Source organism: Pseudoalteromonas luteoviolacea NCIMB 1942 (genome assembly GCF_001625595.1).
In the GTDB taxonomy this organism is placed as follows: domain Bacteria; phylum Pseudomonadota; class Gammaproteobacteria; order Enterobacterales; family Alteromonadaceae; genus Pseudoalteromonas; species Pseudoalteromonas luteoviolacea_A.
Map to the genome: position 1 here is coordinate 1 of NZ_AUXT01000199.1, position 57,671 is coordinate 57,671.

Annotated in this window: 47 protein-coding genes, 1 tRNA gene and 1 pseudogene (1 of these 49 running past the window's edge); 29 read left to right on the plus strand and 20 right to left on the minus strand. The window is 42.9% G+C overall.

Features of this window, described 5'->3' with window-relative positions:
- Window positions 1–66: 66 nt before the first annotated feature.
- The 6 genes and pseudogenes from N482_RS19610 to N482_RS19640 all read right to left on the minus strand — a co-directional run bounded on the left by N482_RS19610 (window position 67) and on the right by N482_RS19640 (window position 11,904).
- A pseudogene (locus N482_RS19610) lies at window positions 67–1,190 on the minus strand (IS3 family transposase).
- A gap of 305 nt (window positions 1,191–1,495) precedes the next feature.
- Window positions 1,496–3,886: a glycoside hydrolase family 15 protein gene (locus tag N482_RS19620; RefSeq protein ID WP_063378671.1), complete on the minus strand. Its 2,391-nt coding sequence runs from the start codon at window positions 3,884–3,886 to the stop codon at window positions 1,496–1,498.
- A 22-nt stretch (window positions 3,887–3,908) separates the two neighbouring features.
- Window positions 3,909–5,399, minus strand: coding sequence for an MFS transporter (locus N482_RS19625; protein WP_063378672.1), 1,491 nt, complete (start codon window positions 5,397–5,399; stop codon window positions 3,909–3,911).
- Window positions 5,400–5,401: 2 nt separating this feature from the next.
- Window positions 5,402–7,240, minus strand: a complete 1,839-nt coding sequence (locus tag N482_RS19630) for an alpha-amylase family glycosyl hydrolase (protein ID WP_063378673.1) — start codon at window positions 7,238–7,240, stop codon at window positions 5,402–5,404.
- Window positions 7,241–7,442: 202 nt separating this feature from the next.
- Entirely contained in the window at window positions 7,443–8,945 is a 1,503-nt protein-coding gene (locus N482_RS19635) for a tryptophan halogenase family protein (RefSeq protein ID WP_063378674.1), read from the minus strand.
- 100 nt (window positions 8,946–9,045) lie between these two features.
- Complete coding sequence (locus N482_RS19640; RefSeq protein ID WP_063378675.1) at window positions 9,046–11,904, minus strand: TonB-dependent receptor; 2,859 nt, start codon at window positions 11,902–11,904, stop codon at window positions 9,046–9,048.
- A gap of 643 nt (window positions 11,905–12,547) precedes the next feature.
- On the opposite strand from N482_RS19640, the gene N482_RS19645 reads away from it, so the two are divergent.
- Window positions 12,548–14,170: an alpha-glucosidase family protein gene (locus N482_RS19645; protein WP_063378676.1), complete on the plus strand. Its 1,623-nt coding sequence runs from the start codon at window positions 12,548–12,550 to the stop codon at window positions 14,168–14,170.
- A 61-nt stretch (window positions 14,171–14,231) separates the two neighbouring features.
- Here N482_RS19645 and N482_RS19650 read toward each other — a convergent pair whose 3' ends face one another.
- The 7 genes from N482_RS19650 to N482_RS19680 all read right to left on the minus strand — a co-directional run bounded on the left by N482_RS19650 (window position 14,232) and on the right by N482_RS19680 (window position 22,750).
- Window positions 14,232–15,815 carry an EAL domain-containing protein gene (locus tag N482_RS19650; RefSeq protein WP_063378677.1) on the minus strand — a complete coding sequence of 528 codons (1,584 nt, stop codon included), beginning with the start codon at window positions 15,813–15,815 and terminating at the stop codon, window positions 14,232–14,234.
- Between the two features lie 142 nt (window positions 15,816–15,957).
- A complete protein-coding gene (gene ihfA, locus N482_RS19655) occupies window positions 15,958–16,257 on the minus strand; it encodes an integration host factor subunit alpha (RefSeq protein ID WP_010377997.1) in 300 nt (99 codons plus the stop codon).
- A gap of 2 nt (window positions 16,258–16,259) precedes the next feature.
- The gene (pheT, locus tag N482_RS19660) at window positions 16,260–18,647 is read right to left on the minus strand and encodes a phenylalanine--tRNA ligase subunit beta (protein WP_063378678.1); all 2,388 of its coding nucleotides are present in this window, start codon (window positions 18,645–18,647) and stop codon (window positions 16,260–16,262) included.
- 13 nt (window positions 18,648–18,660) lie between these two features.
- Window positions 18,661–19,641: a phenylalanine--tRNA ligase subunit alpha gene (gene pheS / locus N482_RS19665; RefSeq protein ID WP_063375013.1), complete on the minus strand. Its 981-nt coding sequence runs from the start codon at window positions 19,639–19,641 to the stop codon at window positions 18,661–18,663.
- A gap of 84 nt (window positions 19,642–19,725) precedes the next feature.
- Complete coding sequence (gene hda, locus N482_RS19670; protein WP_063359204.1) at window positions 19,726–20,430, minus strand: DnaA regulatory inactivator Hda; 705 nt, start codon at window positions 20,428–20,430, stop codon at window positions 19,726–19,728.
- Window positions 20,431–20,432: 2 nt separating this feature from the next.
- Window positions 20,433–21,488 carry a DUF2066 domain-containing protein gene (locus tag N482_RS19675; RefSeq protein WP_063378679.1) on the minus strand — a complete coding sequence of 352 codons (1,056 nt, stop codon included), beginning with the start codon at window positions 21,486–21,488 and terminating at the stop codon, window positions 20,433–20,435.
- Between the two features lie 74 nt (window positions 21,489–21,562).
- The gene (locus N482_RS19680) at window positions 21,563–22,750 is read right to left on the minus strand and encodes a GGDEF domain-containing protein (protein ID WP_063378680.1); all 1,188 of its coding nucleotides are present in this window, start codon (window positions 22,748–22,750) and stop codon (window positions 21,563–21,565) included.
- Between the two features lie 158 nt (window positions 22,751–22,908).
- Between N482_RS19680 and N482_RS19685 the strand changes: the two genes are divergently transcribed.
- From N482_RS19685 to gloA, 4 genes are all read left to right on the plus strand, one after another.
- Window positions 22,909–24,420 carry an ethylbenzene dehydrogenase-related protein gene (locus N482_RS19685; protein WP_063378681.1) on the plus strand — a complete coding sequence of 504 codons (1,512 nt, stop codon included), beginning with the start codon at window positions 22,909–22,911 and terminating at the stop codon, window positions 24,418–24,420.
- On the plus strand, window positions 24,417–25,094 hold the full coding sequence (locus N482_RS19690) for a DUF1566 domain-containing protein (protein ID WP_063378682.1): 678 nt from the start codon (window positions 24,417–24,419) through the stop codon (window positions 25,092–25,094). Before N482_RS19685 ends, N482_RS19690 begins: the two co-directional genes overlap by 4 nt.
- A gap of 5 nt (window positions 25,095–25,099) precedes the next feature.
- A complete protein-coding gene (locus N482_RS19695; RefSeq protein ID WP_063378683.1) occupies window positions 25,100–27,049 on the plus strand; it encodes a pre-peptidase C-terminal domain-containing protein in 1,950 nt (649 codons plus the stop codon).
- Between the two features lie 70 nt (window positions 27,050–27,119).
- Window positions 27,120–27,560, plus strand: a complete 441-nt coding sequence (gloA, locus tag N482_RS19700) for a lactoylglutathione lyase (protein ID WP_063378684.1) — start codon at window positions 27,120–27,122, stop codon at window positions 27,558–27,560.
- A 42-nt stretch (window positions 27,561–27,602) separates the two neighbouring features.
- Here gloA and N482_RS19705 read toward each other — a convergent pair whose 3' ends face one another.
- The 4 genes from N482_RS19705 to N482_RS19720 all read right to left on the minus strand — a co-directional run bounded on the left by N482_RS19705 (window position 27,603) and on the right by N482_RS19720 (window position 33,464).
- Window positions 27,603–28,355: a transporter substrate-binding domain-containing protein gene (locus N482_RS19705; protein ID WP_063378685.1), complete on the minus strand. Its 753-nt coding sequence runs from the start codon at window positions 28,353–28,355 to the stop codon at window positions 27,603–27,605.
- 81 nt (window positions 28,356–28,436) lie between these two features.
- On the minus strand, window positions 28,437–31,223 hold the full coding sequence (locus N482_RS19710) for a collagenase (RefSeq protein WP_063378686.1): 2,787 nt from the start codon (window positions 31,221–31,223) through the stop codon (window positions 28,437–28,439).
- Between the two features lie 275 nt (window positions 31,224–31,498).
- Complete coding sequence (locus tag N482_RS19715) at window positions 31,499–31,807, minus strand: hypothetical protein (RefSeq protein WP_063378687.1); 309 nt, start codon at window positions 31,805–31,807, stop codon at window positions 31,499–31,501.
- Window positions 31,808–31,970: 163 nt separating this feature from the next.
- A complete protein-coding gene (locus N482_RS19720) occupies window positions 31,971–33,464 on the minus strand; it encodes a hypothetical protein (protein WP_155730661.1) in 1,494 nt (497 codons plus the stop codon).
- Between the two features lie 320 nt (window positions 33,465–33,784).
- Here N482_RS19720 and N482_RS19725 point away from each other — a divergent pair, with 320 nt between their 5' ends.
- From N482_RS19725 to N482_RS19755, 6 genes are all read left to right on the plus strand, one after another.
- Entirely contained in the window at window positions 33,785–34,507 is a 723-nt protein-coding gene (locus tag N482_RS19725) for a metal-dependent hydrolase (RefSeq protein WP_063378689.1), read from the plus strand.
- A gap of 194 nt (window positions 34,508–34,701) precedes the next feature.
- The gene (locus tag N482_RS19730) at window positions 34,702–36,120 is read left to right on the plus strand and encodes an alanine/glycine:cation symporter family protein (protein ID WP_063378690.1); all 1,419 of its coding nucleotides are present in this window, start codon (window positions 34,702–34,704) and stop codon (window positions 36,118–36,120) included.
- Window positions 36,121–36,385: 265 nt separating this feature from the next.
- A complete protein-coding gene (locus tag N482_RS19735; protein WP_063378691.1) occupies window positions 36,386–37,384 on the plus strand; it encodes a CobW family GTP-binding protein in 999 nt (332 codons plus the stop codon).
- 152 nt (window positions 37,385–37,536) lie between these two features.
- Window positions 37,537–39,993, plus strand: coding sequence for a M1 family metallopeptidase (locus N482_RS19740; protein WP_063378692.1), 2,457 nt, complete (start codon window positions 37,537–37,539; stop codon window positions 39,991–39,993).
- 11 nt (window positions 39,994–40,004) lie between these two features.
- Window positions 40,005–40,490: a DUF6702 family protein gene (locus N482_RS19745; RefSeq protein ID WP_419555051.1), complete on the plus strand. Its 486-nt coding sequence runs from the start codon at window positions 40,005–40,007 to the stop codon at window positions 40,488–40,490.
- Window positions 40,491–40,875: 385 nt separating this feature from the next.
- Window positions 40,876–40,952, plus strand: a tRNA-Pro gene (locus N482_RS19755).
- An 803-nt stretch (window positions 40,953–41,755) separates the two neighbouring features.
- Here N482_RS19755 and N482_RS19765 read toward each other — a convergent pair.
- From N482_RS19765 to N482_RS19775, 3 genes are all read right to left on the minus strand, one after another.
- Window positions 41,756–42,370 carry a hypothetical protein gene (locus N482_RS19765; RefSeq protein ID WP_063378696.1) on the minus strand — a complete coding sequence of 205 codons (615 nt, stop codon included), beginning with the start codon at window positions 42,368–42,370 and terminating at the stop codon, window positions 41,756–41,758.
- 87 nt (window positions 42,371–42,457) lie between these two features.
- Window positions 42,458–43,462, minus strand: coding sequence for a phage portal protein (locus N482_RS19770; RefSeq protein ID WP_063378697.1), 1,005 nt, complete (start codon window positions 43,460–43,462; stop codon window positions 42,458–42,460).
- On the minus strand, window positions 43,462–45,228 hold the full coding sequence (locus N482_RS19775) for a terminase ATPase subunit family protein (RefSeq protein ID WP_063378723.1): 1,767 nt from the start codon (window positions 45,226–45,228) through the stop codon (window positions 43,462–43,464). The genes N482_RS19770 and N482_RS19775 overlap by 1 nt, the downstream gene beginning before the upstream one ends.
- 152 nt (window positions 45,229–45,380) lie before the next feature.
- Here N482_RS19775 and N482_RS19780 point away from each other — a divergent pair, with 152 nt between their 5' ends.
- The 18 genes from N482_RS19780 to N482_RS19865 all read left to right on the plus strand — a co-directional run.
- Window positions 45,381–46,199, plus strand: coding sequence for a GPO family capsid scaffolding protein (locus N482_RS19780; RefSeq protein WP_063378698.1), 819 nt, complete (start codon window positions 45,381–45,383; stop codon window positions 46,197–46,199).
- Window positions 46,200–46,212: 13 nt separating this feature from the next.
- The gene (locus N482_RS19785; protein ID WP_063378699.1) at window positions 46,213–47,223 is read left to right on the plus strand and encodes a phage major capsid protein, P2 family; all 1,011 of its coding nucleotides are present in this window, start codon (window positions 46,213–46,215) and stop codon (window positions 47,221–47,223) included.
- Window positions 47,224–47,226: 3 nt separating this feature from the next.
- On the plus strand, window positions 47,227–47,916 hold the full coding sequence (gene gpM / locus N482_RS19790; RefSeq protein ID WP_063378700.1) for a phage terminase small subunit: 690 nt from the start codon (window positions 47,227–47,229) through the stop codon (window positions 47,914–47,916).
- A gap of 91 nt (window positions 47,917–48,007) precedes the next feature.
- Entirely contained in the window at window positions 48,008–48,475 is a 468-nt protein-coding gene (locus N482_RS19795) for a head completion/stabilization protein (RefSeq protein ID WP_063378701.1), read from the plus strand.
- A gap of 8 nt (window positions 48,476–48,483) precedes the next feature.
- Window positions 48,484–48,693: a tail protein X gene (locus N482_RS19800; RefSeq protein WP_063378724.1), complete on the plus strand. Its 210-nt coding sequence runs from the start codon at window positions 48,484–48,486 to the stop codon at window positions 48,691–48,693.
- A 2-nt stretch (window positions 48,694–48,695) separates the two neighbouring features.
- Window positions 48,696–49,064 carry a putative holin gene (locus tag N482_RS19805; RefSeq protein WP_063378702.1) on the plus strand — a complete coding sequence of 123 codons (369 nt, stop codon included), beginning with the start codon at window positions 48,696–48,698 and terminating at the stop codon, window positions 49,062–49,064.
- Window positions 49,064–49,330: a phage holin family protein gene (locus N482_RS19810; RefSeq protein WP_196765359.1), complete on the plus strand. Its 267-nt coding sequence runs from the start codon at window positions 49,064–49,066 to the stop codon at window positions 49,328–49,330. The genes N482_RS19805 and N482_RS19810 overlap by 1 nt, the downstream gene beginning before the upstream one ends.
- Entirely contained in the window at window positions 49,327–50,154 is an 828-nt protein-coding gene (locus N482_RS19815) for an N-acetylmuramidase domain-containing protein (protein WP_063378704.1), read from the plus strand. The genes N482_RS19810 and N482_RS19815 overlap by 4 nt, the downstream gene beginning before the upstream one ends.
- Before the next feature lie 58 nt (window positions 50,155–50,212).
- On the plus strand, window positions 50,213–50,680 hold the full coding sequence (locus N482_RS19820) for a phage tail protein (RefSeq protein WP_063378705.1): 468 nt from the start codon (window positions 50,213–50,215) through the stop codon (window positions 50,678–50,680).
- Window positions 50,662–51,120 (plus strand): phage virion morphogenesis protein, encoded by a 459-nt coding sequence (locus N482_RS19825; RefSeq protein WP_063378706.1) that lies wholly within the window; start codon window positions 50,662–50,664, stop codon window positions 51,118–51,120. Before N482_RS19820 ends, N482_RS19825 begins: the two co-directional genes overlap by 19 nt.
- A gap of 185 nt (window positions 51,121–51,305) precedes the next feature.
- Complete coding sequence (locus tag N482_RS19830) at window positions 51,306–53,282, plus strand: tetratricopeptide repeat protein (RefSeq protein WP_063378707.1); 1,977 nt, start codon at window positions 51,306–51,308, stop codon at window positions 53,280–53,282.
- Window positions 53,283–53,379: 97 nt separating this feature from the next.
- On the plus strand, window positions 53,380–53,970 hold the full coding sequence (locus N482_RS19835) for a phage baseplate assembly protein V (RefSeq protein ID WP_063378708.1): 591 nt from the start codon (window positions 53,380–53,382) through the stop codon (window positions 53,968–53,970).
- Window positions 53,967–54,296, plus strand: a complete 330-nt coding sequence (locus N482_RS19840; protein WP_063378709.1) for a GPW/gp25 family protein — start codon at window positions 53,967–53,969, stop codon at window positions 54,294–54,296. Before N482_RS19835 ends, N482_RS19840 begins: the two co-directional genes overlap by 4 nt.
- The gene (locus N482_RS19845; protein WP_063378710.1) at window positions 54,289–55,209 is read left to right on the plus strand and encodes a baseplate assembly protein; all 921 of its coding nucleotides are present in this window, start codon (window positions 54,289–54,291) and stop codon (window positions 55,207–55,209) included. Before N482_RS19840 ends, N482_RS19845 begins: the two co-directional genes overlap by 8 nt.
- A 1-nt stretch (window position 55,210) precedes the next feature.
- Window positions 55,211–55,960, plus strand: coding sequence for a phage tail protein I (locus N482_RS19850; RefSeq protein ID WP_063378711.1), 750 nt, complete (start codon window positions 55,211–55,213; stop codon window positions 55,958–55,960).
- Window positions 55,960–56,496, plus strand: coding sequence for a hypothetical protein (locus tag N482_RS19855; RefSeq protein ID WP_063378712.1), 537 nt, complete (start codon window positions 55,960–55,962; stop codon window positions 56,494–56,496). Before N482_RS19850 ends, N482_RS19855 begins: the two co-directional genes overlap by 1 nt.
- Window positions 56,493–57,404, plus strand: coding sequence for a hypothetical protein (locus N482_RS19860; RefSeq protein ID WP_063378713.1), 912 nt, complete (start codon window positions 56,493–56,495; stop codon window positions 57,402–57,404). Before N482_RS19855 ends, N482_RS19860 begins: the two co-directional genes overlap by 4 nt.
- Window positions 57,404–57,671: the 5' portion of a hypothetical protein gene (locus N482_RS19865; protein ID WP_063378714.1), read on the plus strand. The gene runs 38 nt beyond the window's last position; only the first 268 of its 306 coding nucleotides appear in the window; it begins with the start codon at window positions 57,404–57,406; the stop codon falls past the right edge of the window. Before N482_RS19860 ends, N482_RS19865 begins: the two co-directional genes overlap by 1 nt.

The following is a 57,671-nucleotide window of genomic DNA, read 5'->3' on the forward strand; positions in this document are numbered from 1 at the left end:
ACAAAGTGCGATCCCGCCCTGCCATTGGTTGGAAACATAAGCTCATTTTTTAAGTGGTTGATCCAATCATGCAGCGTATCTTTGCTTACCGAAGTAAACTTCATCAGGTGTTAGTTCATTTAGCCCTTGATGATTACGCTCTTCATTATAAAACACCAAGTAGTTGCCGATTTCAAGTTCTGCTTCTCTTGGGGTGTCATATGCCTTTAAATAAACCTCCTCATATTTTAGACTTCTCCATAATCTTTCTATAAAAACATTGTCTATCCAGCGACCTTTACCATCCATGCTGATCCGTATATTTTGCTCAAGCAGCTTCTGTGTGAACTCGGTACTAGTAAACTGACTGCCTTGATCTGAGTTGAAGATTTCAGGTTTACCGTAGTGTTGAATTGCATCTTCAAACGCTTCTATGCAAAAGTGCGTATCCATGGTGTTTGAAAGTCGCCAAGACAATACCTTGCGACTATACCAGTCAATAATCGCAACTAAATATAAGAAGCCCTTAGCCATGGGAATATAGGTAATATCAATTGTCCAAGCTTGGTTCGGGTAAGTCACTTCGATATCACGCAGCAGGTAGGGGTAAACCTTGTGTGCCTTATTCGCCAGTGTTGTTTTTGGCTTGGGATAAATCGCGGCAATACCCATCTGCCGCATGATTCTGACAACCCGCTTACGATTAACATGGCGGTTCTGTTTAGCCAGCTCAGTACGAATACGGCGACTGCCCATAAAAGGATACTGGAGGTGAATTTCATCAATCATACGGCGTAAACCAATTTCCTCAGTAGAGAGGCCAATGGGTTGATAGTAAGCGGTCGAGCGAGCAATATTAAGCTGCTCACACTGACGCTTTATTGATAGTTGGGTTGATTTATACAGCGAATGCTTACGCTGTGCCCGCTCTAACGACCGAGCACTTTCGCCAAAAAATCATTTTCCATAGTTAACTGACCGATTTTAGCGTGAAGCTTATCCATTTCTTCTGAGTTGCCTTTACCTACTTGGCTTTCAGAAGCGAAGATCATAGCAGCATTTTCAAGCAGTTCTTTTTTCTATGTGGATATTTGGTTTGCGTGAAGGTTGTATTTTTGTGCTAATTCAGCAACGGTTTTATCCCCTTTAGCAGCGGCCAATGCCACTTTAGTTTTAAATTCAGGAGAGTGGTTTCTGCGTTTTCTAGTCATCATCTGTTCCAATATTTTTGGTTACTATCAAAACAGATCAATCACTTAAAGTCATGTCCGAAAATTGGGGCTAGCTCTTATCACTCCTTCGATACTTCAATAAATACAACTAAATTGAAAAACGTCATACTTCTCCCTAAATAGCATTTCACGCTCATTGTACAAACAAAGTTGTTAATTATATTTCTATTAGTCATTTAGAAATGAGTATATAGGGGACAATAGGATAAAGGCATCAATTCACAATACAATTAAGCACAATTGAGTGGGTGATGTCGTGTTAATACATCACCCTAGGATAAGTGTTACTTCAATTGCTCACTAACAACAGGGTAGTGGTCCCAGACATTTTTATCTGCAAGTGAACGAACTAATTTAACGTACTCGGCATGTGTCCAAGCAAGTGGGGTTGCTGAGTTAGTGCCTTCTCCGAGCTGATAACCAAATGGGTTAACACCGACGCCATCCCAAACTTGCTCTGGTAGCATCAAGCCTTCATTGGCAAAGTGCTCCATACCACGTACATAGGTATGCTTAATGCGCGTCACCGCCTCTTTGTTTAAGCCTTTGGTTGCAGCCACAGCGGCTATCTCATAATGCCCTTTTTCGCCAGTAAAGAACGGCCATACTCGACCACGCTGCCCCGGCGTATTTTGGCCTCCTTCCGCATAGTTAGTCCCTTTAACTTCATCTTCGCCATAACCATCATTACCATAACGACGAAAACCTGGGTAAGTATTTGGATCGCCTGCAAAGGTAAAGCTGTATTTAACACGCAGGTTTTCAGGTAAAGTTTCATCTTCATACTCAGGGAGTGTTTTCAAAATGCTTGGCGCATCAGCATCCCTGACACCATAACGAACAAGTTCTAAGAAACCACCATCAATGATCTGGCGCTTATCTAAGCCTGCACGACCATTGTTATCACCCAGTTTGGTTGAAGTATTTGGATCCTCATCTCGTGCAATTCGGAAGAAGTATTCACCATCTGCGTCTTTGCCTTGCAAGTTACCTTTAGTCGTGAACATCAGCTTTTCAACGCTACCGTTATACTGTTTGGCAGTCTCTAGATACTTTTTCTGACCAGTTTTATCGCCAGCTAACTTCGCGATATCGCTTGCTGTAACTAGGCCCGCAATAATTGCGGCTGTGGTCGAAGGTGAATAACCATCTTGCTCTTCCCAGCGTTCTTGTTGTGTTGCAGGTGGTGTAATTTGCGTGTCATTCCACAGAATCTTAGCAAGGCCACCATCTACTAAGAACTCAGCAGCAGGTTTGAGCATGCGCTCATACCAGTAGACTAGTTTTTCATCGCTAAGTACACCCGCTTGCCATAGTTTCCAAGCAAGCATGATTGGCATCGCAGTTTGGTCAAGCTGAACGCCTACCCACTCTAGCTCACCATCAACGTGAGTTTTTTGTAAAAACCAGCCTGTATCGCCCTGGTTACCCGGCGTACCATCAGTCACTTGCACCTTCTCAAGATATTCAAAGGATGTTAATGCGGTGTCAGGGTCACCCATGGCCATAAATGCCATTGCTACTTGATAAAAGTCACGTACCCACACAGCTTTGTATCCCGTATGGCCCTGCTCAGCAGCAACAGTATCGCCCCATGGGTTCGACAGTGATGCGATTAATGCCCCTGCGTGCGTTTTATCTTCTTGGGCCTTTAAGACCAATGCACTGACATTCAGCAATTTACCGCTATCTGTGGTGTAATTAGCAAGACGCTGCATAGGTTCAAGACTTGCTAAATAGTCTTCCCAGCCAATGTGGTTACCTTGACCATTATAGTGCGCAAGTACTTGGTCATACCCCTTGCCTAGCGCTGCTGCCCCTTGTGCAAAGCTATCCGCTTGTGACTTACCAAAACTCAAAGCGAGATCAAATGTCGCAGATCCCTTAACTTCACCCAGCTCAGCAAGCCAATTTACATTGCCTTTTGTTTCACCTGTACTTTGGTATGTGCGAGTCAGTGCATGATTTTCCTTAAGTTCATTTAGGTTATCGCTGCTGCCAGTAAAGCCAACCGATGCCTGAGCAAACTTCGTGCTGCTTTGCAAAGTCAGAAAGTTATCTGCTTCCCATGCAACCAGACCTTTGTCAGTCACTGTTGCCGAATCATTCAGACCATTGTTATTCACATATGGATTGACGTTCACAAATGCTTTTACGCCGCTCAGCTGTGTATCAACTTTTGCTCTTACAAAAAGTGTCTGTCCATCGGGGTCTGTGAAAATATGCTTTTCTAATGTGAAACGACCTTGTTTGTCTTTACTGATCACTTTATAAGCCAGTGATAACGGGCGGCCTTGCGCATCTTTGTAAAGGTAGTCAATAAACACATCTAACTCATCGCGTTCGGTAATGGTAAAGTCCTCACCTGTGACGATAAATTGCATATCGCGGATCTGCGCTTGGTGAATAAGACCAAACATGGTTTCGGTGATCATGCCTTTGGCAATTGAAAACCATACTTTAGACACTTCACCTGTTTTTGCATCGTTTGCATACTGGCCATTTTTATAGGCTTCATAAGACGTACCGATGCCTGTTTTATCTGAATAGGTCCAAAAAGGTTTATCACCTGGCGCTCCAGGTGCAGTCTCAATTTTTTGTGTATTCGTTGCGCTACCACAACCGATAAGGCCTGCGGCAATCAAAGCCAACGACAAACATGACAATTTTTTCATTTTTACTCCCCTGTGGCCTGCGTTATTGCGCACTTGTTTTAACACGCGCAACCGACAGCGCCGCTAAAATAAACGACACACCACCAATAACTAATGCATAAATAGGTTGATTCTCGAAAACATTTCTTAAGATAAGGCCAAGCACACTGGCTGCCATCAATTGCGGGACAACGATAAAGAAGTTAAAAATCCCCATAAACACACCCATTTTGTGTGCTGGCAGCGCGTCACTTAGCATCGCGTAAGGCAGTGATAAGATTGACGCCCACGCAAAGCCGATACCTATCATTGGCACCCATAATAGGCTTGGATCAGATATAAATTTAAAGCTGTTCAGCGCAACCGCACCCAATAACAAGTTAATACCGTGTGCCCACTTTAACCCGACTCTCTTAACCACATAAGGAATGCATAGCGCTGCCAAAGCTGCAAAACCATTGTATGCGGCAAATAAAATTCCGACCCAGTCTGCGCCATCGTTATAAGCTTTTGATGTCACATCGGTTGTGCCATAGTGGAAGCTAGTCACCGCAGAAGTGGTATAAATCCACATCGCAAATAGTGAAAACCAGCTAAAAAATTGAACTACCGCAAGCTGTTTCATGGTGTCTGGCATAGTAAAGACATCATAGATCACTTCGTAAAAGCCACCGTCAGTACGTTGTTTATTCTGGAAATACCCAGCGATAAGGATAATTGCTGAAAACGACAGCAACAGAGCACTGAGTAAATACAGTTCTTTTTCCAGATCTAAAATCGTCACACCCGCTAAAATTAAGCCACCAACTGCACCACTAAATAATGCAAACTTTGCAAAGTTTATGGTTTGCTTAGGCTTTGCAGCGGCTTGTTTTAAAGAAGGCGATTCAAACTCTGTAAGTTGCTCAGGGGTATACTCTTTGGTTTTAAAAATCGTCCACCCAACTGCCAAAAATAGGATCATGCCGCCAAAGTAGAAAGCATACTTAACGGATTCAGGTATCTCGCCTGGGGCTGCGGTGTTGCTGATCCCAAACCAATTGGTCATCATCCACGGCAAAGCTGAGGCGATAATGGCACCAATACCGATGAAAAAACTCTGCATTGCATATCCAGTTGCACGTTGCTTTTTGTTGAGATTATCTCCCACTAATGCACGAAACGGCTCCATGGTTACATTAATTGACGCATCCATTATCCAAAGCATACCCGCAGCTATCCAAAGCGTTGGTGAATTAGGCATGATAAACAGTGACAATGTCGTGAGGATCGCGCCGTATAAAAAGAACGGCCTACGACGTCCGAGCCCAGTCCAAGTTCTATCGCTCCAGTAGCCAATAATGGGTTGAACGATTAACCCAGTGAGTGGCGCTGCCACCCATAAAATGGGAATATCATCAACCGACGCACCTAACGTTTGAAATATTCGACTTACATTACCGTTTTGTAATGCAAAGCCAAACTGAATGCCCATAAAACCAAAGCACATATTCCAAATTTGCCAGAAACTCAGTTGAGGTTTTTGTTTTTGCATAATTAATTCTCTAGCTCATATACAACACTGGCAAGTGGCGCCAATGTCACTGTGAGTTGATTGTGGTTGATGGTCTGCGAGGGGTTAGACTCCAATCTGTCAAACACTTTCCCCTGCCACGTTGCAGGTAACTGAATCGTCACTGTTTGCGGCTTTTGCGCATCAAAATTACTTGCAATCAGTAATTGTTGAGTTGAATTTTCACGGCCAAATGCCATTACTGTTTCTGCTGGTTTGTTACTGCTATCCAATGTTGTCAGTTGTCGCAACTCACCATTTTTAACAGCAGAGAGCGAACTTAAACTCATCAGCTTTTTGTAGTATTGGCGAAGGGCACGCTGCTCAGGTATTAACTGGCCGCCATCAAACTTGCCATTATTCATCCAAGCCTGATGTGCAGGGACACCAATGTAGTCAAATATGCTGGTACGACTCGGCTTACCAAACCCGGCCATTTCCGATCCGTCTTCACCTACGGATTGGCCAAAATACAACATGGTTGGCGCTTTACTGATCAAGTGACTCACGACCATAGCAGGCTTACCTTTTTCTGCGCTGCCGGCAAATTCTGGACTAGCAATACGCTGCTCATCATGATTTTCTAAAAAGTGCAGCATATGAGGTGCAATATCTGACACACTTAAGTGTGAATCCATAACACTCTGTGCAGTACCTGTGCCTTGCATCAGTAGCTTCAAGCTGTCATAAAAGCCTACTTTGTCGTATAAAAAGTCCATTTTACCTTGGTGAATATATGGGCGGTAAAGAGTTGGGTTATACACTTCAGCTAATAGAAAAGCGCCTGGATTTTGCATTTTGATAGATGAGTTTAAAAAGCTCCAAAACTCAACTGGCACCATTTCAGCCATATCGTAGCGGAAACCGTCTACGCCTTTGTCGAGCCAATATAATGTAATATCCCTAAATTTATACCAGCTGTCTGGTAGATCTTTACCTTGCCAAAATGCATAGTGAGCGCGGTAGTCTTGCTTTGCCATATCAGCTGGCAGCATTGGAAAATCATAACTGCCATCAGGGCGAACACCATAGTTCACTTTGACAGTTTCATACCAATCATGGATGTGGGGCTGTGCTGCACGTGCACCATTTCCTGTCCACTTAGCGGGAGACTCTGAAAACTCTCCGTCTACCAATGGATGTGGTTTGCCACCTAATACTTGATAGTCCGTTGACTCCGGCACTTTGAAATCTTGCTCTGTTACATAATAAAAGTTGTTGTCACGCGCATACACCAATGAAGTGTTATCCTGTGCACCAAAGTCTTTTGCCACTTGCGGTCCATTCAATGATTGATAATTACGCGCAACATGATTGGGAACAATGTCAATCACCACTTTCATATCGGCATCATGAGTGCGCTGGATCAGCGCTTCAAACTCAGCGAGACGCTTCGCTGGATCTAGTGCTAAGTCAGGATTAACATTGTAATAATCTTTGATGGCATAGGGTGAGCCTGCGCGCCCTTTCACGACATCAGGGTCATCAATGCCGATACCATATGCACTATAATCAGCTACCAAAGCATGATGTAGCACCCCGGTGTACCAAACGTGGGTTACACCCATTGCTTTGATTTCAGCCAACGCCTTTGGTGTAAAGTCATCAAATTTACCCACACCATTTTGCGCCGCCGTGCCCCAAGGCACGTTGTTTGTTTCGGTGTTGCCAAATAGTCGAGTAAACACTTGGTAAACGACGGGCTTTTGCTCTTGTTGTTTGGCTTGTCCACTTTGCTCGTTCACGTTAGCAGACTGACATGCAGTCAATATCATGCTTCCCGAGATCAGGCTAAGTGCAAGCACCAAAGGTTTTATTGTCATTATCTTGTTGTCATATTGGTATTTTAATTGAGTCTACTGACTTGTAGCCCACTGTTGAACCACTTGCATACGTATTCAAAGTCATGATTAATTTGTTATTCATATAAAAAAACGCGAAGTATGATACATACTTCGCGCCATGAAAAGTTGTCGCTTATTGTGCGCAGTTTGCCTAGGCTATCTAATGACCGCAATTTTTACATTAATCAATGAAACGAGCCAACTGAGCACGGTGATCCGCAAAGTTCAAACCACACCTTCTGATATAGTCACGGATTTGGCTCAAGTCGTGTTTATTCGTCGATTGGCTTGCAGCAACAAGTTGGCGCTGCTCTGGGTAAATACCGTACCCGGCTAATAAACAATGCCAACTGGCAGATGGATAATATTTATCAATATCCTGCCTATCTAGTTCATCTGATAAATTCTTACCCTGTACCCACGTATTTAAAACGTCGAATAAGGATTTTGAAAGCTGGTTGTTATTTGCATTGTCACGCCAATAAGCTGTATCTGTGCGGCTATTAACCCGGTAGTGCGCGACAATATAATCTCTGATGGCTTGATACCTTTGTGACATCATTTGATTGTGCTTGTCTTGCCCTTTGCAACTAAAGTTCTGTTCTTGGTAGCACTCAATAAATGACTGAACGGTTTCTTGAACTATATGTAAAGCAGTCGCTTCCAGTGGCTCAATAAACCCTTGAGACAGCCCAATTGCGACACAGTTTTTATGCCAGTGCTCTTTTACTTGACCCACTTTCATATTAAGGTGCCTTGCTTCAACGTCACTGTCTAACAGCCCAAGTGCAGCCCTTAATTCTGTTTCTGCTTGGTCTTTTCCACAGTATTTTGAACTGTAGACATAGCCATTACCTATACGGTTAGTTAAGGGGATATGCCAGCTCCATCCAAACTTTCTAGCCACAGAAGTGGTTTCAGACGCAATAACGTTACCCTGCTCGGTAGCAAGCACAACGGCGCTGTCGTTAAATAAGTTATTTTCAAATGATTCGAATCCAACTTGCATATGCTGCTGCATCAACAAGCCAGAAAACCCCGAGCAATCAATGAAGATATCACCGCAGATTTCTTGGCCTTCTTCACAGACTAATGCCGCAATAGTACCATCAGTATTTTTACGCACATCCGTTACACGTGCTTGAATGTGCTCGACACCAAACTCTCTCGCTTTCTCTGCGAGTAATTGGCCTAACTTGCCCGAGTCAAAATGATACCCATAGTTGATTTCAAAGGGAAAATTCTCAGCTGCAATGGGGGCTTTGGCATGCTCAGCTAAATAAGTTGATAAGAAAAATAGATCGGGGTGTCCTTCGAGATCAATCCCTTTTCGACGAACAAAACTGTTATGGAAAAACGCTGGCGCTGAGTAATCGTCAGGCTGTGCTGGAAACGGGTGAAAATACTGCTCAAACCCAGGCCTTGTTGACCAGTTCACAAAACGAATTCCGTTTTTGTAAGTGGCGTTACACTTAGGCATCCACTGAGATTCTGGCACCTCAATAAAGTCCATAAAAGCTTTAAATTGAGGAGTTGACCCTTCCCCTACCCCTATAATTCCGATATCAGGTGACTCTACCACACCAACATGGATATCCTTATCGCACCAACTTTTTGCAATAAGGTTTGCCGCTATCCAACCAGCAGTTCCTCCACCTAGTATGACAATTTTTCTGCTATTCATTGTCTTCCCCCTGATACACCATTTAGTAAACGATTTATAAAACAAAGCCACCAAAACATACGTTCTGGTGGCTTATATTTCAAGTGGCTAACTTTGCTAGTTAAAAGCTGTAGTTAAAGCCTAAGAAGTATTGACGACCAAATACTTTATCTTCACCTGTTCTAAGTGAACTACCTAGGTTTGAAGTATTCGGTTCATCTGTCAAGTTGTTGATCTGGAATACAGTTTGTATTCCGTTGTCAAAGTCATACGTCGCTTGCCAGTCAACAACGGTGTACTCATCAGCCGTTGTAGGTGTGGTGCCACCAGGTGTCGCCCCCAAGTACGTGTACTCGTCACGGTAACGAATATTTAAATGCGTTGTGAACTTATCGATATTCCAGAATATTGTCGTACTCCACACATGCTTAGACAAGCCCGGTAAATCCAATTGTAAATCTGGGAAGTTGCTGCCACCATCAATCGTGGTTTCACTTTCTGTGTATGAGTAGTTCGCATTTAATCCCAAGCCAGAGAAAACCCCTGGCAGGCTATCAAACAAGGTTGTATATGCTAACTCAAGACCTCGAACGTATCCGCCTTTGTCATTGTTGCGCGTCGTTTGATATTGACCAGGTACAAACCCTTCAGGCACTTCTAGGCCAATTGTAGTCCAGTCAATTTCACCTTCGAAGTAAGTGACATCTTCAACCAATGACTCAATATTTTTCCAAAATAGTGCCGCGACAAATGCACCGCCATCTTCAAAATAATGCTCATACGACAGGTCCATTTGATTTGCTCTGAATGGATCTAGATTTGGATTACCTTTAGACCAAACGTTGTATCTTCGGCTTACACCATCGTTAGCAGTATCCGCCCAAGAACCCGCACCACCACGTAATTGATTCACAGGAGGTCGTCCCATTACTTTTGCAGCAGCAAAACGGATTTGATCTTGCTCGGTAATGCGGAAATTAAGGTTTAGTGATGGCAGGATATCTGTATATTCAGGGCCATAGTTTACATGGCGATAATCTGTGCTAGTTACGCCATTGTCATCAGTAATTGAGTCGCCGACCTCGTCACCTTGGATTTGCTGAATACCAATAGACTTAGTATCTGTGCGTACCGCTCGTACACCAAAGTTACCTGATACTGGAATATTACCAATCTCAGTATCGATGTTAGCCATAACGTAAGCCGCTGTAACTTCCTCTTTAACTGCGCCACTTTCTACTAGAGTCCAGTTATGCTCCCAAGTTTGTTGCCCTTCATAGTTTCCAGCACCAAATACAGAGTTAGCAATACCTATCATGTCTAGGTCGAAGTAATCAAAGCCCCCACCGTTTTTAACAGTGACAAAGCCAGTTAAATCATGTGGCACGCAAGCGTGATTTTGGTGGTTAAACTCACAGTTTTTGTTTGTAACTATCTCACCATTTGGTAAACGATAGCCATTTTGTCCTTCACGAGCACCCCAGCGGAACGTTGAACGCTGATCTGTAAACTCACGTTTAGACCAACGTACACCCACTTCAACCGACGAAATAATGTCGTGTTCAATATGGTATTTAAAGTCTAATTTCGCGCTATCGATTTTATCAGTGTACTTATGAGGGAATTGCTCCCAGTCACCCAAGCGCATATGAGCTAGGTCAGTATAGTCATGGCCCAATACCAATTTTGCAGCATCTGTAGACTGATGTTCAAAACCAAAGTATTGGTTGCTTAGCTCCTGCCAAGTTTCTACTACAGTCCCGTCTTCCAACGTTGCCGTACCGAATTCATAGGCATGCATAGACGCAATCATATCGCGGCGCGTTTTTTCCCCTTCACTGTGAGCAAAGTCGAAGCTGATTTCCCACTTATCAGTAGAGTAATCTAGGTTCAAACCAAAGCTATCCGTTGTAGACTCAGTTGATTGGTCTTCAGAACGCATTTCTACCCAAGGGCCATTTGTGTCTGTTATGTAAACATCACCCGCAACCAAAAAGCCATTATCAAGCTTAGCATTTCTCAGGTCATATAAATCGCTAGAACGCGATAAGCCTTCTAAGTTCAAACCGTTTTTGCGGTCTTCCGAATCAAATGTAGAGTGGAAGTAGTCAAACTGAACCTTAAGATTATCAGTTGGCTGATAAACTAAAGTACTCATCAAACCCAAACGCTCATCAGTACCAACTGAGTTTCTGTACTGATAACCGTTAAATGAACGCTCATTAGCTTCACCATCACCATCGATATCACGTGTACCTTCAGGAGAATGGCCTGAGAATTCAACCGAACTATTTGGCTGATTTAGGAATGCTGCACCAATGCCAAAGCCTAATGTTTCATCTAGAAACTTACCTTGGTAAGAAAAGCTTAAACGCTCTCCGCTTGCGTCTGCGTCGATGTCCGATGCAGCGTCATTGTGCGAAAATCTTGCGCTGGCATTAAAGTTATGTGTCTTATCTGCATCAAGTGGGTTCGCTGTTTTAAGCTCAACGGTACCCGCAACGCCGCCTTCTACTAGAGAGGCTTTAGGCGACTTATAAACAGCAGCCTGCGTGATGAGTTCAGATGGGTATTGATCAAAAGAGATCCAACGGCTACCCGCAGAGTATCCACTCGTACTGGCTTGCTCTCTGCCGTTTAATGTTGTTTGAATGAAATCTCCGTTCATACCACGAATATTTAGCTGAGATGATTGACCGCTGTCTCTCACAGCTGTGACACCCGGTAAACGGCTCAGTGCGTCTGCAATTGATATATCTGGTAAAAAAGCTAGGTCCCCCGCATCAACCACTTCTGATACGGTATCGCCAAATCGTTTTTTATCAATTGAAGCAATGATACTGCGGCTGATGCCACGAACTTCGATTACTTCAACTTCTTCATTCTTCTTTGCTGCTTCCTGCTCTTGCGCACTTACAGAGTGACTTACACCAGCAGCAATTAATGCAGCTGTTAATAAGCTTGGTTTGAACGTAGACATATTGTTTTATCCCAATTAGCTTTTTATACGTCGCTTCAATTGTTATTCATTGCAATCATTGACACCAATACTGCAAAAATAAGTTCATGTGACGTTAATTTTGTTGTCACCGGCAATAGTAGCGCTGTGACTTGGCTGCTCACAACTTTATGCATACGTATTCAAAAATGATTGAGCGGTAATTCCATGCAATTCATCGTCTAAAAAAAGATTCTAATCTTCTGTTTTATATACTCTTATTTAAAGCTTCAGTGCTTTTAACAAAAACCTCTAGATATTTAATAATACTTTACATTCATGTAACCAATCAGCCTCTAGTTGACTAAATATGACAGGATTCTTACAGAAATATGAGTTTGCGAACACCGAATGAAAATTGGTATTACCAATATTTAGTCGTTTATCCCATAAAAGTACTGCACTTTATATTCTCCCACTATAAATTGGTAAAGTTATATATATAAACCTCACCACAATACTCTTTTGACAAAAAAATGAAGTAATTTTGATGCATACGTATGCAGTTTTTTTACTCATATGCGAGCATGCCGTATGCTTTTCGACAATGTTAATGACCCGATTCACATTGCTCTCAAATGTAATTGAGAAAGTGAAATCACTGCACAAAGCTGGAGAACAGTGCATGGCTCAAAATGAATGGTGGAAAGGTGCGGTAATTTATCAAATTTACCCACGTAGTTTTCAAGACACCACAGGTGATGGTATTGGTGACCTTAATGGCATTATAAACCGCTTAGACTACATTAAGTCATTAGGCGTCGATGCGGTATGGATCTCACCTTTTTTTAAATCACCGATGAAAGACTTTGGATACGATATCAGTGATTACAGAGATATCGATCCAATGTTTGGTAGTATTGGTGATTTTGACAAACTTATAGAGCAAGCACACCAGCGCGATATTAAGATCATTATAGATCAAGTGTTAAGTCATACATCTAATGAGCACCCATGGTTCGTTGAAAGTCGTATTGATAAATTCAACAACAAGGCAGACTGGTATGTTTGGGCAGACGCAAAGCCGGACGGTAGCCCCCCAAATAATTGGCTATCTATATTTGGGGGTGTTGCGTGGCAATGGGAGCCAAGAAGATGCCAATACTATTTACACAATTTTTTGACTGAACAACCAGATTTGAACTTCCATAATCCTGAAGTTCGTAAAGCAGTACTTGATAACGTCAAGTTCTGGCTAGACAAAGGTGTCGATGGCTTCCGTTTGGATGCAATTAACTTTTGCTTTCATGACAAGGAGCTAAGAGACAACCCTGCGAAACCAAAAGAGCTGCGTCAAGGGCGTGGATTTAGCGAAGACAATCCTTACGCATTCCAGTACCACTACTATAACAACACACAGCCTGAAAACTTAGCGTTTATGGCTGAAATTAGATCGCTATTGGATCAGTATCCAGGGACCGTAAGCTTAGGTGAAATTTCATCTGAGGACTCATTGCAAACGATGGCTGAGTACACCTCTGGTGGAGATAAGCTACATATGGGTTATAGCTTTGAGTTACTAACCGATGACTACAGTGCTCAATACATCAGAGAAACAGTCTCGCGTTTAGAAGCGGTTATGACTGAAGGATGGCCTTGCTGGGCTTTTAGTAACCATGATGTACAACGAGTTGCGAGTCGCTGGTCAAAAGATGGTAAGAGTGTGGATCCAAAGCAGGTAAAAATGTTGACTGCACTACTTGGTTCTCTTCGCGGTAGCGTGTGTATGTATCAAGGTGAAGAACTTGGACTAGGTGAAGCTGAAGTCGCATTTGAAGACCTTCAAGATCCGTATGGCATAACATTCTGGCCAAACTTTAAAGGCAGAGACGGTTGTCGCACGCCAATGCCTTGGGCAAGTGATCAGCAAAATGCAGGATTTACCGACGGAGCACCTTGGCTTCCGGTATATAAAGCTCATGCCAGCAAGTGTGTAAAAAGCCAAGAGCAAGATACTAGCTCTACACTGTCACAGTACAAATCCTTTTTAGCCTGGCGAGTGACTCGACCAGAGCTACTTACTGGTGAGATTGAGTTTATTGCTACCCACGAACCCGTACTTGGCTTCTACCGTATACTTAATGAAAAAAAGTTACTCTGTTTATTCAATTTATCTGAACAAACTGTAGAATTTGAGGTCGAACAATATAATTATATCTCTATTAAGGACGTTGCTCATCAAACACGTGAGCAAGCAGCAGGAAAAGTAACCCTGCCCGGTTACGGCTGTTTTTTCGCATCTATCTAGCACAGATGAACCAAAAGCCCCCAAAAGGGGCTTTCTTCGCGATTAATTTCTTTCCAAAAAGCTAAAGAGCACGTTTTAATTCGTTAATTTTAAGCGCTTTGTAATAGTACCAACCTTGGTGAATAGACACGCCCCTTTCGCATAAATAATTCGCTTGCTGCTGTGTTTCTACCCCTTCCGCAATGAGCCTTTTGTTTAGCTTTGCAGCCATTTCGATCACTGCATTCAAAACCGGCGACTGTAGATTGTCCAACCCAATCGACGCAACAAAGCTCTGATCGATTTTCAACAAGTCGATGGGAAAGCTCTGCAAATATTGCAAACCGCTATAACCCGTACCAAAATCATCAACAGCAATTTCGACTCCAGTATTTACGAGCTGCTGCAAGATAAGCTTTATTTTCGCTTCCGACAGTACATCTCGCTCGGTCAGCTCAATAGTCAAATTGTTAAAAAAACCTTTCGCTTGACACAACTTTTCGATATAGCTTGGGCACATAAGTAAATACCCATTGACGTTAAACGAAACTTTAAAATCACTGTTTTTTCTGAGCAAGGGCCTGAGATCTTTTAATGCTAAATCGATTTGATATAGAGAGAGCTCAAGTATGGTCCCGTCACGCTCCGCCTCAGGTACAAAATAAGCGGGGCCCAGCTCACCTTCGAGTGGGTGCATCCAACGAATGAGTACCTCAGCCCCCTCAATTTTTTGGCTTTGCGCATTAACCAAGGGCTGGTAGACATTAAACAGTTCTCTGCGATTAATCGCGTCTAGTAGCAATGTGCGACTGCTCAATAAACGTTTATCATAATGATTCAGTAATAGCACCAGTCCTACCCAAGATGCTAAATAAAGAAGGCATAACACTAGTAACCATAACGGGTCGGGGATGCCCAATAATCGGGCTTCCTTGCTTACAACCACAGCCAAGCGTGGCACATTTTTAAATGGCTTTATGTACAAGTATTTACTGGTTTGATCATCGAATCGCGCCTCAACCTCTGTACTTCGACTTAACGGAAATAATTTATGATCAAGCGGTAAGCTGTACTGGCCTTGCAAGAATACGGGCACGCCTGTCTCAGTATCAACAACAGCGACAAAATCTAACGATTTATATTTTCTCAAATGTAACGTGTCATTGATCCAATCGGTTGGTAACAAGGCATTGACCTCGTAGCCATCATGCCTTGTACGGGCCAACACAAAAGCAGGCACCTGCAAAAACTCAGAAATAATCGGACCATGATAACGTAAACCGCGCTTTTTAATTGGCGATGACAGGTACATAGGCGATGACAACATACCAAAAGAGTTGCAAATAAGATTGCCACGCGGGCTCACGATGCCTATTTCGCTGACAGCGGGGTTTTTAAATACAAATTGACGCATTTGACGGATAGTATCGTCATTACATTTTGCGTCAATATGATCTGATTGACGAAGAAACTCGTCAACATTATCTAGCTGTGATTGAAGGTCTACAAGTACGCGTTCCGCCATGCTCTGTACAGACGCTTTTTCAGACTCTTTATGTTGGATATATATGAATGTGAATAATAGCCCAAAAATAAATGAGCAGATCAACCAAGAAACAAAAAAATTTTTGATGCTGTTTGTCCAAGAATGTTTTCTCTGACGCAAGCTAAGTTCCTAGATTCAATAATATGGCAAGAGTTTAGATTTAAATAATTACAAATTTATGACAAAGGATCTGCCTTTACAGACAGATCCTTTTAGTGACAGCTGGCAAAGCTACTAAGCGTAGCTTTGCACCAATCTGATATTAAAGATTTTTACTCGTGCCTACTTCAACACGTGTTTTTAACTTTTGACCAGGTCGAAAAGTTACCACACGCCTTGCAGAAATAGGTATATCTTCCCCAGTTTTAGGGTTTCGACCTGGACGTTCTTTTTTATCACGTAGGTCAAAGTTGCCAAAACCAGAAAGCTTTACCTGCTCTCCATTTTCAAGCGCTGAGCGGATTTCTTCAAAAAACGCTTCAACTAAATCTTTGGCATCCTTTTTATTTATCCCCAATTTCTCAAATAGGTGTTCAGCTATGTCTGCTTTAGTAAGCGCCATATCTAGTCCCTCAACGATGCATTAAATTGTTTGGCCAATTCGGCCACGACTCTGTCTACAACCTCGTTGATATCTTTCTCTTCGAGCGTTTTATCAACTGCTTGTAGGGTTAGGGCAATGGCTAAACTCTTATAATCGGGTTCAATACCTTTGCCCTTATACACATCGAATAAGTTTAGGTCAACTAATTGATTTCCGCCAACTTTCTCAATGCTTTCTAAAATATCGCCTATTTTTACATCATCTGCAACTAAAATAGCAATATCTCTGCGATTTGATGGGAATTTTGAGATACTAACGGCTTCAGGCAGCTTTCTTTGCGTAATCGCAGCCACTTCTACCTCAAACACAAACGCAGTATCGTTCAATTCCAATGCTTTTTGTAATTGTGGGTGAATCGCACCGATAAAACCAACTTTAACACCATCAGCATAAATTGCCGCTGATTGTCCAGGATGTAACCCATCACACGCTTCGGCTTTAAAACTAAATCTAGCAGGGTCATTGCAAACTGCAAGCAATGCTTCAACATCACCTTTAATATCAAAGAAATCTATCTTTCTGCTCGCAATACCCCAATGCTCGTTATGAGTATTACCATAAACAATACCACCAAGCACTGCACTTTGACGAATACCATTTTCAGCACGCTCATCTTTTACGAACTTCAAACCATGCTCAAAAAAGCGAATACGGGATTGCTGACGGTTTTGGTTGTAAACAAGCGCATTCACTAATCCTGGCATCAAGCTAACGCGCATTGCAGACATCTCTACCGAGATAGGATGAGGCAATACCAACGCATCACTCTCTGGGTGAAGTAACGCTTGTTTCTTAGGGTCTACGAAGCTGTATGTAATGGCTTCTTGGTATCCACGAGATACAAGCTCATTTCTGAAACGAGAGACAGGTAACGTAGCTTCTTGATGATCTGTCATCTTAAGAGCTGCACTTGGCGCAACATTTGGGATGTTGTTATAACCAAATACACGTGCGACTTCTTCAATCAAGTCTTCTTCAATGCTGATGTCAAAACGGTAACTTGGTACCTGAGCTTGCCACTGTGCACTTTCAAACGTCACCTCTAAACCTAGGCGAGTAAGAATATCGGTCACCTTTTCGTCTTCGATGTGATAACCGATCACACGGTCTAAACGCTCACGACGTAAAGTCACTGACTTAGCCGCTGGTAAATTAGCTTCTGATACAGCCTCAACAACTGGACCAGCTTCACCACCCACGATTTCTAGTAATAGTGCCGTTGCGCGCTCCATTGCATCGCGCTGAAGCTGGTGATCTACACCTCGCTCATAACGGTGAGACGCATCGGTATGTAAACCATAGCTACGTGCTTGACCTGCAATCACTAATGGGTTAAAGAATGCACTTTCAAGTAGGATATCTTGTGTGCCTTCTTTAACACCTGACGCTTCACCACCAAAAATACCTGCCATTGCAAGCGCTTTTTCGTGATCAGCAATCAATAATGTTGATGTATTAAGCTTTGCAGTATTACCATCTAGTAATACCAACTCTTCATCTTGCTGTGCTTTACGTACTTTAATGCCGCCAGAGATAGCAGAAAGATCAAAAGCATGCATTGGGTGACCAAGCTCAAGTAATACATAGTTAGTTACGTCAACAACCGGGTCGATAGTACGAATACCTGAACGACGTAGTTTTTCAGCCATCCAAAGTGGTGATTCTGCGTCAAGGTTGATGCCTTTGATGACACGACCTAAATAACGAGGACATGCATCACTATCGACTAGTTCGATTTCAACTTTATCATCAATAGTCGGCTCTACGGTATTGATGTCGATTTCTGTTACATCTAAACCGTTTAATACACCAACTTCGCGTGCAAGGCCTTTAATTCCTAAACAATCACTGCGGTTTGCAGTTAGGTCAACATCGATTGTTACATCGTCAAGCGCGAAGTACTCACGAATATTTTGACCGATTGCTGCATCTGTTGGTAACTCTAAAATACCGTCAGAGCTTTCGGCCATGCCAAGCTCTTCAAATGCACACAGCATACCGTGTGAAGGTTGGCCACGTAGCTTTGCTTTTTTGATTTTGAAGCCGCCCGGTAATACCGCGCCGACTTTGGCAACTGCTACTTTTAAACCTGCACGACAGTTTGCCGCACCACATACGATGTCTAATAATTCTTCTTCACCTACGTTCACTTTTGTAACACGTAGTTTATCTGCATCTGGGTGCTGGCCACATTCTACAACTTCGCCAATCACAACGCCGTCGAAATCACCAGCAACTGGGTCAACGCCATCCACTTCTAAACCGGCCATAGACAGCTGTTCAGATAGAGCATCCGTATCGATCGCTGGATTAACCCACTCTCTTAGCCACTTTTCACTAAATTTCATTTTTGGTTCGCTCTTATCTGAATTGGTTTAGGAATTTTAAATCGTTTTCGAAAAATGCTCGTAAGTCATTAACGCCATAACGCAACATAGTTAGACGCTCTACACCCATACCGAAGGCAAAACCAGTGTATTTTTCAGGATCAATTCCAACCGAACGCAATACATTTGGGTGAACCATACCGCAACCAAGTACTTCTAACCATTTACCGTTTTTACCTTTAACATCTACCTCAGCTGAAGGCTCAGTAAACGGGAAATATGACGGACGGAAACGGATCTCCATGTCTTCCTCAAAGAAATTACGAAGGAAGTCATGCAAAATACCCTTAAGCTCAGTAAAGCTCACATTCTCATCAACCATTAGGCCTTCAACCTGATGGAACATTGGCGTATGTGTTTGGTCGTAGTCATTACGGTAAACACGGCCTGGAGAAATAATACGTAACGGCGGTTGCTCAGCTTCCATAGTACGGATCTGAACGCCACTTGTTTGCGTACGCAATACAAGTTTCGGATTGAAATAGAAAGTATCGTGATCAGCACGAGCTGGGTGGTGCTCAGGAATATTCAAAGCATCAAAGTTGTGGAAATCATCTTCAACTTCAGGTCCAGATTTCACTGCAAAACCTAATTCACCAAAGAATGTTTCGATTCGCTCGATTGTACGTGTTACTGGGTGTAGACCACCTGCAGGCGCTGCGCGGCCCGGCAAAGTAACATCGATAGTCTCGGCTGCTAATTTTTGCTCTAGTGCTGCATTGGCTAACGCTTCACGTTTTTCGTTAATCGCAGTTTGTACTTGGTTTTTCGCTTGGTTAATTACTTGACCCGCTTCTTTACGCTCTTCAGGCGCTAGTTTGCCTAAGGTTTTTAGTAATCCAGTAATTTCACCTTTTTTACCAAGGTAGTTAACTCTGACTTCCTCAAGTTGCGCAATCTCACTTGCACTTGACACCGCTTCAAGCGCTTGCGCTAAAATATTCTCTAAGTTCATTCTATACCTGATCTGGTTGAGGTAATTTGCCTTTTCTGAATCAGTTATGATAACTGAAAGGTGGGGCTAGATTCTAGCCCAAATTCACAGCTTTAGGGTGGCTTTTATAAAAGGAATGGTAAGTTTTCGCTGTGCAGCCATAGATGCATGGTCCAACTTATCCAAAACATCCAATAGAGCACGCATATCTCTGCTCAATCGAGTAAGTAAAAATCGCGCACATTCATCACTTAATTCTAACCCGCGCATATTTGCTCGCTTGACTAACGCTTCCGCTTTGTCGTCATCACTCATTGAACGAATTTGAAAGGTTGTGCCCCACGCCAACCTCGACTCGAGATCTGGTAAAGCAATATTTAACATACTCGGAAGTAAATCGGCGGTCATCACTAAGCATTTTCCCGCTTCATTAAAACGGTTAAAAAAGTTAAACAATGCTTTTTCCATTGCATCGTTGCCAGCGACCAAGTGCACATCATCAATACACACAACATCTAAACCGTCTAATCCTTCGAGCACATCAGGACCAAACTTGATCACTTCGCGCAGAGAAATCAAGATGGTTGATAACCCCAGCTCTTGCGCATGAATACAAGTCGCATAAAGCAAATGCGATTTACCTGAGTCTGCGAGGCCGCATAAATAAGTAAACTGAAAGTCCTGCTGAATTTCACTCAGTGCTTTTTTTAAATGTGTTACTTCTAGTGACTTTTCACCTCCAAAGTAGGAGGTAAAAGTTTCATCATCAGGTAGAGTCACCGGTAACGCCAACTGCATAGGATCTAACATTACTACTGCCCCACCCAGCTATACCTTAAATTAGAAGAGCTTGCGACTTGATGAAAAGCACGAGGATCGACATAAACTTCAAACGATTGCTCCAATTTCAGAGACTTCTGTAAATCAGACACCGAAGACATATGCTCTACTTCAAACTGAACTTGTTCTTTATTACGATACACCACGTCCACGCTGTTTACTGTACTAATGGTGAGCAACTGTCTTTTTGCTCGTTCCACTTTATCAAAGGTTCGTAATCCATCAACAGTGATCACTGTACTATTTGTGGCATATGACTTGTTTGGGTCGATCACATACTCATTAGCAAGGGCTGATGACATGTCATTGACCATTGAAATTAGCAATTGCTGCTTATCACCTACAAGCTGAACAGACTCGAACATATCCGCATCGGTATAACGCCAATCTAACTGCCAGCGGCTCGAATTTGGTTGTTTAAACAATCGACCAGTGATCACCCGCTCCGCATTATATCTTGCTGAAGCCGCCTCTACTGGCTCTGAAAAATTGCCCCATACCTCAGCTATTCCGACTTGGGACCTATCGGTAAGGTCCATCAAAGGAACTACCACGGGTATGCCCCACTCTGCGGCGGTATCATAAATCAGTCGCTCTAATTGAGGGTAGCTCTCTTGCGTCACAAAGTCGCGTCGTAAGTTATCTTCAATGGCTAACCAAATCGCAATAAGCGGTCTGCGATTACCCCACAAGCCAAAGCCACTATCCCTAACAAGCTTTTCAACTTTTTCAGCCTCAAAGCGGACTTTAATTTTTAGCTCGCCCTCTATATGTTCTATGTACTCATATTTGAGCATATAGTCCGAAATACGTCGTTTGCTTTTTTTGATCAATGGATGGTCGCCATTACCCGCCTTCCCAGTCAGCTTTTTAATAACCTGATCTAATGCGTCCTGACTGGCCTTTGCTCTAGTTGCCCGGGTTTTGTCATCGACCACCAAAGTAGCTTCATAGAGGTCAGTTACCTCAATCGCATAAGCTGTGCTGCACATCCAAAATAAACAAAGTAGGAAAAGTTTCTGTGCCATTACCAACCGTCTAAACAAATATAAAGTTTGATCCTAATGCAATCATACGCGCTGGTAAAGCAATGCCTAAACATTTACTTAGCAAAATAAATTTGATTCTTTCCTTTCCCTTTTGCTTCATATAGTGCGAGATCGGCATCATGTAATACCACCTCGGCGCTGAAAGGCTGATTGATAACCGATGCCACACCTATGCTACAGCCACAACTAACCCCGATACCTGTCTCTAGTTTTATAGGAGATGAAATCGATTTAAGGATACGATTGGCCAACAGCTCTAATGACCGTATGTCTATCTTTTCTGTGATCATCACAACAAATTCATCACCTCCAAGGCGGCATATAAAGTCATAACTTCTTAATACTTGGCTCAATCGATTACTCACTGTTTGTAATACAAGATCACCACTTTGATGGCCATGGTTATCATTTACAGGCTTAAAATCATCCAGATCGAGATATAAGACGTATACCAAGACATCATTGCGCTGTGAACGCGCTGACAACCTTTCTAACTCCCTAAACAGAAACTTACGATTAGCCAGCCCAGTTAAGCTATCATGCAAAGAGTCATGCTCAAGCTTTTGCTGCAATGTCTCTCTTTTCTCGATCTCCTGCTCAAGATCTTTTAAGCTCTTCTCTAATTCCGAGGTACGTTCTGATACCTTTGCTTCCAGCTCAGATTGATAGTTCTGTAAGGCGCGGTTAGCTTCGAGCAAAGCCTGTTGATTATTGAAAGCATCTAACGCAGAAGAGATTACATGGCTGATGGTATAAAGGACATCTACAATCATGCCTGAATATTCATCTTCTTTGCGATAAGACTGAATGATAAAAGCGCCCAAATGCTGATTGCGATTAACCAAAGGAAAGCAAAGCCACTGCATTGGAATAGAACCTAATATATTTACCTCATTGTTTTTCATGAGGGCTTCAATATCGGTTTGGTTAAAGTTACAAACTTGATTTGCTTTTAACGCATATGCTGTAAGTGAGTGAGAAATATCATCCAGTGACAGATTTTCCAAATCTTCAGCCTGTATATCATCTTTGACATCGTGAAAATAGGGAAAAGAGAGGTTGCCATTTTGTTTGTACAGCACAACAAAAAAATTGTCCGCGTACGTGACTTTTTGCAAGATACAGTGAATGTCTAACAAAAAACGTTGAATTGAGTCTGACGTATTTAAGCATGCTACGATGTCTGTCATGCTATCTATCACATAGCCGCTATCTACTGCCTCTACAGCTATTTCTTTCATTTCGTATCCCTCATAAGTCTGAATCTTTTATTTTCATAAGCCAAACAGCTCAAAGTTTAGCCACAATTTTAATCTTTTGCAGTATTTGAAAAATGACATAATTGTGTAAACATATTATTTTACACTTAATTTACAAAAATAATAATATGCGCACATTTATGGATCGGCAAACCTTCATCATCTTTCATATTTTGGCCATCATTGTCGTTGTCGGCAGTATGATAACAGGCTTGAGGATTGCTCTGATCAGTCAAGACTGGCTGTCCCCAATATCAACTCTGTTGCCACAAGGCCAAATGCATATTTGGCACTTAGGGTTCGGCATTGCTCTATCGCTAATTATAGCCTCCTATTTACTGCATTCGTTTACAAGTCCTTTTCGAAGTATCCAGTCTAAATACCATAAAATTATTAATTACTTAGGCTATTTTTCGCTGCCTCTTGTAAGTGTGTCTGGTTGGCTTATATGGGCAGGTCTGTATTCTGATGTATCTCGCACTATTCACCAGATTGCAATGTGGGCGATGTGTATTTACCTCGTCTTTCATGCGTGGATTTATATCGTTCAGAATGGCCGCCGAGTGTTTTCAATTCTGCTCCCCAAAAGAGCTGCTTTACGCCATCTAAGTTTTATATTTGGACTATGCGCAATCTCACTATCCAGTCTGTTTTTAGTAAAAAACACTACGCACCAGCTCAATGTATTAACAATCGATGACGCAACATTCATTGAGATTGATGGTAAAGCGGATGAACTCGCTTGGAAAAAAGCAAGCCCAATTTCAATTATGACCATAGGGGGTGCAAACTTTAATCAAGGCGCAACCAAAGTTACCGTCAAAGCGCTGGCAAATAAATACGAAAGCTACTTTTTGATTTCATGGCAAGACGAGACCAAAAGCACTAACCATTTACCACTATTTAAAACCGCCCAAGGATGGAAAGTGCAAGAAAATGGGTTTTATAACTTTGACGAACGCACCTTCTATGAAGACAAATTTGCAGTCATGCTGTCAGATGGATGTGAAATTGCCGGCGACAAGACACTTCATTTAGGCGATAAGCCAATTAACGACAAACCAAAAAACTGGCATGGCAAAGGCTATCACGCCAGCCTTGACGGAAAAACGCGAGATTTATGGCACTGGAAGGCAGTTCGCACCAATGATATGTATCTCGCTGACGACAACTTTATAGGACCGCCAGCGCCCCATTTAAGTGGAAAACGCAGATATACGGCGGGCTATCAAGCAGATGGTAAAGAAAGTGGTGCTTATGTAATGAACTGGCAATGGTACACACCAAATAGTGTAATTCCAAAGCGATTGCCCAGCAATTTAGATGTTGACCAGCAGCATCGCAACGGCGTGCTTCCTTGGTTTGGCTCATCTCCCTACCGAGAGTCTGATGATCTGTATCCACCTGGTACTTTCTTGTCCTCCGTTTTGTATCGTTCTAACCGATTTGAAGGAGACAGAGCTGACGTCAGAGCCAGAGGTGAGTGGAAAAATGGCCAGTGGACGCTAGAGCTAGTACGCAAACATAACACGCAGTCTAAATACGATGTTGCTCTACAAACAGGGACCTGTATGTGGGTATCGGCTTTTGATCACTCTCAAATTGCCCACACACGCCACATGCAAGCTATCAAGTTGAGGTATGCTCTGTGATTAATCGCATTATTTGGTCCGTTATAATTCTAAGTGCACTCATCGCGGTTTGCTTGTTTCCACAAAAAAAGCCAAAACTGACTCAGCATCAACGATTTACCAAGATTACAAGTACAGGAAAGACACTCTTACCTTGGCAAGGACCCTGGGCCTGCGTATTAGATAGCCAAAATGGCCTCTTGTGGGAAGTAAAAACCGATAGTGAAAATGTTCATGATGGTTACTGGACCTATTCTTGGTTTGATGGCCAAAAAGGTAAAAGTAATTTTGGTGACTGTTATTTTGAACCTGAGCGCTGCGACACAGCTGACCTTATTCGCCACACCAATCAACAAAGCCTTTGCGGACAGAATAATTGGCGTTTACCTACTGCACCTGAGCTTATCAGCTTAGTACAAGGGCCAAGCTCTCCATCGCAGCCTCATATCGCTACCGATTACTTTGTTCATATCAAGCGCGGAGACTATTGGAGTTCGGAGCATGGCATCCCACTCCCAGCGCAGTATCGTGCAAAAGGCCTAGGGGCCACAGCCATTAATTTTCATTTTGGTAAAAGCTACACATTGCCCTACCGAAATGCCGCATTTGTCATGTTGGTGGCAGATATACCAACGGCAAATACTCATCCGCAGCTAAGCCGTCGCGCAACAATTAAACAACATAAACAGGAATAACAATTATGAAAGCGCTCCACATTGGTATCGCTAGTACGTTACTTATGGCAAACGCCAGTTATGCCGCAAGCGACTACCACCGCATAATCTGGGACGGAAACCCAAGCAGTCAAGCCACCATCGGCTTTACTCCATCTGGTGGCTCAAACCACGTTATTAAATATGGTACTAGCACCAATGAATCCAGCTGGACTAGTAAGTCCGTTACCGCAAGCCATACTTTTGCAGGCAGCTTAAACAGTCAGTTTGTAAAGCTAACAGGTTTACCCGCCGACTCAGCCATTTATTATCGCGTATGTGATAGCACTGGCTGTGGCCAGCACCTTTGGTTTAAAACTGCACCTGCAACTACCAATACTGGTTTTGTTGCCATTGCAGGCGGTGATACCAGAACCGGTTGGACAACACGTCGTTCGGGTAACCAAATGGTCGCCAAAATTAGACCACTATTTATCATGCACGGTGGTGACTATACTAATGCCAACTCAGCCTCAGAAATGAAAGAATATCTGAAAGATTGGCAATTGACGTTTTCTTCAGATGTGATCGGTGGTCAAAGCTATAAACGCGTTTACCCCTTCATTGCTACCCATGGTAACCATGAAGATGACAACTACAAAACTCTATGCCAAGTGTTTGGCGTCGACTACAACAATGACGGGCAATGTACCAGTGCAGATACCTATGGTGCCTTCAATGTTGCCAACCTTTTACGTGTTTACACTTTAAACAGCCAATACAAAAATAGCGGTTGGTCAAGCTATGCAACAGCAATGAATAACTGGCTTAAACAAGATTTACAGAGCCAAGGTAACAGTGCAAAGTGGCGCGTTGCTCAGTATCATAAACCTATGTACCCGCACTACTCTGGTAAATCGGATAACACTATTTTACACACTTGGTGGGCAAACGACTTCTACAACAATGCCATGAATCTCGTGGTTGAATCTGATACGCATATCAATAAAATTACAGAAGCACTGAAGCCTTCAGGTAATAACTTCGTGAAGACGACTTCCGGTGGTACGGTATATGTGGGTGAAGGAAGTTGGGGGGCGCCTGCACGCTCAGCAAATGACCCTAAGTCTTGGACCATTGATCTGGCGAGTATTCAACAGTTTAAGGTTCTTTCAGTTACCCCAAATAAACTGGAAGTTAGAACTGCACAATTTACTTCGGGTGCGAATACCCTTACACGTGAACAACGTGCGGCGGATCCTCTTGCACTGCCGGGTAACGTGAGTTGGTGGTATGCCAGCGGTTTGGGCGAAGTACTGCCTCTCGTTCGTAATACAAGCGGTCTTTCAGTGATAGAAACACCGATTGGTCCAGAGCCGAATGTACTTGAGAATAACGTACCAGTCACAGGTATTAGCGATGCTAAAGGCGCAAAATCCGTTTACACTATGGAAGTACCTGATAATACGACCAGCCTTACATTCTCCACCAGCGGCGGCACTGGTGATGTCGATATGTACGTAAAATTTGGCGCAGAACCAAGCACGTCAAACTACGACTGCCGCCCTTATAAAGATGGCAACAATGAGTCTTGTAACATCTCACCAATTCAAACGGGCACTTATTACGTCATGCTAAACGGCTATGCTGCGTATAGTGGCGTATCTTTGGTTGGCTCGTACAGTGCGACAACGAACCCTGGCAACAGACAGGAATGGACAGGACTTAGTGCGAGTAAATCCAATTGGAACTTCAAAACATTCGATGTCCCAGCGGGCACCAACCAATTAACCGTTATTATCAGTGGTGGAACTGGCGACGCTGACTTGTATGTTCGTTTAGGTAGCCAGCCAACAACATCAAGTTATGAATGTCGTCCTTATGAAAATGGTAACTCAGAAACCTGTACAATCACTAACCCAAATGCAGGCACGTGGCACTTAGGTGTGAGAGCGTATGCAACATACAATGATGTAAAGTTGGTCGCTGAATACTAATTCGCGACTTGCCCCTTGTGAAGTAATAGTTAGCCCATATCTATTAGGGCACTATCACGAGGGGCAAAATATGAATTTTCTACATACTATGGTGCGTGTAAAAGACTTAGACGCATCATTAAAATTTTATTGTGAGCTGCTGGGTCTTGTCGAAGTAAAGCGTAAAGAAAGTGAAAAAGGCCGTTTTACTTTAGTATTTTTAGCAGCACCGGGGCAGCTTGAACAAGCCCAAGAAACCTTCTCTCCTACTATTGAATTGACTTACAACTGGGACCCAGAAGAGTACACCGGCGGCAGAAACTTTGGCCATTTAGCTTTCGCTGTAGATGACATTTATGCACTATGCGAAAAGCTACAACAAACGGGTGTCATCATTAATAGGCCACCTCGATGCGGTCACATGGCTTTTGTAAAATCACCGGACGGTATTTCAATCGAGTTATTGCAAAAAGATGAGCCAAAACAACCCCAAGAACCATGGGTTTCCATGCCCAATACGGGCAGCTGGTGATCTAACTCGCGAATGTGTAAGAGTGCAACGCCGCTGCGCTCTTTACTCTGAAATATGATACGACCTCACCAACTGCTTCATGTGCTTTTTAAAACCAATGGAATTGGTCGTATTAAGTAATATACCAAGTTTGTCTTTGTGCTTTTTTGGCGCGAGTATTGCGCGGTAATACTTTTGATGGGCTTGATGAGAAAGAGATAGACTTGTCCACCAGCCATGTTTTCTAGCGTAGTAAAAGTAGGTAGGACGGCTGACTACTGCGAAATCAATTTGTTGCTTAAGCACAAGCTCTAAAAGAGCTTTTTCACTGTTTGCATCAACACGCTGGAGCTTTTCTAGCTTCTCAGCATCATGCAACTTAGGATAAAAGTAGCCTTGCACGCCACCATAGCGCTTGCCATGTAATGATGTTGGGTTTTTATATTCAAATGGCCTTTTTACGCTCGAGACAAACTCGTCAGTATCGTAAAAGAGAGGGTCACTCCATAGGTGCTTAATTTGATCATTGTCACCAAACCAAACGGGATTCACACCTAAAACCGCACCATTGAGTTGCTCTTGTTCTAATTCGCTACGAATACGAATTTTTGGCCTAAAGACCAGCTGATATTGAACATCATCATGAAACTCATTCAACAGCCTGACGATATCAAAATACAGACCAGATCTCTCTTTTAAGCTCACGATATAGGGCGGCTTATCATGGTATGTATACAACTTAATGCGCTCTACTTGTTCACTCCATGCACACCATGGCAACAATATCAAAATGCCAACAATTATTAGCTGTACCAAAGTAACTCCTAAAAATGACTGAATGGCAACACATTAAATTTATATCTTCGCCATTCAGTCATCAAGTTTTATTAACGGATGTTACTGACAACTGCCTTCATTATATTTGACCAACAGCGTTGCACCTGATGGTGCACCCGAAACTTTCAAGTAGCCCCAGTACTGACTTTGGCCAGACAAATTAATACATTCGCTGTTGCCGTAGCGAGCCGAACGCGCTTCAACATTAGACTCTGTAGGCCAACCTTGATTACTGTACTCAAGGGTTAAATCGCCAGTGCCATGTGCTGTTTCAATGCTGATATTGCCCTGATCTCGCACATTTTCGAGGCTAAACCACATAGGCTCTTGACTCGCTAAACACACTGCGGTGCCTGCAATCATACGTCCATCAGACACGCCACCTTGTGTTTTACAAAGATCTGGTAGTGTTGTTGGCGGTGCAGTAAAGTCAGCCGACAGTGACACGTTTTCGAATGAATTGTATCCTCTTAATATGATGAAGTAAGTGCCGGCGGTTGGCGCTGTAATATCACAACGCTCCGCATTTCCCCCAACATAAGGTCGACAATCATAACTTGTGAGCGTAGGTGATTGGCCATGTTTTACATAAAGATCGGCATCACCGCTTCCACCTGATGTCACAATAGTCAAATTGGTCGCGCCAGCAGGAACTTGAATCTTAAAGTGCTTCATCTCATCTTGCTGCGCTGCAACGGTAACAGCTTGCCCTTTTTGTAACTCATGGATTCCATCACTATCTTGTGTAACCGTGACGGTTGTAGATACAGTCACGCGTGCACCCTGTGGATCGCTTACAGTCAACGACACATTGTACTCACCCTTAGCGCTGTAACTATGCCTTGGGTTTGCTTCTGTACTTTGATTGCCATCACCAAAATGCCATAGGTAAGTAAGCGCCTGCCCTTCTGGATCTGAGCTGCCTTGGCTGCTAAACATAATATCACTTCCTATTGACCCTGAGTATGGACCATTAATTGCGGCTGTTGGTGCTTTGTTGTCTCCACCACCAGCGAGATCAAGTGTCCACTGAGTGAATTCTTGAGAGTAACGCTGTGCCCAGCCATCGGTAGTGGCCTTATAACCACTCCAATTACCTTGCTTTGTTTGCGATAGCATGACTTTCAGTTCTTCAAAGTGGCGCTCAAACATAAAGCGTACCGCTAAGTATCCCCATCGGTAAATTCTATCCTGATCAAAACCAGCATAGGTCGTCGCAAAGATTTCATTCAGTTGGTATGTACTGCCATCTTTTATGGTATCAATGGCGGCTTGGTTGTCATTCAAGTTAGCGACATACTCTGCCACCCCTTCACTCCACCAGACAATGGCTTCAGTAGGCGCATTAAAGTCGCCATATAAATCGAATCGGCCGTCCAAGTAATGTACATATTCATGCTCTAAATTCCAAACAAAGTGGTCAGCCTTAGCATAGCTTGCCTCGTAAGCGATAAAGTTTGCTTGGTTACCAACTTTACCCGGGTCGCCCTCTAAATACATACCGCCGTTATTGGTATCAATTTTAAAAATTGCTTTGGCATATTTAGAATAGTCACTGCTGCTATCAAAAATATTCACCTGCAACATGGTGTTGTTGTCATCAGCCACTGGTGTATTGTTTGTTTCTAGCATTTCATGAAAACGGGTTTCTTCCAGCGCCATTGTTTGACATGCAGAAAGGTGTTGTGCATTGGTCATGTTTTGCGAGCGAATACGAATTGTTGAACTACATTGATAAGTTTGAGAAAGTGCCTTAGCAGTAAGGTCTTGCTCAAAGTTACATATTCCAAAATTATTACAGTCTGCATAATACGTTGCAACATCTGCCGCTGCTAACCAAATACCATCACCATAACCAAAGCTTTCATAGCGACTAAATAAGGCTTTTAGAGCAGTATCAACAGCAGGTTGAATCGCGGCATTTTTGTAATTCTTCAAGCGCGCTAATTCACTTGCTGAGTTGATGATCATATATTCCGCATCGGACCCAATCATCCAGCTTTGTGTGCTAAAGTTATCAAGTAGGCTTACAAGTGTGCTATCAGATTGTACCAGCGTGACAAAATTATCATTCCACTGGCCTCTGAATAAAATCGTAAATACCCCGTTTATTGCGCTTCGCATATTCCCTTTATCAGCATAGCTTTGATTCCAGCGCTGTAACCAAGATTTGACGACCGGTAAGTACACATCCTGCATCTCGGAAGAATCCATCGTGGTGATAACTTCTTTCAGCACACGCCCATGTGCATCGCTGTTGTCGTAAAAATGGCTGTTATTCACAAAACTATCGATAGCACCTTTCACCACAGGTTTTAGATCTGCACCAAACGTTACAGTGTCATTGTAAAACTCAACGTAATAACCTGCGCGAATGAACAAGAACAAAGATTCTAATGCTGCGCTACCGTTGCCATCGTAACTGGACGCCTGTGATCTTGCATATTCTGCGGCTGCTCGCATTTTAGCCGTTGTAAACACGGCAACTTGTGTTGCACTTGGTGAGCTAAATAGCTGATTTACACATGTAGTCCCTTGGCTCACCACCAAGTTTGCGATAGTACCAGCACTTGCCTGCGCTAACTGATCTAAATTACAGTCTGCCGCAATTTCATTTGATGACGACAGCATAACATCTACCGTCATCATGTTTGCAGCGACAAAGCGCGATTCACTTTGAGCTGAGGGGGCTTTTTCATTGTGTTTGGTACTGTGCTCACCACCATGAGAAAGGTGAACTGGAGAAGATGTTGTCAATGGCTTAAATGCGCGCTCGGCTTGATGCTCATGAGCATGTAAACTGAATGCTAACACCGACAATGACAAGGAAATTACTTTAAATTTCATATTTTTAACCTTTTTAAATGTGTATCCAAACCCGCTAACCGGGAACATACTTTTAACACACCAGTAATATTGCATACAATATATTTTATATAACTTTACGTAATAAACAGACCAATAATTCAGCATTTAAAATATTTTTTGTTAACTATTTTATTCTTAAAAGGTCAGGTAAGCTTTGTATTACAAATAGGTAAGTTTATATAATTTCATTTATTACAAAAGGTTAGATTATAATCACGCCAGCTAATGACAAGACGAGAGATTTAAGGCAGGTTCTATACTGTTTTATTCAAATATTGAATATGGATAACGCCTTGATTACGCATTGTGACCAGTAATGTTTGCTTTTCCAATCGAAGCGGGTAGTCACCATCTGGTAAATTTCTTTTGGTCAAGTTATTTAACCCTTCAACAAGACCCAATGTTTCTATTTTTTTAGTTTGCGCACTAACGCGTTGATGGCCTTGCTTTACGTAATCTATGCCTTGATCAACACATTTATCAACCACGGCTTTTGCTACGCGCTTGCCAGCTTCACTTTTTAATTTTTTAAAAAATAATGACTTAAAAATAGTGATAATCATGCCTTTATCCTGCTTTAATAATCTTCGACTATTTTGCCACGCGAAATTATTACACTCCATTACACAGGTAATTTAAGCAGGATAAAGTACATCTGTCAGCCTTTTTGACCCTACAAATGGTTTCTAAATGTGTCTCAGATCCCACAGACTTTTTATCGGCAAGTCAGAGGATACTAGGCCTTATAGACTTTATTTTGACATCTCTCAATCGTTCACCACTGCATAAAGGGTCACAACCTAAAATCATAAAATTAGCCTCGCCACCAACAGCATTGTAGTTGCGCATATTGATATGCTGAGCCGCCCCATGCGTCACTGCATGTAATGCTTGTACTAAGGTGATCCGCTCAGAAGGGTCTAGCGAGCGTTGTTCACAGGTATAGTGGGCTGGCATGGCCTCTATATCGCGTTCGCTCGCTATCTCAGCCAATCTTAAGGGAGACAATGGTTCACTGGGAAAGTTACTCTGTAAGCATAAGTTACAACCGTTATTTAGCACACTTTTGCATGGCACCAATAGCTCATTGAAATGGTAGTCATTGACCCACTTAAACCCACTGGTTGCAAGCCGGCCCATGCTTAATCCCACGGAGGTTTGTTGATTTAACCTGCTCAGTTGTGAAGATTTTAGTACTTCACAATGATCTAGTCGTGCTAACTCGTCAATATGGCACTGATAGGTTTCATAGGTCGAAAATGAGCAATGCCTCTGGGGCTTAGATGCAACTAAGCTATTGAACAGCAGTGTCACAAATTGGCTCTGTATCGCGACTTCAAAATGGCAAACTCCTTGCCTTTCAGCTTGCTCTACAATTCCATTAAACGAGGCGCATAGCTCACTCAATTGCCAAATAAGCTCGTGATCGTTAAACGCCCAAGGTAAAATGGACATCGCTTCCGCAGTAACGAAACTGTGTTTATTCACCGATTGAATAAAGCTTTTAAACGTGGGAGACTTTCCTAGTGCACTTGCTTTTACCCTATCTATAAGTTGTGTATTCACATACGCAGAAGAAAAGTCACTACTTACAATACATACAGGTCTTTTAATATTAAAGGCATCTAAAGCTTGTACACTCAATGACTCAAGTGGTTTCCCCCAGTTTAAAAGATAAGGTTCTAGTCCAAAACAAAACAAGCAGCTGCCTTTTGCAAGACTGCTGTCTAGGTATGCGAGTGAATTAGATACATAATCACAACTATAATCTTGACGAACTCTGGTCGCTGCACCACTTAATCCATGTAACCCTAGATCAGCATAGTGACGACATAATGCTGATTCAACAAGATAACAGTGAGCACTCATGCAACTGGGCATTATAGCTTCATTAGACTGCAATTGATGGATCCGCACAAGGCCTTCGGTTTGCTTGACCGTTTTGTATACTTCATGAAAGTGACCGACGCTGAACAATCGTCCATTTTGCATTGCAATAGCTTCGGCCGTTTTAACTGTGTCTGAGAACTCTGTGTATATCACGCTACCGTGACGTGCATCAAAAATATCAACTTGCAGTTCACTCTCGCTTGAACTTTGCGCATAAAGTGACGGCGTAAAAAGATCTGGTGTATATTTGTCGGCCAATCGATTAAGCCAAGTTTGGATAAATGGGCTCTCCATTGGGTGGCTTTGCAGCATTGGATTAAGAAAGTGCATCCCTTGTCACTCCCGAATAAAATAAATAATTTGAATAGTGTGTTAGCCGCTTAACAACAACGGCACAGCTTCTTTAATAGGCTAGTAAACTGCCCAAATAAAGAACATTACATATCATTACACTGGCCAGTAAACACACCTAATTACCAGAAACTCGTCCTATTTTTTTGCAAAAATATGACAACTAAAAGCATCTTTATGAATATCACCGCGTATTTGACCAACGTCATCAATAAACCTTTGCCTTGATGCGTTTTAATGTACACTAAGCACTTTGTGACAATAATGACTGTTAAACGAATCAAACACTTGGAAGTGATATGGCAAACTTTTCTACCCACTTAAAGGCCTCTACCATTGTCAGTGCGACACTCAGCTCAGTGCTGCTAAGTATGTCTGAAGTAAGTGGGTTTCAGACATTAGGCTTATTTATTGTCGGTGCCTTGGCCGGGCTTCTACCCGATTTAGATTCAGACAAATCAAAATCACTAAATAGCTTGTTTAGTATTTTTGCCATTTTGGCCGCTGGGGTTTTACTACTCAATTTTAAGTTTAATTCTATTATCGAAACTTGGGGGCTGGGGCTAATTGTATATTTGCTATTTATGTTTGTCATAAAACCGATTTTCGAACATTTTACGGTACATCGCGCAACGCTGCATTCTATCTCGGCAGTGTGCATGTTTGGTATTTTGGCCTTTCATAGTAGCTTGCTACTTGGAGTGACTCTACACCTGTCTCTGCTCTGTAGTATTTTTGTTTTTGTAGGGGCCTTAACACATCTGGTTCTGGACGAATGTTACAGTGTAGATATAGACAATAAAGAACTAAAAGCATCATTTGGTACTGCGCTCAAACCCATCGATTTACGCTACCCTTTCACATCTTTAGCACAAGTCGGTATCACCATAGGCTGCGTCTATTTTGCGATGCCCCATTTTTCGACCATCACTGACTTGCTATACACTTGGGCCGACAGGCTGCAAACAATCACTTTTTTACCAAACCTCTCCGACTATGAGTGGCCAATCGAGCTATCTTAACGCTAACTTGGACACCAATAAATTGAATATAAAAAGAGGTAATACACCGTTATTGCGCTGACTATACTGGCGCAATGTGCCCAGATGACAACTTCATTGTACAGTTGTAATTACCGCAAGAATTTCATGAACCGCCCTACTTATGGTAAGTTACACTCTCAAAATTTTTTGTTACCTTAATCAAAGGATATCCGATGGCTGAGTTTTTTAACCAAATCAGTGGCCTGTTGTGGGGACATATTCTTATATACCTATTAATAGCAGCCGGTGTTTTCTTTACTGTGAGACTGGGGTTCATTCAATTTGCCCAGTTCCCTCATATGATCAAAGTTATGGCCAACAGCCGAAATGGCGCAGGTGAAGGGATTTCGTCATTTCAAGCGTTTTGTACATCACTTGCGGCCCGTGTGGGTACAGGTAACATGGCTGGTGTTGCAGTAGCACTTTACCTTGGGGGTGCAGGCGCAATCTTTTGGATGTGGTTAATTGCGCTCATTGGTATGGCAACTAGCTTTGCCGAAAGTGCCCTTGCCCAGCTATATAAAGTTAAAGATGAACAAGGCAACTACCGTGGTGGGCCTGCTTATTACATGCAATATGGGCTAAATAAGCGCTGGATGGGCGTGTTATTTTCACTGTGTTTAATTCTTGCGTTCGGGCTAGTATTTAACGCCGTACAATCAAATTCCATTGCAGCAGCATTTGAAGTGGCATTTGACGTACCTAAATACATTATGGGCATCATCTTAGTTATTGGCTCAGCTATCATCATTTTTGGTGGTTTAAAAACTATTGCGCGCTTTGCAGAGCTAGTGGTGCCATTTATGGCGCTCGCTTATTTACTCGTCGCATTGTATGTTTGTTTTAGCAACTTTTCGCAACTTCCGGCTGTATTTAAACAAATTATCGATAGTGCCTTTGGTCTTGAACAAGCAGCTGGCGGTGCAGTCGGTTACGCTGTAATGCAGGCGATGATACAAGGTATAAAACGAGGTTTATTCTCCAACGAAGCGGGTATGGGTAGTGCCGCAAACGCAGCAGCTAGTGCAACACCTAACCCTAACCACCCTGCCTCTCAAGGTTATGTACAAATGCTAGGGGTGTTTGTCGATACGATTGTAATTTGTAGTGCTACCGCTGCACTAGTCTTACTTTCAAATCAGTTGGTTGCCGATTCTGGTGTAACAGGCATTGCACTGACTCAAGCAGCACTGGTTGAACATGTGGGAGATTGGGGGGCAGTATTTATCGCTATTGCGATTCTATTTTTTGCCTTTACCTCAATTGTTGCCAATTATAGTTATGCAGAAACAAACCTGATTTTCCTACAAGAAAATAAAATGGCGATGATGGTATTCCGCGTGTGTGTTTTGGGCATGGTGATGTTTGGTGCTGTAGGTGAACTTGGGCTCATTTGGACACTAGCAGACATTTCGATGGGTTTGATGGCTATCGTTAACGTTGCCGCTCTGTTTATGCTCTCAGGTATCGTTATTTGGTTAGCAAAAGACTATCGTGCTCAGTTAAAAGAAGGTAAAACGCCTAAATTTGACCCAAGTAGTCGTCCAGAAATTGCTAAAACACTCCCTGCTGGAATATGGCATAAAAAGTAGAATATAGATTATAGAAAACGGCAGTCAATCTGCCGTTTTTTGTCTCCTTTTCGTGACATCAGACTGCAAAGTTTTCCCCTTCACAGCACTATTCTCAACTAATATCAGCAACACTTTAGCACCATCTCTCTTTTCATATCATCCCACTTAATCCAATTAAGCTAAGCTTGTACAATTCTGGAGAACACAGTATTTGTTATATTATAACACTTCAAATATAATCCCATCGAATCGTCACATCGCTTTGAATATTTTGGAGCAAGCAATGCAAAATACACGTTCGTCAATTTCGGCCATTCCAACTAACATCATTACAGGTTTTTTGGGTGTAGGTAAGACTTCAGCCATTCAACATCTTCTTTCGCAAAAACCTGAAAATGAACGTTGGGCAATTCTGGTCAATGAGTTTGGGGAAATTGGTATTGATGGTAACCTATTGAATGGGAAAAAGCATAACTCGGTATTCATTCGAGAAGTGCCCGGCGGCTGTATGTGTTGTGCGTCGGGGCTACCTATGCAAATCGCGTTAAACCAGTTACTCAGCGAAGCTAAACCACATAGGTTACTCATAGAACCGACTGGCCTTGGCCACCCACTAGAAGTATTGCAGTTGCTATCTAATGACTATTATCAAAAACTGCTAAACTTAGAACAAGTTATCACTTTGGTAGATGCCCGTAATATCGAGGACAAACGCTATACCGATCATGCGACTTTCGTTCAACAAATTGCAATATCTGATGTCGTGATTGGCAATAAACAAGATTTATATGCCCCTAATCACAAAGAAACACTTACTCGTTATTTATCTGAACAAAGCTTTGATGACAAGCATCTGTACTTTTGTGAACAAGGCCAATTGAATAGCCAGTGGTTACTTGGTCCGACTAAAGCAAATATTAAACCGCATTGTCACCACCATCACCATCAAGCGGACCCAGCAAGGGATATAAATACTCAACCCATTCCAAAAAACGGTTTCCTTGAAGCGCAAAACGAAGGAGAGGGCTTTGTCAGTGTTGGCTGGCGTTTCTCTCCTACTCAGGTCTTTGATCGCCAAAAGTTACACCAAGTTATAACTACTATTGACGCTGAACGTCTCAAAGCTGTATTTATAACCACTCAGGGGATCTTTGGCTACAACAAAACAGCTGATGGCATTACCGAATTAGAGTTAGACGAATGTATGGAAAGCCGCATAGAGATCATTGCACAAAATCACGACTCTGAGTGGCGAGAAAGCTTACTAAGTTGCCTAATTTAGCGCTCTAGCAGGCCAATTATAAAATCTTTATTTAAATTGCCAGCTATTGTTACAATATAACAATATCTGCGATAGGAGGTAAACTACGATTCAATAACCAACTTCCGCTGTAACCCAGCTTTAAACCAAGTGACAACAAGAAAGAATATAAAATGAAAACAAACACATCATTAATCATTGCGCTACTCGCACCGCTGATATTTTTATCCTCAGCACATGCCTCGGCAATAAAACAAACAAAGGGCAACTTTGAAGACAAGTTTCGTCAATTAGATGAAGTACTGCCTACCCCTAATGTCTACCGAAACGCAGCTGGAGAGCCTGGTCAGCAATACTGGCAACAAAAAGTAGACTATAAAATAAAGGTATCACTCGACGAAGAAAAACGTCGTCTAACGGGCCATGAGAAGATCACTTATCACAATAATTCTCCCTATCGCCTAAAATACTTATGGGTACAATTGGACCAAAACATCTTTAAAGATGGTTCAATTGCCAATATGGCAAATAATTTTGGTGGCGCTGGGCGCAGAGGTCCACTTACGAAAGCAGGCGATACGAGCAAACCCGCGAAAATCAGCTTAGGCGAACTGAGACGTCAGCAATTTATGGCTGATAATGAACTTGGCTACGAAATCAGTGCAGTGACAGATAACCGTGGTAAAAAGCTGAGCTTTACCATTGTTGGTACACAAATGCGTATTGATTTACCCAAACCTTTGCAGTCAGGTGATTCAGTTAAGTTTGCAATCGACTTTGCATTCAACATTGTTGAAGAAGATGCAGTTTCTGCACGCTCTGGTTACGAGCACTTTGCAGATGATGCCAGACCAGGCGGTAATGACATATTCTTACTAGCACAGTGGTTCCCAAGATTGCACGCCTATACCGATTATGAAGCTTGGACCAACAAAGAGTTTCTTGGCCGCGGTGAATTCACTCTAGAGTTTGGCGACTACGAAGTCGAAATTGAAGTACCCGCAGACCATATTGTTAGTGCAACAGGTCTGCTGACCAACCCAAAAGATGTGCTGACCAAAACACAGCGTGCACGCCTAAAGAAAGCTAAAACAGCAAAGCGTCCAGTCTTTATCGTGACTGAAGAAGAAGCGCTAGATAATGAGAAGGCAGGCACCACCAAGCGTAAAACTTGGAAGTTTAAAGCGGACAATGTGCGCGATTTTGCGTGGGCTTCGTCACGTAAATTCATGTGGGATGCACGTGGCTACCGGCAAGGTGGCGATGAGATGCCACACGTTATGGCGATGTCTTTCTACCCCAAAGAAGGGGGTGACCTTTGGAAAAAGTACTCAACTGAATCTGTGATCCACACGATGGAAGTGTACTCTCGCTTTTCATTTGACTACCCCTACCCGACCGCACAATCGGTCAATGGCCCAGTAGGCGGTATGGAATATCCAATGATCACCTTCAACGGACCGCGTACAGAGCTTCAAGACGATGGCACCCGTACCTACTCTCAGGCTGAAAAGCGTTTCTTAATTGGTGTTGTCATCCATGAAATTGGTCACATCTACTTCCCGATGATAGTTAACTCAGACGAGCGCCAGTGGACGTGGATGGATGAAGGCCTAAATAGCTTCCTTGATGGCGTGGCAGGACGTGAATGGGATCCAAATATTCCGTGGGGTGTAGAACCTAGAGACATCGTTGGTTATATGAAATCTGAGAATCAGGTTCCTATCATGACTCAATCTGACAGCGTCTTAAATTTAGGTCCTAATGCCTACACTAAGCCAGCTGCCGCTTTAAATATATTACGAGAAGTGATTTTAGGCCGTGAACTATTCGACTTTGCGTTTAAAGAGTTTTCTGAGCGCTGGCGTTTTAAACGCCCTACACCTTCCGACTTTTTCCGTACCATGGAAGAAGCCGCAGGTGTTGACCTAGATTGGTTCTGGCGTGGCTGGTTTTACTCGACTGATCACGTTGATATCTCGGTAGACAAGGTGTACCAAATGCGCCTTGATACGCACAACCCAGACATCGACTTTGCCCGCGAACGCCACTTTGAACAAAACAAACCTTCATCGCTTTTTGTTGAACGCAATAACGCTGAAGGCAAAAAGCTATGGATTGAATTAAACCCAGATATTAGCGATTTTTACGACGAAAATGACCGTTTTACGGTGACCAACAAAGAACGTAATAAGTACCAAGAGTTTTTGGACTCTCTTAAACCGTGGGAACATAAAACACTTACTCGTGCATTAGAAGAAGACAAAAACTACTACGTGCTTGAGTTCTCTAATATTGGTGGGCTGGTTATGCCTATTTTACTGGAGCTAACTTATGAAGACGGTACTAAAGAGAGTCAGTATATTCCTGCTGAAATTTGGCGCAGGTCACCAAAGCAAGTTCGTAAGTTAATCGTGACTGACAAAAACAAAGTGCTGAAGCAAGTTGTTGTCGACCCTAGCTGGGAAACGGCCGACGTGAATGTTGAAAACAATCACTACCCTCGCCGTATTATCCCTTCTCGTGTTGAAGCGTATAAGAAGGCGAAGAGTAAGGACAAAGTGAAACGCGATATCATGCAAGACATCAAATCTGAGCTCAAAACTAACAACCAGCAAGAGGATAAGTAATGGCTAAACACATTCACCTTTTGGCTACCGCGTTGGTTTTATTGTTGAGTACCGCGCTGATGGCCCACCAACAAAAGGCATCTGAAACAACGGCCTTGTTTAATAAAAACACTGGTCAGCTAGAGCTGATGCACCGCTTTTATCTTCATGATACAGAACATGCCGTGCAATCACTATTTGATAAACACGCTGACATCCTCAACTCAAAAGAAACGCAGCAACAGTTTGCCAACTATGTAGCAAAACAGTTTCAACTTAAAACCCTAAACGGTGAATCCATCAAACTCTCAGATGTTGGATTTGAAGTAGAAGGTAAGTTTTTTTGGGTATACCAAGAAACTAAACTATCTGAAATGGCAGCAGGCATTAAAATGTTTAACGGCACGCTAAGAGATCTGTGGCCTACTCAGGTCAACATGGTCAATGTTGAAGGTAAAGGCAAAGTACGCACTTTGTACTTTAGCCACGACAAAACTTGGCTAGTAACACGCTTTTAGGGCTGTAAAAGCCTTATAATAATGAGGGAGCGACCCAGTGGGCCGCTCCCTCATTATTATATCTTACAAAGATATCTTTAGAACATATGGAGGAAAACAAATAATATCCAATAAAATCATATTACTAAATTAATCATATAACTTATTGATCTAAGCAAGGCTTGCTCGAAAAAAATGCTGTTTAGATGATGAGAGCCAGTAAAATACATTGATACATGCCCAAGTACACGCTGGCTGTGTAAACCAAAGACGACAAAAACCGCGCGCGATACAGGCTTGATAAAGCGCTCAAACACATTAACATCGCTTTATGTGCAATTAATGTCCAAACAAACCAATTAGTTATTGCCTTTTAAAATAAAATCATTATAGTGACACACCAAGTCGGCATATAGCGCAGCTTGGTAGCGCACTGTCATGGGGTGTCAGGGGTCGCAGGTTCAAATCCTGCTATGCCGACCAGCTTTTCCCCTACCTTTCAATAACTTAGAAAGGTATTTCAAATACCAAAAATCACCTTGTGCAAAATAGGTGCAAAATAAGTGCAAAACCCCAGTCAAAAAACACTTATTAATACACTGCAATTTGGTTGTGGCCATGAGCGTCAGAACAGCAGAGTTACCAGCAGTAAGTAATGTATATTATCCATCAGCTTATATAGGCCTCCATGAGTCAGGGGGGGCTTCGGAAAAAGGTAACATTGGTAACCTTTTTCAAAATACCATTATAAAGCCTTGATTATTATGCATTTTCTAAAAAGCAAAAAAGGTAACATTTATGGTAACTAAATAGTAACTATGTTACCTTTTTAAATGGTAATATCTTCAATAAATAAAATTCATTAATATCAATTACATAACCAAATGTTACCTTTTAGATTACCTAAAATTACCTTTTTACGGTTACCTCATTTCTTATTTAAAATCAGCTGGTTAACTTACCTAAAAACACATCATAACCAATGTTACCTTTTTCCGAAGCCCTCCCCAGTTCACAGAGAATAGAGTTCAATTTTTGCTGCATGTTTTGTTTGGTTACTTTTGCGTTTTTTTGCGTTGTAAATTCATTGCTGGTGACTGGCTAGAGCCCCAGTAATTACTTGTTTTCTTTTACTTGCATGACTGCATTATTTTCAACACATAAAGCGCGCAGGCGTGGCGTGGGTTCAACGGCGCGCGCAGGGTGGGAACCTCGGTAAATAGCAGGCACAAAAAAACCCCCCGTAGGTGGTTAATAAAGGTGCATCTCTAGAAACACGTAACAATTTATTTGTCTCTAGATATGTAAGGCCTTAACCAATCATCAAATACTGAAACGGCGGCTTCTATTTTGGGAGTAAACTTGTCATGCTCCCCTCCGCTGTAATACATCACTGAAATTTCTTCCTTCCGCTCATCTGTATTTTTCCAATTTTCTTCATGTGGATTCTTAAAGCGATGTAGATAGTCTTGAATGGCTGCTAACAGCTCACCTCTAAGCTTCCGAAGTTCAATAATTTTATCTTGATGTTCATTCCCCCACTCAACTAAAGCATCTAAATGTAAAGCTTCAAGCTCAGCAAAAGCCTCATCCATTTTCTTCCATCGCTCTGTATAAACGTGAGCCGTGCCTTCATATCTGCTATCATCCTTTAGGTGCCCTGTATTATTTATCATATCTGAGGGGTATTCATAGCCCATTATCGCTGGGTGACGAACATGCTTAAAAGCCTCTTGCACTTTATAAACAGATTTGAGTACATCTTTGGCCAATTGGTACTCAGATTTACCTTTCAATTCTTTTTGCCAAGTATTTAGACCTTTATAGGCTATTGATGCAGCTCCGATTGCACAGAAAGCTACAATTATATCCTTAACAGGGGTAAGCCATTCACATCCCATTTTTAACTCCTTACTCGATACTTATTTGTAAGATAACACATCTATTTCTCCACAGTTTAAGCAAAGTAGCTCTTAGCGGTTAATACGCTAATCAGCATACGCAGCCAACCTATACTCCCTAAACCTAATCACCTCTTCACCCGCCCACTCATTCACCGATAATAACGATGACCGAATACACTCTAGTTCGTTGGCATCAAACACTTCTGCTGCCTTGGCCACATCACCAAACCCGCCTACATTACCGGGTATAATGCCCATCAATTGTGGTGGTACTCGATGAGAGCCTAACTGATCATCACGGCTGACATTTTTAATCGTTAGGAATTCATCTTTAGCGGCCACTTCAGACACTGGTATTAACCTCATGCCGTCTTTGTCACCACCTGGCGAATGTAAAAACAGATTCCTAAAGTTGCCAGGACCTTTGCTATCCTTAAGTGCTTTTCTTAATGTTGTTACGTCTTTTTCGTCTACGGTGGCATCTGTTAGCCACATGATAAAACCTGCATGGCTGCCGTTCTCATAGTATCGGCGCCTAAACAAAGTGGCGCTTTCGTTTAATAGTGAAGAATTCATGCTAGCCACATAATCAGGCACACCATAAACCTCTTGGTTTAGGTCTGACTCTTTGATGTGAAATATAGAGTTATCCGCAAACAATGTCTCTTCTCTTAAGTTTGGTACCCACCAATATTCACCAGCATTTACCCCTACTCTCGTGAATTTAGCCGGCATACGTTTATAACAAAGTGCATTGCCTAAACGGCTTTTAACCCTCTGCAGGTAAGCATTTTGAAATACCAAGTAATCTAAGGCCAAAGCACTGAACTCATACATGCTCAGTTTTGGGTGAGGTAAAAAACAGCTTTTTAGAATGTTGCGTTTTACTTGAATCGCGCTGGCATGATGAACTGCCGCTCGATACAACCGGCTCAACCCATTCATCGAGAGCGGATACTCATAGTACTTGCCGTTAGACATTGCTTCTAGGTAGTCGAATATCTCCCGCTGGCTTAGCACTGGTGTAGGTTCACCAAACGTAAACGCCTCTATTTGCTGTTTATCAGCCTTCTTTTTTGACTTAGCCATTAATCGTAAATCTCCAGTGTTGATCCATTTTCGCCACTGGTATCCAATGGCTCGTTGTAAAGTGCATGTATTGCAGCCCAAGCGATGTCCGCATGGCTTATCTCTTCGCTTCGGCTGGATTCGTAGGTGGTTTGCTTTTGGTTTGCGGTAAGTGTTTTGCGAATACTAATAAATGCCTGGGCCATATCTGTCCAACCAGCATCAAATTCAAAGCGACCCTTGCTAATCACATCATGTGCTTTAATCACCATTTGGCTTTTAAGGTGTGCGCTATATTTGAAAGGCGTCGCTTTAGGGAAGAACTTTTTGACTAGTTTGAACACGGCATCACCAATGCCCGTGTTGTCTATTCCGATGAATGTCACATTGTACTTTGCACATAGCTTCTTGATTGCTTTCGCTTGCGCTTCATAATCCATCCCGTTCCAACGATGTTTTTCAATAACACGAAACTTACCGCCAGGCACTGAAGGCGGACAGATAACAACGCAACCGGCACTATCTCCATTCGTACCACCCCCATTTGGGTCATAGCCAATCCATACAGGCATGTTGCCCAGTGGTTTTGGTGCAAATGGTTTGTAGTCAGACCAAACTTCCCAGCTATCGACCATACAGCGTTGCATCATCGTCATAGGGAATACCGATTGGGTATCATCTACAAACTCACACATTAATAAGTTGGCGTGCTCTTCTGGGCTGTACTCCAAGTGCAGTGTATCTGGGTCAAATAAGTCACACCCTTTTTTGATTGCGTCCTCAACAGTAACAACTTGCTTCCACTGCCCGTCCTCACATTTTCGGCCTCTATTTAATGCTTGGTGTGATACGTCAACCTCTATTCGTTCAGACTTAGGGCGCCCTCGATTAAACAGCGCGCCAGACCAAAACGGATATGCCTCATGACTTATTGATGACGGGGTAGAAAAATAGGTTTGGCGCCACTTCTTATGAATCGCCATACCAGAAGCCACTTTTCTGAATTCTTGAAACTTGTTGATCCAGAAATATTCATCAAGGTATAAGTTGCCGTGGTATGACTGGGCAGTTTTAGCATTGGTCCCCAAGAAATAAAGTGTGGCGCCATTGTCTAAAACTATCGGGTCGCCTTTCAGTTCTACGCCAATGGTGTCTTTAACAAATTGCAGTATGTACTGCTTAAATACATGGGCCTGTGCTTTACTTGCTGATAAGAATATCTGGTTACGGCCCGTTGTGAGCGCGTCTATTATCGCCTCATGGGCAAAAAAGAAAGTCGCACCAATTTGTCGGCTTTTAAGAATGTTCCGAATTCTGTGTGTTAAGCCTGCTTTGTACCACTCGCGCTGATACTCAAACTTAGAAACAATCTCATTGAACTTATCTATCAGCTTTTCTAAGTGCTCTTCACTAATATAGTTCTTTCTAGGCTTCTTCTTTTCACCCGCATTACGGTTATGAACATTCGGGTTTAAGTCTGCCTCATTACCACCATTGTTATAACGGGTGATCCGTGCAACACGCTCTAACTGCCTGCCAAGTAAATCAATCTCTTTGAAGTCTTTACCTGTTTTATCTTCTTTGGAGATCAGCTGCAGCATCCGCATTTCTAATGCAGAATCCACTCGGTCTATTGGCTTGGCATCATCCCATTTGTCGCGCTTTTTCCAGCTCGATACGGTGGACTCTGGCAAATCCAAATGCTTACTAATTTCGCGTATAGCCCACCCCTGCCAATAGAGGTTTTTAGCATACTGCTTTGATTTGTTTTCAGGATTCAGTTTCATGGCCACAGTGTAATTAGCCACCATGCGAAATCCTTTCTTATTGAGCGTTATAGACGGCTCTATAACACTCAATAACGTTGACCCTTAAGCCCTGTGTATTAACCATACAAACATATTTATTTAGCGCCTAAACCACCAAAAGGAACAATCTAATGGCTAAAAAAGTATCGAAGTTTTTTCGGGTCTTTACTGAAGGAAACACAACCGATGGCCGCGTGGTCGAACGCAGCTGGATTGAAGACATGGCTGCAACATATGACCAAGCCAAATATGGCGCCCGTATTTGGCTAGAGCACATAAGAAGCGTATTACCTGACAGCCCCTTTAAAGCTTACGGCGATGTGCGCGCGGTAAAAGCTCAAGAAGTAGAAGACGGAAAGCTCGCGCTATTTGCTCAAATCGACCCAACAGATGATCTCGTTGCCATGAATAAAAAGCGGCAAAAGATTTATACCAGCGTCGAGATTGACCCCGACTTTGCCAAATCTGGTAAGTGTTACCTAGCAGGCCTAGCAGTGACTGACTCCCCAGCCTCTTTGGGAACTGAAATGTTGGAGTTTTCAGCAAGCGCCAAGGTAAACCCCCTCGCAGAAAGAAAACAAAAGCCAGAGAACCTATTTACCGCAGCAATCGAAGCAGAGCTTGAGTTTGAGGACGATGAAGAGCAAGAAAGTGGCTTGTTCAGCAAAGTCTCTGCCCTACTAAACAAAAATAAAAAACAAACTGATGGCAACTTTGGGGATATTAGCAAAGCCGTTGAAGCCATTGCGCACTCATTCACACAGCTCGAGTCCGACACTCAAAAGCAATTGAGCGAAACCACCAACAACTACAACGCCCTCAACGAAAAGCACACCCAGTTGCAAGAAGCATTTAACACGCTCAAAGAGCAGTTAAGCAATGAAGAATCTGGCGGCCAACAGCGCAAGCCAGCAACAGGTGGCGATGGCCAAATTCAAACTGACTGCTAAGGAGCATCGCTAAATGAAAAACTCAACTCGCACAGCTTACCTCGCATTTTGCGTACAAATTGCCACTTTAAATAGTGTCGAATCAGCAGAAACCAAATTTACCGTTTCTCCAACGATTCAACAAAAGCTCGAAACAAAAATGCAAGAAAGCTCCGACTTTCTCAAACGCATTAATATTGTTCCGGTCGAAGAGCAAGAAGGCGAAAAACTCGGCCTTGGTATTAATACCCCAATTGCCGGCACAACCGATACCACCAAAAAAGACCGTGAGCCAATTGATCCAACAAACATGGACGCACATGGCTACAAATGTACACAAACCAATTTTGATACCGTAGTACGTTATGCAAAGCTTGATATGTGGGCCAAGTTCAAAGACTTTCAAACCAGAATGCGCGATGCAATTGTGAAGCGCCAAGCGCTAGACCGCATCATGATTGGCTTTAACGGCACAAGTCGTGCCGCAAGTTCTGACCGCGCTCTAAACCCCTTATTGCAAGATGTAAACATCGGCTGGCTAGAAAAAATCCGCCAATATGCACCAGAGCGCCATATGAGTGAGGTTGTCGAAACATCAGGTAAAATCGTTGTTGGCAAAGCGGCCGACTACGAAAACCTAGATGCCCTTGTTTATGATATGGTCAACAACATGATTGAGCCTTGGTATCAAGAAGACACCGAGTTAGTTGTTATCTGTGGCCGCAAACTACTTGCTGATAAGTACTTCCCTATCGTTAATACAGAGCATGCACCGAGTGAACAATTGGCTGCAGACATTGTGATCAGCCAAAAGCGTATTGGTAACTTACCCGCAGTACGTGTTCCTAGCTTTCCAGCCAATGCCTTATTTATAACTCGCCTAGACAACCTAAGCATCTATTACCAAGAAGGTACTCGTCGCAGAGCGATTATAGACAACCCAAAACGCGACCGAATCGAAAACTACGAGTCGTCCAACGATGCATATGTAGTTGAAGACTACGGCTGCACGGCATTTGCTGAAAATATAGAGCTTAAGGGGTAAGTTATGACATCACCTGCCCATAAACATTTTAATAAAGTACTCGCGGCAAAACGTGGCGATAACGAGCTCGACAATACACGCGCTCAAAACCAATACGAGCTCATGCTTATGCAACTTGCAGAGCATCGCCGTACATTAAAACGGGTCCAATCCCTTGAACGTAAACTCGAAACCAAAGCCAAGTTTCTACCTGAATACGAAGCCTACATTGCCGGCGTTCTTACTGGTAATACCGGTGTTCAAGATGAAGTATTCGTCACCATTTTGCTATGGCACATCGATATTGGCAGCATCGAACAAGCATTGCCATTAGCACAGTATGCGTTGACGCATGACCTAGTTATGCCTGACCGCTTTGAACGTGCGCTCGCTTGCGCAATAGCAGAAGAAGCAGCCGAAACCGCAGCAAGGCTTTTTGAGTCTGAAAAAGCCATCTCGTCGAAAACGCTGGGGCAACTGGTGGCAATGACGGCCGAACATGACATGTATGACCAGGCACGTGCCAAGTTATTCCGACAACTTGGCCATGCACTCGAAGCCGAAAACCAAGTTGAAAAAGCCGTTGAAGCATACAAGCAAGCCCTAACGCTCAACGCTAAAGTGGGCGTTAAAAAGTTCATTGACAAACTTGAACGTGAACTTAAAAAGACAACCAACAACGCAGCTGACCAAACCGAGCCAGCAGCGGGTTAAACGAGCGACCCTCGCAAGCCGTGCGGCGCTGGCTAAGTAAATTTTACTATTTGCTGATGCCAGCCCACCGCACACAAAAGGAAATTAGCTTATGACCTTTATTGCCACACCAACAACAGCCGCATTGGACGAAAAAGAAATTACATCTCATGAATTCTGGCCTGCCATTAGCTTAGCGGATTTTCGCGACGTGATGCGCTTAGATGGCACGGTCACCAGTGAACGCCTAGAGCATGCAGTTGTGAGCTCAGTAGTCTCAGTGAACAAAGAGCTAAAAGCATGGCGCCTTACCCAAACAGCAAATGGTTACAGCATTTTAGAAAGTGTTCCAGCTGAGCAAATCAATGATAAAAGCGAGTTACTTCATTTATACAAGCGCGCTGTTTATTGCTTTGCGAAAGCCAACCTGCTCGAGCGCTACAACGATTTTGACTCAACCGCCAAAGGCACTAAAGACAGCGAAGAACTGAACGATACAACCGACGCATTTAGGCGCGATGGCCGCTTAGCTATACGAGACATACTTGGCCAAAACCATGTAACCGTGGAGCTAATCTAGTGGCGCTGATGCAAAAAATCTACACCGTTCAAGGTGAAACCGTCGACTCTGTTTGCCATAAGCATTACGGCAATACTGCGGGCATTACCGAACAAGTGATAGAAGCAAACCCGCACATTACTTTTTTACCGCCTGTATTGCCGACAAACACCCTATTGATGTTGCCAACAACCACTAAGCCAACGGCGACAAAAAAACTAATTCAACTATGGGATTAATAATGAGCGAACCACTATCAACGACTAAAGCCATTGCAGCAGTGAGCGCCTTAACTTTAATTCCTGGTACTGACCCTGCAGCCATTATTGGCGCCTTTACTGGCGCGGCGCTGTTCATTATGTCTAACGAACAGCTTACGACCCTTAAACGCTTAAGCTTGTTTGTTGTGTCTTTTCTCGGTGGCTTAATTTGCGCCGGCTGGGCGACGGTACTCATTAGCAACTTACTCCCTGACTCATTACAAATTAGCCCTGGTATGGGTGCACTCATAGCCGCCGCTTGTGTTGTTCGCTTAGTGCAATACCTGATGCGCCTAATGGATGATCCAAAGCGCTTTTTGTCATTCATTCGAGGCACAAGGGGGAAATGATGTTATTTGCGAATACCCTAATTTGCTTGGCCATTGTGTTGCGTACTGCCCTATTTGTGCGAACAGGCCCACACAGATTATCTATTGCGTCACTGGCGTATGTGATCACCGTCGCTGCAGGCTCAGATACTATATTGCGCCTCTATCACATCGTTGAATCGCCCAGTGCTGCAGATCTCTTTTTCAAATCCCTTGTACTCTTTGCGCTCATTCGCTCTAAAGGCAATGTGGCCAGTGTGCTTTTACTCAGAAGGAACCCAAAATGAAACTAACTATCGGCAGCAAAAGCCAACAAGTTAAAGACCTACAAACCATGTTAAATAACAATGGGGCTGCACTTGATGTTGATGGCTGGTTTGGTGACCTGACATCAAAAGCGGTAGCCGATTATCAAAAACAACTGAACCTGCCAATGACTGGCTATGCAGGTAAAAGGACGTTAGCAGTGCTCAATGGTGAGCCTAGGGCCAAATTTCTTTCGCTTACAGATATGCAATTTGCAGCAGAACAATTAGACGTACCCACAGCAGTTATTGCCGCAGTTGCGGAAGTTGAATCAAATGGCTGCGGGTTCTTTGATTGCGGCCGCCCAAGTATTTTGTTCGAGCGTCATGTTTTTTATCGGATTGTAAGCCAAAAAAGCAAAGATTTTGCTGCTTCTGTGTCTAATAAATATCCCAACATTTGCAACCCAAAGCCTGGGGGGTATATTGGCGGTAGTGGTGAATACCAGCGGTTTAGCAATGCGGCCACGTTAGAGTTTGCTTATATGCTCGATAAAGACGCTGCAATCAGTGCCTGCAGCTGGGGCATGTTTCAAATCATGGGTTATCACTTTAGCCTTTTGGGATACAGCTCAGCCAACGACTTCAAATTAGATATGGAAATCTCAGAGCGAAACCAGCTCTTGGCCCTCGTCAAATTCATAAAAGCAGACAGCAATATGCACAAAGCATTAAAAGGTCATAAGTGGGCGGAGTTTGCCAAGCGCTACAACGGCCCTAATTACAAAAAGAACCTATACGATGTGAAGCTAGCTCAAGCCTATGCCGATGCTTTGGCGCTCATGCCTGAAGAACAAGCGGCCTAACCACATAATAAGCAGAGCTTAAACACTCTGCTTTTCTCAATTCCAAAAGCACCCAGCTATGAATAAACCAAACCAAGTCAGAGAGCTACTTAGCAAGAGCGTTGCATCGCTAAAACAAAACCCTGATCGCCTGCATGTTTTTATTGAAGACGGCAACATTGCAGCCACTGCGGCACTTGGCAATTTGAGCTATGAATATCAGTTTGTTTGCGTCATCATCGTCACTGACTTTAACGAGCACGCAGATAACATCGTCATTCCTTTACTCGGCTGGATAGCTCAACACCAACCAGAGCTTATAGAAAACCCAGAGCTGCGAAAGCACGGCTTTCAATTTAAAGCTGAATTGCTTAATCACTCGACCTTTGATCTCGAAATCAAGCTCAAACTCACCGAGCGCGTAAAAGTTACAGAGCAATCTAACGGTCTTAACGTTGAACACTTACCAGAACCTATATTCAATGACGACATTGATTGGACGCTGTATACAAACGGAGTCGAAACCCCATGGCCACCAACAGCCTAACTCAAGTCAACGAACTGTTTGATGGCTTAATCGAACGTCTTTCTCCAAAAAAGCGTAAGCACCTTGCTCGAGATATTTCTCGCAAACTCAGAGCAAGTCAGGCTAAGCGTATCAAAGAAAACAAAGCGCCCGACGGTAGCGAATTCGAACCACGAAAGCCCAGACCAAGCTGGCACACTAAAAAAGGCAGCATCAAGAAAAAGCTCATGTTCCAAAAGCTCATTCGCACCAAATACCTTAAACCCAAATACAACGAGAACACAGCAAGTACAGGGTTTACTGGTTTAATGGCCTACATTGCCAGACAACATCAGTATGGGTTGCGGGGTAACGTCAACGATCATGTGCAAGTTCAGTATACAAAGCGTGAGTTGATGGGGTTTACTGATGAAGATCAAAAGCTAATCCAAGACACCATAATCATGTACATCACAAAGTAGCTTATTTCGTCCTGTAGCAGGCCCTATAAGAGCCAGAAGCAACGAGTTTATTTTCCTGATTATTTGAATTAGTATATTTTTTGATTCACTGCTAAAGCTACACAATTTCAAATTCATACCGAATTGAGAGCTTGATTCAGTTTTTGTAGTGAAACGCTAGTAATTAATAGTAAAAGGGACATTTGATGCTCAGCAAAGACCAAGATAACAGAGTTGGGGTTAAAAGTGCCCGTATCAACGCAAAAGGCGCCATTATAGCCGCAATTGTAGGGGCACTCATTACTGTTCTTGGTGGGTTAATAATCGCATTACTTAACAAAGGCGACTCCCCGAGTGTAAATATTGATGGCAACGGGCACACAGTTCATGCTGGCAGTGGAAATGTTGTGCAACATATTCAAGGTATTACCCGTGAGCAATTTACAACTGAGTTAAAGAGCAGAATCAAAGAAGTTACTGATAGTCTTAACAAAGCCCATGCTCAAGACAGAAAAATACTAGAGCTTGAACTATCTGTCTTACAATTAAAACTTTCTGATATCGAAACATCCTACCAACAACACATCGCCCAACTGCAAGCCCAAGTTAAACGCTTAAAATCGTTACCACATACCATTAACTCTGAGCTTTACCAAGAGGCTAAACAAGCCTTAATAGAAGGAAATATCGCCAAGGCTGATATTTTATTTGCTCAGTTTGAAAAAAATGGGCAGGAGACACTAGAAGCGCTGGCTGAAGCCAGTTATCAGAGAGGACAAATTGCTGATCATAATATACGATACACTGAAGCCTATGCACATTTTCAAAAAGCGGTCAGGCTCTCACCAAACAACTCTCTTTACAATAGTAGTGCTGGCAAATTAGCTAAAACACTTGGCCAATACCAAGCATCCATCGGTTATCTCGAACAGGCACTAGAAAGTGGCTTGATGAACTTTGGTAAAGACCACCCTGATGTTGCCACACACCACAATAATTTAGGCTCAGTGTGGCGAAAAAAAGGCGACTACAGCAAGGCCATTGACTATTTTGAGCAGGCTCTTGAAAGTGACTTGAAGAATTTTGATGAACATCACCCTCGTATTGCCACTAAACGCAATAACTTAGGTGCAACTTGGCTAGATAAAGGTATCTATGACAAGGCCATTGGCTATTTTGAGCAGGCTATGGAAAGTAACTTGAAGACTTTTGATGAACACCACCCTAAAGTTGCCACTGGGCGCAATAACTTAGGTACAGCTTGGCGACTTAAAGGCAACTATGACAAGGCCATTGGCTATTTTGAGCAGGCTCTTGAAAGTGATTTGAAAAATTTTAATGAAAACCACCCTAATGTTACCATTATACGCAGTAACTTAGGTACAACTTGGCTAAATAAAGGTAACTATGACAAGGCCGTTGGCTATTTTGTTCAGGCTCTTGAAAGTGAATTGATGACTTTTGATGAACACCACCCTAGTATTGCCACTACACGCAGTAACTTAGGTGTAGCTTGGCTAAGTAAAGGTAACTATGACAAGGCCATTGGCTATTTTGAGCAGGCTCTTGAAAGTGATTTGAAAACTTTTGATGAATACCACCCTAATGTTGCAAATAGACGCGGTAACTTAGGTACAGCTTGGCTAGATAAAGGTAACTATGACAAGGCTGTTGGCTATTATGAGCAGGCTCTTGAAAGTGACTTGAAGACTTTTGATGAACACCACCCTAGTATTTCCATTACACGCAGTAACTTAGGTGTAGCTTGGCTAAGTAAAGGTAACTATGACAAGGCCATTGGCTATTTAGAGCAGGCTCTTGAAAGTGACTTGAAGACTTTTGATGAACACCACCCTAATATTGCCAATAGACGCAATAATTTAGGTACGGCTTGGATAGACAAAGGTAACTATGACAAGGCCATTGGCTATTTTGAGCAGGCTCTTGAAAGTGGCTTGAAGACTTTTGATGAACATCACCCTCGTATTGCCATTAGACGCAGTAACTTAGGCTCAGCTTGGGAATATAAAGACGACAATGAAAAAGCCATTAAGTATTATAAGGAGGCACTACAAGGCTTAAAAAAAACATTGGGAGACAATCACCCAAACACCCAAATAGTAGCTGGAAATTTAGCTAACGTAAAAAAGTTAGCAACCGATAAAAAGCTCCAAGAAGAGTAACAAAGCGACTTGTTGCTTGGTTATGCTGAGAACTATAACCCCAACTATACCACTCAATCTCCTTGCTCTAGCCTGAGCAACTAGCAAACATAGCGGCATGAACATTGCCGCTGAACTTGCAGAACTAAAACGCCGTCTTGATAACCTGATTCGACTAGGTACCATTGCCGAAGTCCAATCGGGTTATTGCCGTGTGACTACGGGTGAGATCACAACAGACTTTCGCCCCTACTTAACACAGCGTGCCGGCACAGCTAAAACGAGTTGGCGCCCTTCTATTGGCGAACAAGTGATCTTGTTTTCGCTTAGCGGTGACTTGACCAATGCGTTCGTATTGCCTGCTATCTATAGCAATGACAACCCAGAGCCAGATGACCACGAGACAAGGGTTAGAACCACCTTCCCTGACGACGCTGTTTTTGAATATGACCCTGAAGCGGGTCAATTAAAAATATCGGGTATCAGAAGTGTGCTGATTGAGGTCATAGAGTCTGCGCAAATCGACTGTCCAGAAACTACGCTAAACGGCAATGTCACTATCAATGGCGACGCAGCCCTGAATGGCACACTTAATCACACAGGCCATATGACCAATGAAGGTGGTATCGAGATAGATGGTATTGAGTTTGGTACCCATGCTCATGATCTGGTCAAAGCCGGCACCGATAACTCAGGTGAGCCAGTATGAACTACGTCAGTTTAAACCGTAAAACAGGCTGCTTAATTACCGATGCTGCCCATATACAACAAAGCATTGAAGACATTCTAACGACTCCCATAGGCACTCGAGTGATGCGCCGTGACTATGGCTCAGAGCTATTCCAATTGCTCGACCAACCTCACAATGGCGCTACCCGTTTACGCATAATGGCTGCGATTATTACTGCCCTCACTATCTGGGAGCCTCGCGTAACCATTAAACAAGTTGAACTCTCCCAGCCTGAGTTAACTGGCAAGTTACAGATCAACTTAGTGACTGATCGCAACGAACGAATAGAGGTGCAATATGGCTAACCTTATTGACCTTTCTAAAGTGCCTGTACCAGACATAATTGAAACGCTGAGCTTTGAGCAGCTTTACGAAAAGAACAAACAAATGCTCATTGATATAGAGCCAAGCTACGCAAATGCGCTGCAATTTGACTCAGATCCACAAGCCAAGCAACTGCAAATGCTCACCTATAGAGAAATGCATTTAATAGCCAAAATTAACCAGGCGACTCGAGCAAACATATTAGCCTCAGCATTTGGTAAAGACTTAGAAGCCCTAGCAGCAAACTACAATATTGAACGCCTAGTAATCCCCCCAGAGAACCCAGCTACAAACCCAGTCACACCAGCTGTATTAGAGAGCGACACAGCATTAAAACGCCGTGTGCAACTTGCTTTTGATGGACTAAATACAGCTGGCAGTGTCGACGGTTATATTTTCCATACGCTAGGCGCCAATGGCCAAGTACTAGACGCAGATGCATACAGCCCCGCCCCGTGCGAAATAGTGATTGTAGTCTTAGCGCATACTGAAACCGGGCTACCAACCGACGACTTGATCATAAAAATTCGTAACTACTTTGGCTTAACGGATGATGGTACCGCCCAGCTTAAAACGCCAAGTAAAGTAAGGCCACAAGGCGACCGCGTAGCAGTTCAAAGCGCCGAAATTATTCATTACGCAGTTGAAGCCGTACTAAACATTATGCCAGGGCCAGATAAACAAGTTGTGCTTGCAGCTGCAAAACAAGCCCTCACCAATTACCAACTTGAACAACGAAAACTAGGCGCAAGCATTACTTTATCTGGAGTTTATAAGGCGCTTCATCAATCTGGTGTCAGCGATGTGAACATCATCCAACCAGCTACAAGCGTCAATATTGAAGCCTACCAAGCGGCTTACTGCACAAGCGTAAACATAAGAGCTGGGGCTTAATATGCAGTTTTTTGACTCATTACTACCGCCAAATGCCACCAAACTTGAAAGAGAACTTGAGCAAGTGATTGCTAATGCAATTGACCTAGAGGTGCACATTCAAGACTTATGGGATCCGTATAAATGCCCTTTTAAACTATTACCTTGGCTTGCTTGGGCGTATTCCGTTGACCACTGGGAAGATAGCTGGCCAGAACATATTAAACGCGCAGTTGTTGCCAACTCATTCGACGTACACAAACACAAAGGCACGCCGTATGCGCTACAAAGAGCGCTCGATAGCCTTGGCATTCGCACAAACATGCTCGAATGGTGGGAAGCAAACGCCAATGGCCAACCTGGCACAATGAAAATACTGGCAATGCTCACCGAAAACTTTACCAGCGACCAAAACACCCTTTTTACAAAAGAAATGCTCGACATGGTTACTGAGGCCATTCGAGTTCATAAGCGCGGCAGCATTCACTTTGAATTAGAACTCGGGCTAGCATTTGAAGAACAGTTAGCAGTTGGTGGCGTAGTCAATCATGGTGTTGGATTTACAGACTTAACAGCTAACGGGGCTCCATTGGTACCTAACGACACTTTCTGCAGCATCCACGTACATGGTTTATGTCATCAAACGAGCTTTGCAAATCATCACTGCGAATTTCTAGCAGCACAACCTGAACAGCTTCACTCTCAGCTTTTAGTTGGTGGCATCACTAATCAAATTACCTTTTCTGACATCACCCTAAAAGGAGTTGAGTAATGAATTTAAAATTGCAGTTCACCGAGGCAGGTTTAGCGGCTTGCTTATCAGCCAAAGATAAAGGGCTAAAAGCCCAAGTTACACACATGGCTTTTGGTGCAAATGCTTACACCCCCTCAAAGAACCAAACTTCATTAAGCAAAGAACAAGAGCGTGTCGAAGTTTCAGACTTTGAAGAGCAAGGTAATCAATTACGTATTGCAGGGGCTTTCACTGGCGAGTTTGAATATCCAATTCGTGAAATTGGTATTTATTGTGGCGATGTCTTGCTTGGCGTCTACAGCCAACCAAATAAACTGCTGGGTTACAGAACGCCTGCAGTAAAGGTCGTGCAATGGTTTACGTTAGGTATTGAAGCTTTACCAACTGGCAGCATCACCGTGTTAGTAGGCACCAATAACTTAAACCTCATCTTAGACAGCGAATTCATCACTGGTGGTTTGGCTTTTGTTAAAAATCAAACTGCTCTGGTTAAACAAGCTCATTGGAATCTACGACTCAGTGAGAAAATACGACAGATGGAGAGTTCAATATGAGCTTAACAGAGAAAATAGAAGCGCTAAAAGTAGCGGCTGCAGAACAAACCCATGCTTCACAAAACCTTGCTGAAGAAGTTGCTGGCAAAATGGGGGCGATTGATGCCAAAACAGATGAAGCAAAAGCCATTTGTAGCAACGCCGCTGGCTTATTGTTAAACCAAGCAAAAAACGTGATTGCATGGACCAAGCCCGATGCATTAATCACTTTATACCCTGCTAAAAAAATCGGAATTGAAGATCCGACGATTGATTACGGCACATATGCCATAGCTGATAGCTTTAACCCAACAAAACTCGGGCAAGATAGTCTTGTACATATTGCCGATTTTGACAGCCCCAACTGGACGGGAGGAAAAGAGTCCTGGACAGGCACGCCACGAAATACCAATACCAGCTCATGGGAAAAACAACTGTTAAAAGATGCGTCAGGCAATCCGTGTTTCTTTAATATTATGGACTTAAATCATTACCCGAGGTTTCAAAGCTTACATGCTAAAAGCAACGTCTTAAAACTTGGTGCTGATAAAATCCCCTTTTTAATATTGCGCTTTACCGTCGAAGGCCAAACGCACGGCGTTAACCGCACCTTTATCGAATTGCTCGTTAACAGCAATGGCGCATCCTCAAATTATATCAAGCAAAACAGCGACGGAACCTTTGACTCACACACCCCTAAATCAATCGTTTATGGTGGTGGCTTTATAAGCAAAGGCTTCCCTATCTCGTTAGAAAGTGCGGGCAATGGTGATGCTGCAGGGTTATACAATGGTACAGCGTTAATCCCCATGTCCACCCTGCACTCAGGCAACCAAGAGATTTTAATGGTCAATGTTGGATTTAAAACATTGCATATACACTCGTTTGGTCTAGCACACTTAGACCCTCAAGGCTTGGAGATTGATTGATGTTAGTAAAAATAAAAGGAACCGAGGAAGTCATTTTTAGAAGCACCCCATCTCAGTGCAAAGATGCTTACCCGGACAAAGTTGAAAAGACTTTCAACACCTATGATGACAACGGTGTATTACTAAAACCTGCTACATCGCCACGGCCAGTCGAGTTTGTTTATGAGAAAACACGGTTTGAGCAACAGGCGCTTTTAAATGATACCGACTGGTATTTAACGCGAAAAATAGAGACTGGTGAATCAATACCTGATGATATTCAGCAAT

Excerpts from the sequence above, each read along its gene's own strand:
- N482_RS19620 (WP_063378671.1), bottom strand. The coding sequence starts at position 3,886 with ATGAAAAAATTGTCATGTTTGTCGTTGGCTTTGATTGCCGCAGGCCTT.
- N482_RS19625 (WP_063378672.1), bottom strand. The coding sequence starts at position 5,399 with ATGCAAAAACAAAAACCTCAACTGAGTTTCTGGCAAATTTGGAATATG.
- N482_RS19630 (WP_063378673.1), bottom strand. The coding sequence starts at position 7,240 with ATGACAATAAAACCTTTGGTGCTTGCACTTAGCCTGATCTCGGGAAGC.
- N482_RS19635 (WP_063378674.1), bottom strand. The coding sequence starts at position 8,945 with ATGAATAGCAGAAAAATTGTCATACTAGGTGGAGGAACTGCTGGTTGG.
- N482_RS19640 (WP_063378675.1), bottom strand. The coding sequence starts at position 11,904 with ATGTCTACGTTCAAACCAAGCTTATTAACAGCTGCATTAATTGCTGCT.
- N482_RS19645 (WP_063378676.1), top strand. The coding sequence starts at position 12,548 with ATGGCTCAAAATGAATGGTGGAAAGGTGCGGTAATTTATCAAATTTAC.
- ihfA (WP_010377997.1), bottom strand. The coding sequence starts at position 16,257 with ATGGCGCTTACTAAAGCAGACATAGCTGAACACCTATTTGAGAAATTG.
- pheT (WP_063378678.1), bottom strand. The coding sequence starts at position 18,647 with ATGAAATTTAGTGAAAAGTGGCTAAGAGAGTGGGTTAATCCAGCGATC.
- pheS (WP_063375013.1), bottom strand. The coding sequence starts at position 19,641 with ATGAACTTAGAGAATATTTTAGCGCAAGCGCTTGAAGCGGTGTCAAGT.
- hda (WP_063359204.1), bottom strand. The coding sequence starts at position 20,430 with ATGTTAGATCCTATGCAGTTGGCGTTACCGGTGACTCTACCTGATGAT.
- N482_RS19675 (WP_063378679.1), bottom strand. The coding sequence starts at position 21,488 with ATGGCACAGAAACTTTTCCTACTTTGTTTATTTTGGATGTGCAGCACA.
- N482_RS19680 (WP_063378680.1), bottom strand. The coding sequence starts at position 22,750 with ATGAAAGAAATAGCTGTAGAGGCAGTAGATAGCGGCTATGTGATAGAT.
- N482_RS19685 (WP_063378681.1), top strand. The coding sequence starts at position 22,909 with ATGGATCGGCAAACCTTCATCATCTTTCATATTTTGGCCATCATTGTC.
- N482_RS19695 (WP_063378683.1), top strand. The coding sequence starts at position 25,100 with ATGAAAGCGCTCCACATTGGTATCGCTAGTACGTTACTTATGGCAAAC.
- gloA (WP_063378684.1), top strand. The coding sequence starts at position 27,120 with ATGAATTTTCTACATACTATGGTGCGTGTAAAAGACTTAGACGCATCA.
- N482_RS19710 (WP_063378686.1), bottom strand. The coding sequence starts at position 31,223 with ATGAAATTTAAAGTAATTTCCTTGTCATTGTCGGTGTTAGCATTCAGT.
- N482_RS19715 (WP_063378687.1), bottom strand. The coding sequence starts at position 31,807 with ATGATTATCACTATTTTTAAGTCATTATTTTTTAAAAAATTAAAAAGT.
- N482_RS19720 (WP_155730661.1), bottom strand. The coding sequence starts at position 33,464 with ATGCACTTTCTTAATCCAATGCTGCAAAGCCACCCAATGGAGAGCCCA.
- N482_RS19725 (WP_063378689.1), top strand. The coding sequence starts at position 33,785 with ATGGCAAACTTTTCTACCCACTTAAAGGCCTCTACCATTGTCAGTGCG.
- N482_RS19730 (WP_063378690.1), top strand. The coding sequence starts at position 34,702 with ATGGCTGAGTTTTTTAACCAAATCAGTGGCCTGTTGTGGGGACATATT.
- N482_RS19735 (WP_063378691.1), top strand. The coding sequence starts at position 36,386 with ATGCAAAATACACGTTCGTCAATTTCGGCCATTCCAACTAACATCATT.
- N482_RS19740 (WP_063378692.1), top strand. The coding sequence starts at position 37,537 with ATGAAAACAAACACATCATTAATCATTGCGCTACTCGCACCGCTGATA.
- N482_RS19765 (WP_063378696.1), bottom strand. The coding sequence starts at position 42,370 with ATGGGATGTGAATGGCTTACCCCTGTTAAGGATATAATTGTAGCTTTC.
- N482_RS19770 (WP_063378697.1), bottom strand. The coding sequence starts at position 43,462 with ATGGCTAAGTCAAAAAAGAAGGCTGATAAACAGCAAATAGAGGCGTTT.
- N482_RS19775 (WP_063378723.1), bottom strand. The coding sequence starts at position 45,228 with ATGAAACTGAATCCTGAAAACAAATCAAAGCAGTATGCTAAAAACCTC.
- N482_RS19780 (WP_063378698.1), top strand. The coding sequence starts at position 45,381 with ATGGCTAAAAAAGTATCGAAGTTTTTTCGGGTCTTTACTGAAGGAAAC.
- N482_RS19785 (WP_063378699.1), top strand. The coding sequence starts at position 46,213 with ATGAAAAACTCAACTCGCACAGCTTACCTCGCATTTTGCGTACAAATT.
- gpM (WP_063378700.1), top strand. The coding sequence starts at position 47,227 with ATGACATCACCTGCCCATAAACATTTTAATAAAGTACTCGCGGCAAAA.
- N482_RS19795 (WP_063378701.1), top strand. The coding sequence starts at position 48,008 with ATGACCTTTATTGCCACACCAACAACAGCCGCATTGGACGAAAAAGAA.
- N482_RS19800 (WP_063378724.1), top strand. The coding sequence starts at position 48,484 with ATGCAAAAAATCTACACCGTTCAAGGTGAAACCGTCGACTCTGTTTGC.
- N482_RS19805 (WP_063378702.1), top strand. The coding sequence starts at position 48,696 with ATGAGCGAACCACTATCAACGACTAAAGCCATTGCAGCAGTGAGCGCC.
- N482_RS19810 (WP_196765359.1), top strand. The coding sequence starts at position 49,064 with ATGTTATTTGCGAATACCCTAATTTGCTTGGCCATTGTGTTGCGTACT.
- N482_RS19815 (WP_063378704.1), top strand. The coding sequence starts at position 49,327 with ATGAAACTAACTATCGGCAGCAAAAGCCAACAAGTTAAAGACCTACAA.
- N482_RS19820 (WP_063378705.1), top strand. The coding sequence starts at position 50,213 with ATGAATAAACCAAACCAAGTCAGAGAGCTACTTAGCAAGAGCGTTGCA.
- N482_RS19825 (WP_063378706.1), top strand. The coding sequence starts at position 50,662 with ATGGCCACCAACAGCCTAACTCAAGTCAACGAACTGTTTGATGGCTTA.
- N482_RS19830 (WP_063378707.1), top strand. The coding sequence starts at position 51,306 with ATGCTCAGCAAAGACCAAGATAACAGAGTTGGGGTTAAAAGTGCCCGT.
- N482_RS19835 (WP_063378708.1), top strand. The coding sequence starts at position 53,380 with ATGAACATTGCCGCTGAACTTGCAGAACTAAAACGCCGTCTTGATAAC.
- N482_RS19840 (WP_063378709.1), top strand. The coding sequence starts at position 53,967 with ATGAACTACGTCAGTTTAAACCGTAAAACAGGCTGCTTAATTACCGAT.
- N482_RS19845 (WP_063378710.1), top strand. The coding sequence starts at position 54,289 with ATGGCTAACCTTATTGACCTTTCTAAAGTGCCTGTACCAGACATAATT.
- N482_RS19850 (WP_063378711.1), top strand. The coding sequence starts at position 55,211 with ATGCAGTTTTTTGACTCATTACTACCGCCAAATGCCACCAAACTTGAA.
- N482_RS19855 (WP_063378712.1), top strand. The coding sequence starts at position 55,960 with ATGAATTTAAAATTGCAGTTCACCGAGGCAGGTTTAGCGGCTTGCTTA.
- N482_RS19860 (WP_063378713.1), top strand. The coding sequence starts at position 56,493 with ATGAGCTTAACAGAGAAAATAGAAGCGCTAAAAGTAGCGGCTGCAGAA.